Source organism: Nocardia aobensis NBRC 100429, assembly GCF_000308375.1.
In the GTDB taxonomy this organism is placed as follows: domain Bacteria; phylum Actinomycetota; class Actinomycetes; order Mycobacteriales; family Mycobacteriaceae; genus Nocardia; species Nocardia aobensis.
Window position 1 is genome coordinate 57,672 of sequence record NZ_BAFQ01000162.1, and the last position, 40,924, is coordinate 98,595.

Sequence of the window (40,924 nt, forward strand, 5' to 3'; positions counted from 1 at the left end):
TCCACGCGCACCGGATGATCGGCGGTGGGCGGAAAGATGTCGAGAATGCCGCCGCGCACCGCGAATTCGCCGCGCTTGCCGACCATATCGGCGCGCTCGTAGGCGAATTCGACCAGCCGCGTGGTCAATTCGTCGAAATCGAATTCGGCACCGACGCGCAGCACGATGGGTTCGATCTCACCCAGTCCCGGGGCCATCGGCTGCATCAGCGACCGGACCGTGGTCACCACCACCTGCAGCGGTTCCGGATGACCCGGATCCTCCGGATGCGCCAGCCGCCGCAGCACCTGCAACCGGCGGCCCACGGTGTCGGCACTGGGCGACAGCCGCTCGTGCGGCAGCGTCTCCCAGGACGGGAACAGCGCGACCCGATCGCCGATGATCTCGCTCAACTCGACGGTCAGATCGTCGGCCTCGCGCCCGGTGGCGGTCACCACCACCAGCGGCCGCGCCGCCGCGACGGTCGCCGCCACGAACGGCCGGATCGCCGACGGCGCGACCAGGTGCACCGAGGAGCGCCCGATCAGTTCCCGAACCTGGCTCAGCGCGGCATCGGCACCGGCCACCTCGGCCAGTCCCGCAAGAGGTGGGCGATGGCTCGGCATGAAAGAAACTCCCGCTGCACAGATCGGCGATTCAGAGCGACCAATCGAGTCTATGTTTTCGGCCTCCGCTCCGCTCCGGCGGGGTTCTCGGCCCTTAAGCCTCGATTTTTCCTCCTCCGCTCAGTCGCTGCGCTCCCTCGCTCCGTCAGTCCGAAATCGAGGCGGCCGAGAACCCACCGAGGCGTACATCTCGCAGACGCGCGCGGTGGCGTTCACAGGTACCGCTCGTCCGGCCATGCGACCGGTTACGGCACGTACCTGCGCAACCGCCGCGCGGCGAACTCCCGGAAATAGGCCACCTTCTCGTCCGGCACGATCGAGGGCAGCAGGAAATACCACATGCGTTCCATGCGCACCGCCATCTGGTCGATGGATTCGGTGCCGACGGCGGTGATGTGGACTCCGGAGGTCATCTCCTGCAGGAGAAGACCGATGGTTTCGGGGTCGAGGTCGGGTTTGAGGTCGCCCTGCGCGATGGCCCGCTCGGCGAGCAGGATCTGGGTTTCGCCCCAGGTCTTGGTGATGTTCTCGCCCGAGGCGCCGCGGTAGTCGCCGATCTGGTGGGTGAGTTTGAGCATCGCGCCGACCATCGGATCGTTCATGGTCAGGTCGGCGACGACGTAGGTGATGCCGATGGCGGCTTCGAGTGCGGGTACGCGCGGGTCGAAGAAGCCCTGACAGGCGCCGCGCAGTCGTTCGTTGCCCTGGTCGACCACAGCGCGCGCCAGTTCTTCCTTGGATCCGAAGTGGAAGTACAGTGCGCCCTTGGTGACGTTGGATTGCGAGATGATCTCGCTGAGGCTCGCATTCGCGTAACCGAGTCGCAGAAAGACGTCGGCCGCGCCTGCCAGCACCGAATCGCGGGTGATTTCCGCACGCGCTTGCCTAGCCATCAGATCCGCCTGTCCTCAAACCAGCCATCCTGAAGTAGACCGATATCCCGAAGTTGACCGACATCACAGCTCGAACAGCACTTGAAGGATGGGTGAACCGTACCATCCGACCGGCCGTCGCCAGCGGAATCGAGCATTAAGACCAGCCTCCTTCGCAAACAATGGGCTAACCGTCCAGTTCGGCCCCCTATCACCCCCGGGCGGCGCCACCGCCGGTCAGCCGGATGTCGTGCTCGGCCATTCGGAGCCGAGCTGCGGATCGGCCTCGAGGTGGGTGAGTCCGTTCCAGCACAGGTTGACCAGATGCGCGGCGACCACCTCCTTGGACGGCTGCCGTTCGTCGAGCCACCAGGTGGCGGCGGTGGCGACCATGCCGACCAGGGCCTGCGCGTAGAGAGTGGCGAGACTGGTGTCGAAGTCGCGGCGTTCGAAATCGCCGGCGAGGATGTGCGCGACCTGGTTGACCGCCTCGTTCAGCAGGCTCGAATAGGTGCCGGCGGCGGCCGAGGCGGGCTGATCGCGCATCAGGATGCGGAAACCGTCGGTGCGCTCCTCGATATAGGTCAGCAGCGCGAGGGCGACCTGTTCCAGCCGGACGCGGGAGCGGTTCTGGGTCAGCGACGAGGTGATCATGTCCAGCAGCGTCGACATCTCGCGGTCGACGACCACCGCGTAGAGGCCTTCTTTACCGCCGAAGTGTTCGTACACAACGGGTTTGGACACCTGGGCGCGCTGGGCGATCTCCTCGATGGAGGTGGCGTCGTAACCTCGTTCGGCGAACAGCGCCCGGCCGATCTCGATCAACTGCTGCCGGCGCTGCGTTCCGGTCATCCGCGGACGCGGCGCCCGTATCGGGTCGCCCGAAGTCATCGCTCCGCTCCCCCGCCTCTCCGCGTATTTTGCCGGTCGTAGGTGCCTGGAGATTTCTCGGCCGGGCCGGCGGTCGGCGACTACCCGAGGTCAGGGCGTGCCCGCCGAGTTACCCATGCGCTTTCGAAATCAATTGTTGCGTTGCGCAAATTTACCCGATCGCGACCGGGCCATCTCGTCGACCCGCGACCCGCGCAGGGAAATCTGCCCGTAATTCGCGAAGCGGTGGGGAAACGTGCGAGGATATTGCGCGCATGCCGTGGCGCAGCGGTGGATCCATGGGGTTCATCGGTGCGACGATCCGCCGTAGTGTAATGGCAGCACCACTGATTTTGGTTCAGTTAGTTCAGGTTCGAGTCCTGGCGGCGGAGCTGGCGATGGGGCTGTGACCTGCGTGAATATCGGGCAAAGCCCCGAGCCGGTGCTCAGGCCCGGGTGGACTAGGGTGTGGGCGGACGGCCGGCCGCCGAGCCCGCCGCAGACCGAGCCTGCGAAGGCCCGGCGCAGGCAGAGACAGCCGCAGGCAAAAGACAGCGCAGACCAGCACGATGACAGGCAGCCGAGGGAGATCCATGCCACAGCAGACCGCCGTCGTCGTTCTTGCCGCCGGTGCCGGAACTCGAATGCGGTCCAAGACACCGAAAGTGCTGCATTCGCTCGCCGGGCGCAGCATGCTCGAGCACGCCCTGCACGCGGCGAACGAGATCGACCCCACCGACCTGATCACGGTGATCGGCCACGACCGCGAACAGGTCGGCGCCGCGGTGAATTCCGTTGCGGCAGAACTGGGTCGCGAGATCACCTCCGCGGTACAGGAACAGCAGCTGGGTACCGGGCACGCGGTGCAGTGCGCCCTGTCGGCTCTGCCCGCGGACTTCACCGGGGATCTGCTGGTGACCTCCGCCGATGTGCCGCTGCTGGACGGGCACACTCTCTCGGCGCTGCTGGACGAGCATCGCAGTTATCAACCGCGTTCCGCGGTCACGGTTCTGACCTTCGTTCCCGAGGATCCGAACGGTTACGGCCGGATCGTGCGCGATCCCGACGGCGGCGTCCTCGAGATCGTCGAACACGCCGATGCCACCCCGGAGCAGGCGGCGATCAACGAAGTCAATTCCGGCGTCTACGTTTTCGACGTCACCGTGCTGCGGACGATGATCAGCCGGCTGACGACCGCCAACGCCCAGCACGAGCTGTATCTGACCGATGTCCTGAAGCTGGCGCGCGAGGGCGGCCATCCGGTACACGGCGCGCGCCTGGTCGATGCCGCCAAGGTCACCGGCGTCAACGACCGGGTGCAGATGGCGCAGGCGGCCCGCACCCTGAACCGCTACATCCTCGAGCGCCATATGCGCGCCGGAGTCACCGTCATCGATCCGGCCACCACCTGGGTGGACGCGAGTGTGCGCATCGGCCGCGACGCGGTGCTGCGCCCCGGGGTCCAACTGCTCGGCAACACCGTGATCGGCGAGGATGCCGAGGTGGGACCCGATTCGACCCTGACCGATGTGCTCGTCGGCGAGGGCGCGAAGGTGGTCCGGACCCACGGCGAGGGCGCCACCATCGCCGCCGCCGCCACGATCGGGCCGTTCGCCTATCTGCGTCCGGGGACGATCGTCGGCGAATCCGGCAAGATCGGCGCATTCGTGGAGACCAAGAACGCCTCGATCGGCGCGCATTCGAAGGTCCCCCACCTGACCTACGTCGGCGACGCCACCATCGGCGAGTACAGCAACATCGGCGCATCGAGCGTGTTCGTCAACTACGACGGCGTGAAGAAACACCACACCGTCGTCGGTTCGCATGTGCGCACCGGCAGCGACACGATGTTCGTCGCGCCGGTGACCGTGGGCGATGGCGCATATTCGGCAGCGGGTACTGTGCTGCGTAGAAATGTTCCGCCGGGAGCGCTGGCAGTATCCGGCGGGGCGCAGAAGAACATTGAGGGCTGGGTGCAGCGGTATCGTCCCGGGACGGCCGCGGCGCAGGCGGCGGCGGAGGCGATCGCGGCCGATGACAGAGCGAGTCAGGCAACCGAGCAAAAGGATGGCAACACAGAGTGACCGCGTTCTCCACCGATAACCAGAAGAACCTGATGCTGTTCTCGGGGCGCGCTCACCCCGAACTGGCCGAGCAGGTCGCGAAGGAACTCGACGTCGCGATCACGCCGCAAACCGCCCGCGAGTTCGCCAACGGCGAGATCTTCGTTCGCTTCGAAGAGTCGGTGCGCGGCTCGGATGCCTTTGTGTTGCAGAGCTTTCCGGCTCCGCTGAACCAGTGGCTGATGGAACAGCTCATCATGATCGATGCGCTCAAGCGCGGTTCGGCCAAGCGGATCACCGCCGTCCTGCCGTTCTACCCCTACGCCCGCCAGGACAAGAAGCACCGCGGTCGCGAGCCCATCTCCGCCCGCCTGGTCGCCGATCTGCTCAAGACCGCCGGCGCGGACCGCATCATCACCGTCGACCTGCACACCGATCAGATCCAGGGCTTCTTCGACGGCCCGGTCGACCACATGCACGCCCTGGTCCAGCTGTCGGAGTACGTGCGCAACCACTACAGCACCGAGAACGTCACCATCGTCTCCCCCGACGCCGGTCGCGTGAAGGTGGCCGAGAAGTGGGCCGACGCGCTCGGTGGCGCGCCGGTGGCGTTCATCCACAAGACCCGCGACCCGCTGGTGCCGAACCAGGTCAAATCGCATCGTCCCGTCGGTGACGTCGCCGGCCGCACCTGCATCCTGATCGACGACATGATCGACACCGGTGGCACCATCGCCGAGGCCGTACGCGTGCTGCGCGAGGCCGGAGCCGGCGATGTGGTCATCGCCGCCACCCACGGCGTGCTGTCCTCCCCCGCGGCCGAGCGCCTCGCCTCCTGCGGAGCCAAGGAAGTCATCGTCACCAACACCCTGCCGATCACCGAGGACAAGAAGTTCCCCTCGCTGACCGTGCTGTCGATCGCCCCGCTACTGGCGCGGACGATCCGGGAGGTCTTCGAGAACGGCTCGGTGACGGGCCTGTTCAACGGCTCCGCGTAGCTCCCCCGCCTCTCCGCGTATTCAGCGTGTCGTTGGGTGGGCGATGGGTTAGCCGTCGGTCTCTCCTTGGGTGCGTGTCGGTTTTTGGGCGTGCCCGGGGAGTTACCCATGTTCTTGCTAAATCGGTCGTTCCGTCGGGTGACTATCCGACGGGGCGACTGATTTGTTCTGGGGGTTGTTCTCTCCTCTTCTGTCGTGATCAGCGGTAGCGTTGGTTGTAGGGTGCACCGCGAATGTCGAGTGTGCCGGCCTGCGAGAAGGGTGGGCTGATGGCCGACGACGACACTTACCCGTTGATGGACGAGGTGTTCGAGATGGGCGATGACGAGCGCGAAGACCTGGACTACGACCTCGGGGACGATGAACAGGCCGACGAGATCCGCGAATATCAGCGCTACATCGATGATCCGCCGGCCGACCTGGAAATCAGGTATCACGAGAACGACGACGACGGCCGCCTGGGGATCCGCAGCGAACTCGACCAGGAATGGACTCGGCGCCGGCATCGTCAGGAGTTGCGTGACGAGGACGAGCGGCCCGCCGAAGTCGCCGCCATCGAGGTCGTCGACGAGCCGGGCGACTGAGCGGCGCCCGGTCGGGGCGGGCGCCGCGGAACGTGTCCGCGGCGGTCGCTAAGTTGGCGGTATGAGCGGATTCGCGGGGTTCCCGTTCGCCGGGCTCGACTTCTACGAGGATCTGGAAGCCGACAACTCGAAGGCTTTCTGGACCGCCAACAAGCATGTCTACGAGCAGTCCGTGCGGGCGCCTATGGTGGCGCTGACCACGGAACTGGAGAACGACTTCGGACCGGCGAAGATCTTCCGGCCGTATCGCGATGTGCGGTTCTCCAAGAACAAGGCGCCCTACAAGGACCATCAGGGCGCGGTGGTCCGCACCGCCCCGGGAGCGGGCTGGTACGTCCAGATCGGCGCGCCCGGACTGTACGTGGCCGGTGGGGTGTACGCGCCGACGCCCGAGCAGCTCGCGCGGTTGCGCACCACGATCGACGACGAGGTGCGCGGTCACGAATTGCGGGCGCTGCTGGACGGGGTGGCGGCGGTCGGCTATGTGATCGGCGGGGAGCAACTGAAGACCCGGCCCAAGGGATTTCCCGCCGACCATCCACGCATCGACCTGCTGCGCCACAAATCCCTGGTGGTCCACAAGGACTTCGGCGCGCCGCCCTGGCTGGAAACACCCCGCGCCGCCACCGAAGTCCGGGCCGCGTGGGAGGATCTGCGGCCCGTCGTCGAGTGGCTGGCCGCGGTCATCGGCAACTGACCCCGGCGGACAATCCGGGCCGGGCGATCAGCGTCGTTCGGCCAGGACCAGCACGAAACGCTCGTCCGGATCGCTCCACACCTCTTCGGTGGCGAATCCGGCGCTGTCCAGTTCCCGGCCGAGGCCGTCCACGCGGAACTTGGCCGAGATCTCGGTGCGCATCTGCTCACCCTGCGCGAAGTCCACGACCAGGTCGAGATCGGCAACGGTGACCGTCATATCCCGGGTCGCCGCCAACCGCATCTCGATCCACTCGTTCTCCGCGTCCCAGTGCGCGATATGCGCGAAGGCTTCCGGGTCGAAGTCGGCATGCAGCCGAGAGTTCAACACGTGCAGGACATTTCGATTGAATTCGGCCGTCACGCCCGCGGCATCGTCGTAGGCGGGCACCAGCACCGCCGGATCGGTGACCAGGCCGGCCCCGAGCAGCAGCTGCTCACCCGGTTCGAGGACCTGCTGAATGCCGGCCAGGAATTCGGCCCGCTCCTGCGGAACCAGATTGCCGATGGTGCCGCCGAGGAATGCGATCATCCGCCGACCACCGCGCGGGAGATTGTGCAGGGTTTCGGTGAAATCGCTGACCACCCCGTGCACCGCGAGATTCGGGAATTCGGTACCGATCTGCTCGGCGGCACCGCGCAGCGCCGAGACCGACACATCCTGCGGCACATAGGTTTTCAGTGGGCCCTCGGACAGCAGGGCCGACAGCAGCAGACGTGTCTTGGCCGCCGAGCCGGCGCCCAGCTCCACCAGCACCTCGGCCTGGGCGGTGCGTGCGATATCGCCGACCACGCGCTCCAGCAGCGCGCGCTCCGTGCGGGTCGGGTAGTACTCCGGAAGTTCGGTGATCGCTTCGAACAGTTCGCTACCGCGCGCGTCGTAGAACCACTTCGGCGGCAACGTCTTCGGATCGGCGGTGAGTCCGGTCCGAGCGTCCGACCGCAGGGCAGCGTCGAGATCGTCGTCGGTGAGATGGATGTCCAGCGTCGGTTCGCTCATGAACGGGCCCTTTCGGATTCATCAGGTCCTGCGGAGAGAGTGGGTTGTGCTGTGTCCAGCGGCTCGACCACGAGAAGACCGGGCCGCACCGTCACCACCTGCCGGTCGGTGATCGCCTGCCAGCGTGGATCGTCGTCGTACGGTTCGGAGGAAACCACCGCGACCTCGTCGGTGACCAGCACCGACAGCGAGTGGTGAACAGTTGTCGCCCACAGTGTTTCGCCGTCCCCGAGTAGCAGGTTCAGCCGCGCGCTCGGCGCCTGCGCCAGTACGGCGCGCACCGTCGCCGACACGGCCGCCGCGACGGCCCGGAGCCGGGCGTCGGACTCGCTGCGTCCCTCGAACGACGGCGACAGTGCGCCGATTCCGTCCAAGGCGGCGCGCAGCACTACCCAGAGCGCGGCGGAATCGGTCGCGGATTCGGCATCCAGCAGATCCGGCGACCCGAATTGCTTTGCCACCACGGGTAACACCGTGCGCCAGTTCTGAATCACGCCGTTGTGGCTGAACGCCCATCCGCCGTCGGTGAACGGGGCGCAGGCGGTCCGCTCCACCGGCATGCCGACCGTGGCCGAACGCACCGCGGCCAGCACCGCCGGTGACGACAGTTGCGGCAGCACCTCCTCCACCACGGGGTCGGTCCAGATCGGTGCGGCATTGCGGTAGCGGCTCGCGGCTCCTTCACCGGTCCACCACGCGACCCCGAAACCGTCGGCGTTGACGGTTCCCCCGTGACGCATATCGTTCGGCGCCCACGACTGGGTGCGCAGCGAATGCGTTCCGCGAGTGAGCAGTTCACCGACCGGAGCCGGTGGTCCCAGATAGCCGAGATGTCGGCACATCAGCGCTCGTCCGGTCGCAGGTCGCGGGCGAGGCGGAAGCCGGAGAAGATCTGCCGACGGATCGGGTGGTCCCAGTTGCGGAAGGTACTGCGGCAGGCGACCGGGTCGGTGCCGAAGGATCCGCCGCGCAGGACGCGGTAGTCACCGCCGAAGAACACCTCGGAATATTCGCGGTAGGGGAAGGCGGCGAATCCCGGGTACGGCTCGAAACCCGAAGCGGTCCATTCCCATACGTCGCCGATCAGCTGATGCACCCCGGACGGCGACGCACCGGCCGGATAGGCGCCGACATCGGCCGGTTCCAGATGGCGCTGCCCCAGATTGGCGGTGGTGTCGTCGGGTTCGGCGTCGCCCCAGGGATATCGACGGGATCGCCCGGTGGCCGGATCGAACCGCGCGGCCTTCTCCCATTCGGCCTCGGTGGGCAAGCGTTTGCCCGCCCAGTTGGCGTAGGCCTCGGCCTCGAACCAGCACACGTGCACCACCGGCTGCTGCGGGCGCACCGGCGCCGGCGTCCCGAAACTCCGCCGCCACCAGCGATTGTCGCTGTCGCGCTCCCAGAACTGTGGCGCGGTCAGATCGGCCTCCATCCGGTGGGCCCAGCCCCGCTGTGACCACAACTCGGGCCGGTGATAACCGCCGTCCTCGATGAACGCCAGATATTGCGCATTCGTCACCGGCGCCGCATCGATCGCGAAGCCGGGCAGGTGCACACGATGTTCGGGCCGCTCGTTGTCGAGGGCCCACGGATCCGAGGAGGTGCCCATGGTGAATTCGCCCGCGGGCACCACGACTTCGTCGCCGACCGCGACACGCGCTCCCGGTGCGGGCGCGGCGGTCAGCACCGCGGCGCCGGCGCGCAGCTGATGGGTGGCGAGCATGGTCTCATCGTGCTGCTGTTCGTGCTGGGCGATCATGCCGAAGGCGAAACCACTGTCCACCAGGCGGTTTCCGCGCAACGGGCTGGAATTCAACACATCCAGCACCTTGTCCCGCACCGTGCCCACGTACCCGCGTGCCTGCGCGGGATTCAGCAGCGGCAGCGCAGGGCGGTCGGCGCGGGCATGCCGGAAGGCGTCGTAGAGGTGGTCGATATCGGCCCGGACCGGCTCACGCCCGCCGACATCGCGGACCAGCCACAGTTCCTCCTGGTTGCCGATATGCGCCAGATCCCACACCAGCGGGCTCATCAGCGGCGAATGCTGGGCCACCAGTTCGGCCTCGTCGACCGCCTCGGTCAGCACCGTCGTGCGGGCGCGGGCGCGAGTCAGGACCTCCGCGATCTGTGCGCGTAATCGCTCGGTGGCGGCGTGATCGGTTCCCGTGTGAACGGTCATCAGTGCTCTCCCAAGGGTCGTGCCCGGCGGCCTCGTCGCACCGAGGCGCCGGTCGTACTCATTCGGCCGTCTCGGCGGGTGCGCAGCGGGCAATCTCCCCGTCCGGAATGCGCCCGCTGCGACATCGCCGTACCGCGGCCCAGATCTGCTCGGCGGCCTCGTCGCTGCGGGCATGCTCGGCGGCGAGGGTCAGCAGTTCGACCGCGACGGAACGGATCTGGGGGTCGGCCAGGCCACAGCGGGCGGCCGAGGCCCATTCGTCGGCGACCGGTTCGGCCAGCGCGGTCGCCTCCTCGACCACCGCCGGAGTCGACATCAGCGCATCGATGGCGTGGATCGGCACGGTCCACTGCTCACCCGGCTGTGCGTCCAGATAGCGGACCTCCAGATGTCCGGACGCGCGCACGGGAGGAAAGACCGTGGTCAGGTGGTAGTCGAGATCCTCGACCTCCGGGCGGCGGCCGATCTCGTCGTCGAGCGCACCGCACAGCCAATCCGCGAAGGTGGCGCCGGGCGGCGCCGTCCAATCCGCCTCGGCGGGGCCGCGCCGCACGCACAGCAGCGGGGTGTCCAGCGCCCAGCGGCCGTAGTCGGTGACCGGATCGGCCCAGCTCCGCACCGGCGGCCGGGTGCGGGCGTGATCGAGCCGCAACCAGGTGCGCATCCGCTGCGACGCCCAGGCGCCGGTGGGAGCACCGTGCAGATCAGGGGAACAGGCGAAGGCCGCCACGAGAGCCGGACCGACCGCGTAGAGCGCGTTCCAGCGGGCCGCGATCTCGGCGGGGTCGGCCCCCGCGTCCACGCTGACCTGCGTGGCGGCGGTATTGCACATCATCAGCTTGCCGTACGGGCCGAGGCCCGCGAACGCCCGTTCCATCGCGCGATAACGCGGCAGGCGAAGCACCCGGCGGGCCTGCCGACCGGCATCGGCGGCGGCGGAATACGTTCGGATGGATCGGGTTTCGAGCAAGTCGGAGAGAAAGCGAGAATCCTCGAGCAGCCGGGCGCAGAGTTGCGCGGCATCGGCGAAGGGGGCGCTGGACAATTCGATCTGGCCACCGGGTTCGAGGGTGATCCGGCTGCCACCGGGAAGTGCTTTGGCGGGTGAATCGGGCGAAACAGACTGCGGGGCATAAGGCCCCAGCGCATCCGCGAACATCGACAGACGCGGACGCGAATCCGGCGCCGACAGCTCCCCGCGAGCGGTGAGCCACTCCAGTTCGGCACCGATCAGCGTGGGCGGGCCCTGTTTGAAACAGACACCTCCCACATAGGCCTCCGCCGCGGCGCGCGAAGACAAACCGGCACCCAATCCGGCCGGCGCCTTGTCCACCGTTACCGCCATGCCAACCTCCGCTCGAGCCTACGGGGATCACCCACCGCGTTCCGCCCACCCGGAGCCGATATCGGCGACAGTGCCGCATCGACCGAGTGCCGGTATTGCGTGTAGCAGTGCAACGAGAGACCGCGCCCGGTTCTTCCGTCGCTCGAACCAGGGTAGCCGCGCGCACCGACACAGAATCCGTCGAAACGGTGAACATGCTGTTCGCAGCGGCACCACCAGCACCACAGCCCCAGCCGGCCGCCGCTGTTTCGCCTCTCGCCGGCCCCCTCGGCGGCGGCGCCCGCGCAGCTGATCCGGCCGGTTCCCGGGACGGCCTCGGGCGTCGGCGGCCGACGATGGCCTACCGTCGACAGGGTGCTCGATATTGACCGACTGCGCGCCGACATACCCGCCTACGACACCGCCGGACCGCCGCCGGTCTTCCTCGACAGCGCGGGGTCCTCGCTCCCCCCGCGGATCGTCGTGGACACCGCCGTGGCGCATCTGCGGCGCGAGGCCGAGATCGGCGGATATCGCGCCGCCTCGGAGCGGCTCGACGATCTGGCGGCGGTCAAGACCGCGATCGCCACACTGATCAACGCCGACGCCTCCGCGATCGCCCTGAGCGACAGCGCCTCCCGTTCCTGGTCGGATTTCTTCTACGCCGTACCGCTGCGGCCGGGCGATCGCATTCTGGTCTCGGGCTCGGACTACGCCAGCAATGTGATCGCGGCTCTGCAGCGGGCGCGGGCGGCGGGTGCCACCGTGGAGGCCATTCCCAGCGACGAGACCGGGCAGATCGACCTGGTGGCCCTCGACAGCATGCTCGACGACCGCGTGAAGATCGTCTCGCTGCTGCACGCCCCCACCAACGGCGGACTGGTCAACCCGGTCGCCGAGGCCACCCGCATCGCCCATCGCGTCGGTGCGCTGGTCCTGCTGGACGCCTGCCAATCCGCCGGTCAGATCGGCATCGACGTCGCGGAGCTGGGCGTCGATGCCATGTCGGCCACCGGCCGGAAGTGGTTGCGCGGCCCACGCGGCACCGGCTTCCTCTACGTCCACCCGGACGTCTGCCGCGAACTCGAACCCAGCCGCCTCGACCTGCACAGCGCCGCGTGGACCGGGCCGCAGGACTACCGTGTGGCCTCCGATGCGAGCCGCTTCGAATTCTGGGAATGCGACGTGGCGGCGCGATTGGGTCTCGGCGCGGCGGTGAACTACCTGCTGGATCTGGGACCGGAGAACGTCTATGCCGATGTCGCCGCCAAGGCGCGGCATCTGCGCGAGAATCTGCCGTCGATCCGGGGAATCACGGTGCGGGACCTGGGAACCGAACATTCCGGCATCGTCTCGTTCACCGTCGAGGGCGTCGATCCGGGCGAGGTGCGCGAGACGCTGCGTGCCGCCGACATGACGGTGACGGTCAGCTACCGTAGCTCCACGTTGCTCGACATGTCCGCGCGTCGGCTCGAATCGGTGGTGCGAGCCTCGCCGCACTGCTTCGTCACCCTCGAGGAGCTCGATCGCTTCCTCGAGACCGTCGACCGCCTCGCGGGTTGAGGCGGCCGAACCGAGTTCCGATTTTCATCGTGTTATTCGTAGTGCGACGCTGAAACGATCACGCTCCGGCGCCGGCTAACGCCGCGCCCGCGCACCGAGATAGTGCAGATGTGCCGACCGCCGGTCGGGTGGAGACGGGAGTTCGAGGGTGAGCCGGTTCACCGAGGAAATGTTCGCGACCGCACAACGTTCCCGCCGGGGGCTGATCACCGGGGAGCCGGAGACGCCGCTGCGCCGGGGTTGGGACGAGATCCACCGCCTCGCCCGGCGAATGGCCGGCGGGCTCGCGGCGGCCGGGATCGAGCACGGCGACGCCGTCGGTGTGCTGGCGGGTATGCCCGCCGATATCGCACCGGCCTGCCAGGCGATCTGGATGCGCGGGGCGTCGATCACCATGCTGCATCAGCCGACGCCGCGCACGGATCTGCAACTGTGGGCCCGCGACACCGAAACCGTGCTGCGGATGATCGAGGCCCGCGCGGTGGTGCTGGGCGCGCCGTTCGAGGTGGCGGCGCCGCTGCTGGCCGAACGCGGCATCACCGTGGTCCTGACCGACGAGCTGGCCACCGGACCCGACACCGATCCGGTGCCGACCGAGGAATCCGATATCGCGCTCCAGCAGCTGACCTCCGGTTCCACCGGATCGCCGAAGGCGGTGCGAATCACCCACGAGAACTTCTACGTCAACGCGTACGCCATGTTCGATCGGGTGAAGTTCCAGCTCGATCAGGACGTGATGGTCAGCTGGCTGCCGCTGTTCCACGATATGGGCATGGTCGGATTCCTCAGCGTGCCGATGCAATTGGGCGCCGAGGTCGTCTGTGTGACGCCGATGGATTTCCTGAAACGGCCGATCCTGTGGGCCGAACTGATCTCGAAATACCGCGGAACGGTCACGGCCGCACCCAATTTCGCCTATTCGCTGCTGACCCGCCGCTTGGCGCGCGCCGAGGACGGCATCGTGGATCTGAGCAGCGTGCGGTACATGTGGAACGGCGCCGAACCGGTCGATCCCGACACGATGGACGCCCTCGCGGCGGCCGGGAAACGTTTCGGGCTAAGCGCGTCCGCGCTCACGCCGGTGTACGGCATGGCCGAAACGACACTGGCGGTGTCGATTCCGGATCCGGGCGTCGGGCAGGTCGTCGACATCGTCGACGCGGATCTGCTCGAGGCGCTCGGCAAGGCGGTTCCGGCGACGGATCCGGCGGCCCATCACGGCAATCTGCGCCGCCTGCCGCTGCTGGGCCGCCCGGTGGACAATCTCGAGATCCGGGTGGTCGACGACGAACACCGGCCGTTGCCGACCCGAACGGTGGGCGTGCTCGAGGTGCGGGGACCCGCGGTCACCACCGGATATGTGACCGTCGAGGGCTTCCGGCCCGCTCGCGACGCCGAGGGCTGGCTCGACACCGGCGATATCGGCTACGTGACCGAAGACGGATCCGTGGTGGTCTGCGGCCGGATCAAGGACGTGATCATCATGGGCGGGCGCAACATCTTCCCGACCGATATCGAACGCGCCGCGCTGCGCGTCGCCGGGGTGCGGCCGGGCAACGCGGTCGCGGTGCGCCTGGACGCCGGGCAGAAACGCGAGAGTTTCGCGGTCGTGGTGGAGAGCAACGACTTTCAGGATCCCGAGACGGTGCGCCGGATCGAGCACGACGTCGTGCACGAGGTCTTCACCGCGGTCGGCGCCCGCCCGCGCAGCGTCACCGTCCTCGGCCCGGGCGCGCTGCCGAAGACATCCTCCGGCAAGTTGCGCCGCTCCGCCACCGCGGCGCATCTGAGCTGATCGGCACGAGAGTTACCGCGGTACCGGATCTTCCGACGCGTCCACCGGATAGCGGTCGCCGAGGGGCTTCCGGTCTCGGTACACGAAAGCGGCGACCAGATCGTCGGCGACGCGGGCCAGATCGTCGCGGCCCTCGACCGCACCGCACCAATCCAGCGGCAGCGCGTCGAGGCCGTGGCGAGCGCCGAGGATATTGCCGGCCACCGCACCGGTGGAATCGGAATCACCGGAGTGGTTGACCGACAACAGGAATGCGCGGCGCACATCCCCGGTGCGCTCGGCATCCAGCGCGCAGTAGACCCCGACGGCCAGACATTCCTCGGCCACCCAGCCCGCACCCACCTGTTCCACGCCCTCCGAGGTTCCGGCGCCCGCGTCTGCGGTAGCCACGGCCTTGCGCAGGGCGACGGCGGTTTCCGCGCCACCGGCCATCACCTCGACCTGACTCGTGGTGTCCTGCACCGCCGTTCGCAGATCGGCGCCGTTCACCAGCCGGTCGATCAGGGCGGCGAACGCCCCCGCGGCCAGATATCCGGTGGGATGGCCGTGGGTGAGCTGGGCACACCGCGCCGACGCCTGGAAGGCGGCCTCGGGTCCGAGGGCGGCCAATCCGAACGGCGCGGACCGCATGACCGTGCCGCATCCCTTGGAATCCTCGTTCACCGGCCCCGGGACGCCGAAGGGCTGTGGTTCGCGATAACTCTGCGCCTGCCGGTTCAGCCCGCGCATACACGCGTTGCCCGGTGCGCGCACCGCGTACAGATAGGGCAGACTCGCCAGCCAGCCGTCGGGACGCGGGTTGGGCGCGTGTTCGCGTTGAGTCCGCAGCCAGCGCAGATAGGCGCGGCGCAGGGCCGGCGCCGGATCCGCCCCCGGAGCACACCGCAACAGTCCCTCGGCGGTGAACAGCGTCATCTGGGTGTCGTCGGTGATCTGCCTGGGCGCGGATTCGTCTGCCGCCGGGGCGAATCCGGTGAGCCCGTCGGCCCCGAACCGGTCGCGGATCTGTTCGAGTTTCAGGAATTCGATCGGCCAGCCCAGCGCATCACCGACCGCCCCGCCCAGCAGCGTGCCCCGATACCGATCGAAAATCGTCGTGTAGTCCTGCACGGCCACCGATCTTCGCAGAGGATCGCTCAGTGCAGTTGGTTCTGGGCGGTTTCCAGACCCACGCGCAGCAGCAACTCCACCGCGTCGGCGGTCTGTTCGACCAGCACCGGAACCTCTTTGCGTTCGGGCGCGGAGAACGGTTTGAGCACGAAATCGGCCGGATCCTGCCGGCCGGGCGGGCGGCCCACACCGAACCGCACCCGCAGATAGTCCTTGGTGGACAAGGCATTCGAAATCGAACGCAGCCCGTTGTGACCACCTTCACCGCCGCCGCGTTTGAGCCGGATGCTGCCGAACGGCAGATCCAGTTCGTCGTGCACGACGATGACCTCGGTGGGCGGGACCGAGAAGAACCGGGCCAGCGCCGCGACCGGGCGGCCGGACAGATTCATATAGGTGCGCGGCTTGGCCAGCAGCACCTTGCGCCCGTCGAGCCGGGCCTCGACGAGGTCGGCGCCCGACTTCTTGTGGACGGTGAACCGGCCGCCGATGCGCTCGGCGAGCACATCGGCGACCAGGAAACCGGCATTGTGCCTGGTGCGCTCGTATTCGGGCCCGGGATTACCCAGCCCCACCACGAGCGCGGGGGCAGTAGATTCCGTCATCGAAACCCGTTGAACGACCGAATTATTCGGCGCTCTCGGCCTCGCCCTCGGCCTCGCCTTCACCCTCGCCCTCGACGGCCTCGGCGGCCGGAGCGACGATGATGTTGACGATCAGCGCCTCCGGGTCACCGGACAGGGCGGCGCCCTTCGGCAGCTCGACCTGACCGGCGGTGATCTGGGTGCCGGCCTCGGCGCCCTCGATCGAGACCTCGATGGATTCGGGCACGTTCAGCGCGTCGACCTCGATCGACACGGTGGTGGCCTCCTGGGTGACCAGGGTGCCCGGGCCCGCGTCGCCGGCCAGCGCGACCGGCACGTCGACGACGACCTTCTCGCCACGCTTGACGATCAGCAGGTCGGCGTGCTCGATGTAGCGGCGGATCGGGTGCACGACCACGGACTTGGTCATGGCCAGCTGCTTCTTGCCGTCGATCTCCAGGTTCAGGACGGCGTTGGTGCCGTGCTCACGCAGGATCGCGGCAAAGGCCTGGGCGTTGACGGCCAGGTGCTTCGGCGCCTCGCCGTGGCCGTACAGGACGGCAGGAACGTTGCCGTCGCGACGGGTGCGGCGCGCGGCGCCCTTGCCGAATTCGGTGCGGGTCTGAGCTGCGAGAACGCTGACGTCGGACATGACTGAAATACTCTCCTACGGCTTTCCGGGGCGGACGGTGTGCTGGCCAGGTACTGTCCTGAATTCGGACGGCCCTGACGAAAGGGTCTGCTCGTCGGGCGATGACCGCACGACAACGGCCGGAAGCCGAGCCGCGTCGATCACGGTGCGCACTGGGTGCGACACCCTCGCCGAGACAACCTGAGAACAATAGCATGTAGCGGAAATCGCTTCCGCGCAGCACCCCGATGCGGTAATGCACGCCGGACGGGCAAACTTCCGCACCCTCGGCCCCGGCCGGTTCAGGCGGATCCGGCGCGGAAGTGCGCCGCGTAGCAATCCACGTAGCGGCGGCCCGAACGCATCGCCAATTCCACCATGAGGTCGTCGGTCGCGGTGCGGACCGCGTCCCGATCGACCGGCAGGAAGGTGCGAGGCGCACCGAAGACGATGCGAACCTTGCCGAAACGCAGCAGCCGCCGCCCACGCCGATTCACCAGATCGGTGCCGTTCAGCGCCACCGGCACGACCGGCGCGCCGGTCTGCATCGCCACCCGGATCACCCCGGTGCGGCCGCGATAGACCCGGCCGTCCGGCGAGCGGGTCCCTTCCGGGTGAATGCCCCACACCCCGCCCGACTCCAGAATCCCGACCGCCGCGGCGAGCGCATCCGCCGAGGCGGAACCACCGGAGCGATCGACGCGCACCTGCCCGGTCGCCGTCATCACCCAGCGATTGATCCGCCCGCGCCACCCCGGCTCGTCGAAATACTGGCTCTTGGCGAGAAAGGTGATCCGCCTCGGCAGCACGAGCGCCAGATAGAGGGAGTCGATCGCGGCCAGATGATTCGCCGCGATGATCACCGGACCGTCCTTCGGAACATGATGCAGCCCTTCGACTTTCGGCCGCCCCAGGATCCGCAGCACCGGTCCGATCAGAACGAACTTCAAAAGCCGATACCACATACATACCCTCCGCGCCAGGTCGTAGACACTGTCTACCTACAAGTCTAGTAGACAATGTCTACGCGGTCATGTCGCTTCTCGTCACACTCCGTACCGGTGGGAGCCGTCCCCGGTAATCGATGCCGTGCGGTGGCCCCGTCACTCGACCCACGCACCCGCCCGCGAATGCCGAATCGCCATGCGACCGGCACCGCTGCCGAACGGGGGCGGAACCCGCACGCGACAATGTGCGGCATGGGTGTGGACGAACCGGTGCGGGAACGGCTGGTGAGTGCGGGTGTGGGGTTGCTGGAGGAGGTCGGTGCCGCACAGCTCGGATTGCGGGCCATCGCCCGGGAGGCGGGGGTGTCGCACGGCGCGCCGCGGCGGTACTTCCCGACCCACAACGCTCTGCTGGCCGCCGTCGCGGTGCACGGATTCGCAGATCTGAGTGAGCGTTTCGCAGCACACGAGAGCGAGATCCCGCGGGTGCGAATCGACCGGATGGCCGGTGAATACATCGACTTCGCGGCACGGCGGCCCGAGATGTTCACCCTCATGTTCCGACACGATCTGCTGCAAGGCTCGGGAGAGAACCTGCGCCGCAAGACGATTCCGATCTACCGGACGTGGGCGGAGCTGGTCGCGAACTGCGTGCGTGACCGTGCGGAAGAACGCGCCTTCGGGCTGTGGACGAATCTGCACGGCATCGCCACCCTCGTGGCGAACCGGAGTGTGGAACTGATCGCGCCGGGCATCGACCTGGACCGGCTCGTGCTGCGCACGGTCGCCCAGCACCTGTCCGACTGACCAGGACCGCGATGGGGCCTGCGCACCCGTCCTGACCGGCAGTTTCCCTGGACCGCCGCCGTCCCCGGTGCGAGCCGAAGCCGCTCACTCACGTATTCTGATGCTTTGCCCTGTCCCGCGAAGAGGAGCCGATCGGTGAATTCCCCCTCAGCCAGCACGACCACATCCGGGCGGGTGGCGCAGGAGGCGGAACGGCGGCGCACCTTCGCGGTGATCTCGCATCCGGACGCGGGTAAATCGACGCTGACCGAGGCCTTGGCCCTGCACGCGAAGATGATTTCCGAGGCCGGCGCCATTCACGGGAAATCCGGCCGGAAATCCACCGTTTCCGACTGGATGGAAATGGAGAAGGCGCGCGGTATTTCCGTCAGCTCGACGGCGCTGCAGTTCGAATACGGCGAATGCGTGATCAATCTGGTCGACACGCCCGGCCACTCCGATTTCTCCGAGGACACCTACCGGGTGCTGACGGCCGTCGACGCCGCGGTCATGCTCATCGACGCCGCCAAGGGCCTGGAGCCGCAGACGCTCAAACTGTTCCAGGTGTGCCGCCACCGCGGCATCCCGGTGATCACCGTGATCAACAAATGGGACCGTCCCGGACGGGCGCCGCTGGAACTGCTCGACGAGATCAGCGAGCGGATCGGCCTGACCCCCACGCCGCTGTTCCTGCCGGTCGGCATCGCGGGCGATTTCCGTGGGCTGCTGCGCCGCGGTCCCGAGGGCGCCGCCACCGAATACATCCACTTCACCCGGACCGCGGGTGGCGCGACCATCGCGCCGGAGGAGTCGTACACGCCCGACCAGGCCGCCGCCCGCGAAGGCGAACCGTGGGAGACCGCGGCCGAGGAGAGCGAACTGCTCTCGGCCACCGGCCAGGACCACGATCAGGAACTGTTCCTCGCCGGGCAGACCTCGCCGGTCATCTACGCCTCGGCGATGCTGAACTTCGGCGTGCGGCAACTGCTCGACACGCTGGTGGCGCTGGCCCCGCCACCCGGTTCCCGGGCCGACGTCGACGGCTCGCCCCGGGAACCGGCCGACCCGTTCAGCGCGGTCGTGTTCAAGGTGCAGGCCGGAATGGACGCCGCGCATCGCGACCGGCTGGCGTTCATGCGCATCGTCTCCGGGGAATTCGAGCGCGGCATGGTCGTCACGCACGCTCAGACCGGACGCCCGTTCGCGACCAAATACGCGCTCACCGTCTTCGGCCGCGAGCGCGCCACCGTCGACACCGCCTATCCGGGCGATGTGGTCGGTCTGGTCAACGCGACCGCGCTCGCTCCGGGCCACACGCTGTTCGTGGACAAGAAGGTCGAATTCCCGCCGATTCCGTCCTTCGCGCCGGAACATTTCGCCACCCTGCGCGCGCGTAGCGCGGGCAAGTACAAGCAGTTCCGCAAGGCCATCGATCAGCTCGACTCCGAGGGCGTGGTGCAGGTGCTGCGCAACGACCTGCGCGGCGACGCCTCCCCCGTCCTCGCGGCGGTCGGCCCGATGCAGTTCGAGGTGGTCACCGCCCGCATGCAGGCCGAATTCAACGTCGAAACGCAGCTGGACTTCCTGCCCTATCAGCTGGCCCGGCGTACCGACGCCGCCTCGTCGGCGGAGCTGGACCGCCAGCGCGGGGTCGAGGTCTTCACCCGCAGCGACGGCGTCATCCTGGCCCTGTTCAGCGACAAGTGGCGGCTGCAGTACATCGAGAAGGAAATGCCGGAACTGACGCTGGAACCGCTCGTCGCGACCGCGGACTGAACGGCCGGGGGGAGACGATTACCCGATCGCCTCGTCCGGTTCTTCCTCGACCGGCCCGCCCGGAGTGTCCTCGATATTCGACACCACGGCCGGGATATCGGGCGCCGAACCCGTCTCCCCGGTGATCACACCCCACCGGCTGGCGGTCAGGCGCAGACTCGGCAGGTCCGACAGCGACAGCACGACCTCGTAGGTCCGCTCGTAGCCGGTGTGGGCGATGCGCCAATGGCCGTCGTCGCAGCGCACATACCGGTCGTTGTAGAACGCCGCCCCGCGCAGCAGCATGTTGTGACCGGGGATGAGTACGGTGTCGGCCAGGTACCAGGTGCCGGTCGCCGCATCGCCGTCGATATCGATCTCGGGATGGTCGCACCGATGTTCGGTGATGACGTGGGGCCCGAGGGTATTGCGCATGAATGCCAGGAACGCATCACGCGACTCGAACTGCAGGTACTCGCTGTAGGTCGCCGTCGCCTCCGGGATCATCGTGTCGGCGAAGTCTTCCCACGATTTGGTGTCGAGCGCTCTCAGGTACCGGAACTTCAGCCGGCTGATCGCGGAGACGGCATCGGAATCCATACCTCAACAATCCCACCGGATCCGGCGAATCTGCGCAGATCGGAAAATAGGTATCGGATCGCTACACACCGTTGACCGGCAGTCGCAGGTCAGGACCCGTTGATGGTGAAGCAGGTCTTGCAGAAGTCCTCGCCGAATTCGGTGAGGCGCAAGCTCTTTCGCACGATCTTGGGCACCCGGCCGGCTTGCTTGAGCGCCGATTCCACGATCGGCTGCACCTCGAGCACCATATAACGGCTCAGCACCACCGGATCGTCGGAGGTGGTCAGCAGACCGAGGCGGTTCAGATTGATCAAATACAGCCGCGACCGGTCCGGATACCGCACGCCGGCCTGCTCCGGAACCGAGGTCAGATCTCCCGCGACCAGCTCGGAACCGATCCCGAGCGGCCGGTTGGTGCGCACGTCGACCGAGGGCTGTGGCCCGTTGATGGCCATGAACCGCAGAATCCGCGCCTCGTCCGAGGACAGCTGATCGAGGATGCGGTCGTAGGCCGGATGCACTTCCTCGGTGAAGTACACGTCGGCCGAGCGCGCGAGCAGGTTGTCGCCGCGGCGGCGCAGATCGGCCAGGGTCGACGAGCGGACCAGCCCGCCGGCCGACGGGCCGGGCGCCTGGCCGTTGGTGGGGACGTAGCTGACGATCTCGCGCACCGAACCCTCGGTGACGCCGAGGACGCTGCGGGCGACGGACTGCAGTGCGGCTCCGGTACGTTCGGCGATCTCGGTGGAGGATTCACCGTCGAGCGCGGCCTGGGCGATCTGCTTGGTGACCTCGAGGCCGGTGCCGACCGCCCACTGGCCGCCGCGGACCGCGGTCCCGGCAGCCAGGCCGGCAGCCCGGAAGACGCCGCGGATCATGCGGGCTTCGTTGCTGATCTGCCGCTTCTCCACGTCCGAGCTGCGTTCCACAGCGCGGGAACCGGGTCGGACCACATCCTGTCCGGTCCTGTCGTCTGTCACGTCATTCTCCGAATATCGCCAGGTGAACGAGTCCGCTCACATATTCTTACCGCACCCCGAAGGCCACCGGCCATGTTCGGCGGCTCTCGGCCATGAGCGCCGACACCCGCCCAGCGATAGCGGCATGAATGTGGTTCCGGTCATTCTTGCGGCTGCCGCTGTCCGGTGCGACATTCCGATCACGCCATGTGATCGAAGTCTCCGCCATACGCTACCGCGTACAGCTTTCCCACCCGAATTGGATCGCGACTTCCGCGGCGGCCTCCGTGGTTACGCAGGCTGCCGCCTCCGGCCGCGTCGCTACAGTCGCCAATTGGACCCGTTTCCGGAATTCACAGTAAGGTTCGCCTGGCCGACGGGGTACGTTGTAGTGCCGGTGTGACGGCGGTCACCGGTAAGGGGTCGGCAGGAGGGTGTCGTGCTGGATAGTTTGCTGGGTTTTCACCCGACGATTTTGCTGGAACTGATCACGATCCCCCTCTTCACGGGTGTCATCGGCTATATCACCAACTGGACCGGCATCCTGATGCTGTTCAAGCCGCTACGCTTTCACGGGTTTCGGGTACCGGGTCTGAAATGGTTGTTCCCCTATCTTCCCAAGCGCATTCAGGTGCTGCCGTTGCTGCAGTACGACGGCCGCATGGGCTGGCAGGGAATCGTACCCTCGCGCGCGGACAAGATGGCCTCGATCGCGGTCGACAAAGGGCTCTCGAAACTCGGTAGCGTCGCCGACTTCTATCGCGAACTCGAGCCCGATGAACTGGCCGCGCATCTGACCGATATGGCGCAATCGCAGATCCGCGACATCGTGGAGGAGATTGCCCGCCGCGAACATCCGCAGCTCTGGTACAACCTGCCCGCGCAGGTCCGGGAGTTGGTACACGAGCGGGTCCGGGAACAACTCCCCGAGATCCTCAAGGAACTGACCGACGAACTCGGGTCGAACATCGAACAACTGCTCGATGTCAAACAGATGGTGATCCGGTATTTCCAGTCGCGGCCGCAGTTGCTCAACACCGTTTTTCAGGTGCTGGGCGCCAAGGAGTTGCGGTTCATGCAGAACTTCGGCTTCTATTTCGGCGCGCCGATGGGTCTGGTGCTCGTCGCGGTGCTGCATCTGACGCATTGGTCGCCGCTGGTGGTGCTGCCGGTCGGCGGTGTGATCATCGGCTGGGTGGTCAACTGGATCGGGCTCAACATGATCTTCGAGCCCGCCTATCCGAAGTGGTGGTGCCCGTGGCGGCAGGGCTTGCTGATCAAGCGGCAACCCGAAATCACCGAGGGCTACGCCGAATTGGTGGCCACCCAGATCATCACGATCGCCAATGTCGGTGACGAACTGCTGAACGGGCCGCGCTCGGACCGCACCATGCAGGTCCTCGAGGACACCCTGCGCCCGGCCACCGACCGCGCGCTCGGGCCGATGCGCGGGGCGCTGAAGTTCATGATCGGCAGCCGGGACTACGCGACCCTGCAGACCCGCTTCACCGACGAGGCCAAATCGCTGGCGCCGGCCGCCTTCGCCGATCCCGGGTTCAACGCCCAGCAGAGCCGGCAGGTCAGCCAGTACATCGCCAAGCAGATGGCGGCGCTGAAGCCGCCGGACTTCGTCGACATGTTGCGCGCGGCGATCAAACAGGACGAGTGGCTTTTGTTCGTCCATGGCGGTGTGCTGGGGCTCATCGCCGGTTACGCTCATCTTCTGATCTTCGGAACGGAAGTAGCGAACGTATGGCTGTGAGCGGATCCGCACCGGAAAACGGTGACGGCGCCGAGTTTTCGATCGAATACGCCGAGGTGGTCGCCGAGTCCGGCGACGCGGCGGCCGGTACCGGTGCGACCGAAATCGAGACGGTCTTCCCGGAACCGGACCCCCGCACCACCGACCTCGTCGCACGCCGGTCGGCCGAATTGATGCTGCCCGAGGATGCCCGCCCGGGGTGGGCCGGTCCCGTGCGCACCACGACCGGTGTGGTGCGGGTGGCGCTGTCCGCCGTCAGCGAGGCCGCGGCCTGGAGCCTGGGCACCGCGGTCGGCGTGACGGCCACGGTGGTGCGCGGCAGTATGTCCGGGCAGCCGCCGCGCCATGTGCTCTCCGAGGCCGGTGAGCAGGTTCGCGACTCGCTGCGGCGCGCACTCGGCATCGATGCCACCTCCGGCGGCGCCCCCGCCCCGACGGCGCCGAGCCTGCGCGACCGCGGCGCCGAACTGCTGCGCCGCTCGGCCGATGTGCACTGCGAGGACAGCGATCATCCGGCCTTCGCGCGCATCCTGGCCGAACTGGCTCCCGACGAGGCCCGGATCCTGCGCTTCCTGTATCTCGACGGGCCGCAGCCGGCGCTCGACATCCGCACCGGGCGGCCGCTGAGTTCGGGCACCCAGCGCATCGAGGTCGGCATGTCGCTGATCGGTGAGACCGCGGCGCTGCGCTTCGCCGACCGCGCGATCACCTATCTGACGAATCTGCGCCGCCTCGGACTCATCACCGTCGACGGCGATCAGCTGGACAATCCGGTCCGCTATCAGCTGCTGGAATCACAGCCGGAGGTGCGGCGGTTGCTCAAGCGCGGATTCGGCACCAAGGTCGCCTACCGCAGCATCGCGCTCACCTCGTTCGGCACGGATTTCACGTGTGCGTGCCTGCCGGTGCCGCCCCTGGGCCACGCCCTCTGAAAAGTCCGGACACGTTCTGCGAGGGTCGGCCCGCCCGGGCCGACCGCACCACATACGCTCAGCCGACCTCTTCGGCGAGTTCGAGCCAGCGCATCTCGGTCGATTCCTTCTCGGCCTGCACCTGCTTCAGTTCCGCGCCGAGGCTCACCAATTTCTCCGGGTCGGTGGCGGCTTCGGCCAGCGCGGTGTGCAGGCGTTCCTCCCGCTCGGTGAGTTTCTCCAGCGTCCGCTCCAATCGGCCGAACTCCTTGCGCGCGGCGCGATAGGCCGCGGAATCTGTTGCGGGAGAGGATGTTTCGTCCTGAGCCGAGGCTCCGGAGGGACGCCGAGAGGTGTCGGCGAGTGCCGCGCGACGACGCAGGTATTCCTCGATGCCGCCGGGCAGGTTGGTGAGCTTGCCGTCGCCGAACAGGGCCCAGGTGGAATCGCTGATGCGCTCGATCAGATACCGGTCGTGGGAGATCACGACCAGAGTGCCGGGCCAGCCGTCGAGCAGATCCTCGAGTTGCTGCAGGGTGTCGATATCGAGGTCGTTGGTGGGCTCGTCGAGCAGCAGCACATTCGGCTCCCCCATCAGGATGCGGGTCAGCTGCAGACGGCGGCGCTCACCGCCGGACAGATCACCTACCGGAGTGCGCTGTTTGGCCGGTGTGAACCCGAGCCGCTCGGCGAGCTGACCGGCGCTGATCTCCTTGTCTCCCAGCATCGTTCGCTCGGCGACCTCGGCCACCGCTTCCAATACCCGCATATCGGTGGGCAAATCGTCGAGTTCCTGCCGCAACCAGCCGATCCGGACGGTCTGGCCCTGAATTCGCTTACCCGCGGCCGGTTCCGCGTCACCGGCGAGAGCGCGCAACAGGGTGGTCTTGCCCGACCCGTTCACACCCACCAGGCCGACTCGCTCCCCCGGCGCCAACCGCCAGGTCAGATCGCGCACCAGCTCGCGGCCGTCGGGAGTGGTGAGCGTGGCGTCCTCGAGTTCGATCACGACGCGGCCCAGGCGTTTCCGCGCGAAGGAGGCCAGCTGCACGGTGTCGCGCGGCGGCGGCACATCGGCGATCAGCGCCTCGGCGGCCTCGACCCGGTAGCGCGGTTTCGAGGTGCGGGCCTGCGGGCCGCGTCGCAGCCACGCCAATTCCTTGCGGGCCAGATTGCGCCGGCGCGCCTCGGTGGCATCGGCTTGGCGGGCCCGTTCGGCGCGGGCGAAGATCCAGTCGTTGTAGCCGCCCTCGTAGCTTTCGACCTTGCCGCCCACCACTTCCCACGTGCGAGTGGCGACGGTGTCGAGGAACCAGCGGTCGTGGGTGACCACCACGAGTGCGCTGCGGCGCGCGAGCAGATGTTCGGCCAGCCACTGCACGCCCTCGACGTCGAGGTGGTTGGTGGGCTCGTCGAGCACCAGCAGATCCAGTTCGCGCACCAGCGCGGCGGCCAGCGCGACGCGGCGGCGCTCGCCACCGGACAGATTCGCGACCGAGGCGTCCATCCCCAGATCCGCGATGCCGATACCGTCGAGCACGCTGCGGATACGTGGGTTGGCGGCCCACTCGTGCTCGGCGACACCGTCGGTGCGCGCGTCTTCGGCGAGCCCGGCCAGTACCACCTCCCCGACCGTGGCCCCTTCCGGCAGCACACCGCGCTGGGTCACGACCGCCATGCGGAGGCCGTTGATGCGGCTCACCCGTCCGCTGTCGGGCTGTTCGAGCCCGGTCAGCACCTCGAGCAGTGTGGTCTTGCCCCCACCGTTGAGACCGACGACCCCGATCCGCTCACCCTCCTGCACGCCGAGGGACACCGTGTCCAGCAGCGGGGTGATTCCGAAGCTCTTGTCGACCTGCTCCAGATTGATCAGATTCGCCAAGGGGTCAGTCCTCTCCGAGTACGGCGGGGCCTTCGGGTGTGCCACGAGCTCGGCGCAGGTCCGGCCGCGTCGCGCGCGCCGGCTGCGCTTCCGCAGCGGCGGGACCACGCCCGTCGGCTTCACCCGTGAACATTACGGCACGAGGGCGCACCCTTCCGGCGCGGGTGAACCGGCCCTCGGTCTTGCGCTTGCTCGGGATCGCGTCCTTCCGAGCGACCGAACACCGGTGGCGCGTGAGTTTCGTGGACTCCCGGCTGAGCCGGGCCGCACTCGCACGCCGGCCTCCGAGGTCGCGCAGGCGGTGGCCGTGCGAATGGGCGGTCACCTTCATCGGTGACCGGAGGAGCGTCCGGTGCGCGACGACCGCGCGGTGTCGGAAGCCGCCGAGTAGATGTCGGCCGTGGCGAGCAGTGGCTCACCGCCGCGCACTGCGGTTGCGAAACGCGTTGAGGCATAGGTAGTCTGCTTGCAATCCACATGGGTTCTCCAGAAGTATGGCCGTAGTGCGGGAGCCCCGCCTCATGAGGCGCGGAGTGGGCGGCGCTGATTTGTCGACCCCACATTCGGAGGATTCTCATGACCGACTCGTCATCTGCCATCGCCTCGTCGTCGTCCGTTTCGACGTCGCACGACCGTTCCCCCGGGAGTTCCGGGCTACCGGACGCGATGCGCGCGGCCCACGGCGTCAAGGTCGGCATCGGGTTGCCGATCGCCGATCCGCAATCACTCGTCGAATGGGCCGAGCGGGCCGAATCGGGCCCGTTCTCCACCCTCGGACTGCTCGACCGACTGGTCTACGACAATCCGGAACCCCTTGTGACACTTGCCCTTCTGGCCGGCGCGACGCAGCGGATCCGATTGCAGACCGAAGTGCTCATCGCGCCGCTGCGCGAGACCGCGCTGCTCGCGAAACAAACCGCCACCCTCGACCGGCTCTCGGGCGGCCGGTTCACCCTGGGTCTCGGTGTCGGCGGCCGCGCCGACGACCATGAAGCGTCCGGCACCGAATTGCGCACGCGCGGAAAGCGTTTAGACGAGCAGGTCGCGACGATGCGCAGGCTCTGGTCCGGTGAACCCTACAGCGAGAGCTGCGCCGCGATCGGCCCGCAGCCGCAGACCCCCGGCGGCCCGGAGTTGCTGTTCGGCGGGTTCCAGACCGCCGCCTTGGAACGCGTCGCGCGCTGGGGCGGTGGCTTCCTCGCGGCCGCCGCACCCGCGTGGGCGCCGGGCCTGTTCGACACCGTGCACCGCTTCTGGCGCGAATACGATCGCCCGGGCGAACCTCGCATCGTCGCGCAGGTCAATGCCGCACTCGGCTCGGACGCGGTGATCGACGAGGCACGCTCGGCCATGGCCGCCTACTACGAATTCAGCGGTCGCGCCGAGTTCATGGTCGAGGGCATGCTCACCACCCCGGACCAGATCCGCACGGTCACAAAACAATTCGCCGATCTCGGCGCCGACGAAGTGATCTTCTACTGCTACGGGCGAGACCCGGAACAGGTCGACCGCCTCACCGACGCTCTCGCCTGAGGGACGTCATCGGTAGGGCCGGGGGCGAACGACGCCACTCGCGCGCCGATCGGCACCGGCCCGTCAGGCTGTCAGTGCCGCCCGTCGGCTAGTACCCGCGCACCCGGCACCGGCCCGGTCGCGATACGAACGCTGCGGCACACACCCGCGCCGGAGAGTTCGGCCGATACGGCCACCGCATCGGCTTCGCTACCGCACAGGAAGGCGCAGGTGGGCCCCGAACCGGAGACGATTCCGGCGAGGGCGCCCGCCTCGACGCCGGCCCGCAGGGTGCGGCGCAGTGCCGGATTCAGCGATAGGGCGGCGGCCTGCAGATCGTTGCCGAGCAAGGGTGCGAGCTGGGTGGCGTCGCCGGAGGCCAAGGCCTGCAACAGTTCCTGCGGATCGCCGAGGCGCGGCGGTTCGCCGTTCTCCCGCAGCCGGTCCAGTTCGCCGAACACCTTCGGCGTCGACAACCCCTCCTTGGCCAGCGCCAGCACCCAGTGAAAGGTGTTGCGCGACAACACCGGCAGCAGTTTCTCGCCACGGCCGCGCCCCAGTGCGGTGCCGCCGTGCAGGGCGAAGGGCACATCGCTGCCGAGTTCGGCCGCGACATCGGCCAATTCGTCGCGCGACATCTCCAGACTCCACAGCTCGTTGAGTCCGACCAGCGTCGCGGCGGCATCCGCGCTGCCGCCGGCCATCCCCCCGGCCACCGGAATACCCTTCTCGATCTCGATCTCCACCAGCGGAGCGCGGCCGGCCAGATGTCCGAGCCGGACCGCCGCCTGCCACACCAGGTTCGTGCGATCGGTCGGCACCTGTGCGGCACCCTCCCCGTGCACGCTCACGGCCAGCGATCCGGCCGGGGCGATCCGCACGTCGTCGGCGAGCGACAGTGCCTGGAAGACCGTGGTCAGTTCGTGGTATCCGTCGCTACGCAGGTCATCGACCCCTAGATGAAGGTTCACCTTCGAAGGGGCGCGCACAACCACGGAACTGGGTACTACAGACAGCACGGGGCTAGGTTATCCGGCCGCGCGGCAAACGGTCGGTTTGCCGCGCGACGCGGGGCTCCCGCGGCTGGGAACTCGCCGATGCCGGGCGGCTGCCGCGGACCGGCGGCGCCGGACCAGTGGCCGATGACAGGCCGCCACCAGGGCAGACAGACTCCGGCGGAGATACGCATCACCGCGGCCGGAATTCCTCGCCTCTCACCCTTGCGCCGGGTACCCATGGGGGGTATGTTCAGACATGTCAGGGGATACCCCCGCACCGTATAAGAGCGAGCGAAGGAAGCGATCATGGCTACCAGCACCTACACCGTCACCGGGATGACCTGCGGCCACTGCGTGGCGTCGGTGCAGAAGGAGATCGGCAAGATCGACGGTGTCACCAGTGTCGACGTAGACCTCACCTCCGGTCGCGTCCAGGTCGAATCCGCCGCACCGCTGACGGACGCCGCGGTCCTCGCCGCCGTCGACGAGGCGGGATATCAGGTGGCGAGCTGAATGAACGACAGACTGAAGTTCGCGGCCTTCGGCGGCGGACTGGTCGTGTTGTTCGGGGCCGCGCTCGGCATCGGCGCCCTGGTGGGCGATCCGGCCGAGCCGGCCCCCGGGCACGGCACCGGACTCCAGGCCACTCAGGAGGGTTACACCCTCTCCGAGGTGGCCGCACCTACCGAACCTCGAACCCCCGGCACCCTCCGATTCCGGATCACCGGCCCCGACGGCGCACCGGTCACTCGATACACCGATCTGCACGAGCGGGACCTGCATCTGATCGCGGTCCGCTCCGATGCCACCGAATACCGGCACGTGCACCCGGTCCGCGACGACACCGGCACCTGGTCGATCGATTGGCAGTGGGCCCGGCCGGGCACCTACCGCATCTTCGCCGATTCCCGGCCCGCCACCGCACCGGACGAACTGGTGCTCAGCCGCACGGTCACCGTGGCCGGCGCGACCGCCGATCGGCCCCTGCCGCCCGTATCCCGCACCACCACCGTCGACGGCTACCAGGTCCGCATGGACGGCGATCTGTCGACCGGCGGCGGCGAGGTGGGATTCACCGTCACCCGCGACGGACGGCCGGTCACCGATCTGCAACCCTATCTGGGTGCCTACGGGCATCTGGTCGCACTGCGCGGGAACGATCTGTCCTACCTTCATGTTCATCCCGAAGGAGAGGTCGACTCGACTCCCGCCGGGCCGCGGGTCGCCTTCCATGCCCAAGCGCCCAGCGCCGGCGCCTTCCGGCTCTACCTGGACTTCGCCCACGGCGGCGCGGTGCACACGGCGGAATTCACCGCCGAGGCGGTAGCCGGGCAGCAGAGCGGGCAACACGACAACGAGCACACCGGACAGCACGGAGGAGGTCACCAATGAGCGCGCCCACGACAGAGCGCTCCGTCGAGCTGGATATCGGTGGGATGACCTGCGCCTCGTGCGCCGCACGCATCGAGAAGAAGCTGAACCGGATCGAAGGTGTCACGGCCACGGTCAACTACGCCACCGAGAAGGCGAAGGTCAGCTTCCCGGAAACGGTGACGGCGGATCAGCTCATCGAACGTGTCGTCGACACCGGCTACACCGCCACCGTCCACGACAACCGGCCCGCGGAAACGGTTTCGGCCGAGGAGGTTTCGACCGATTCACCGTTGCGGCAGCTGCGGCATCGACTTCTGGTCAGCCTCGCACTGGCGCTTCCGGTCATCGCGCTGGCGATGATTCCGGCACTGCAATTCCGGAACTGGCAATGGCTTTCGCTGACGCTGGCCACGCCGGTCGTGTTCTGGGGTGGCGCCGCGTTCCATCGCGCCGCCTGGATCAACGCGCGGCATGCCACCGCCACCATGGACACCCTCATCTCGCTGGGCACGCTGGCGGCCTACTCGTGGTCGGTGTACGCGCTGTTCTTCGGCGATGCCGGAATGCCGGGAATGAAGCACGGCTTCAGTTTCGCGGTCGAACGCTCCGCCTCGGCGTCGAATATCTACTTCGAGGTCGCGGCCGGTGTGATCGTGTTCATCCTGGCCGGGCGGTATTTCGAGACCCGGGCCAAGGAACGAGCCGGTTCGGCGCTGCGAGCGCTGCTGGAACTCGGCGCCAAGGATGTGGCGGTGCTGCGCGACGGCGCCGAACATCGAATCCCGGTGTCGGAGTTGCGGGTCGGCGATCTGTTCCTGGTGCGTCCGGGTGAGAAGGTCGCCACCGACGGCGTGGTCACCGACGGCAATTCGGCCGTCGACATGAGCATGCTGACCGGCGAATCGGTGCCGGTCGAGGTCGGTCCGGGCGATTCCGTGATCGGCGCGACCGTCAACGCCGGCGGTGTGCTGACCGTGCGGGCCACCCGCATCGGCGCCGACACCCAGCTGGCCCAGATGGCCGCACTGGTGGAGGACGCGCAGAACGGCAAGGCGCCCGTGCAGCGCCTCGCCGACCGGGTCGCCGGGGTGTTCGTGCCGATCGTGATCGCGATTTCGGTGGTGACGCTGGGCTTCTGGCTCGGCAGCGGCGCCGCGGTGGCGGTGGCCTTCGGTGCGGCGGTCGCGGTGCTGATCATCGCCTGCCCGTGCGCGCTCGGCCTGGCCACGCCCACCGCACTGCTGGTCGGCACCGGCCGGGGCGCGCAACTCGGCATCCTGATCAAGGGTCCGCAGGTGCTGGAATCGACGCGGCGCATCGACACCGTCGTGCTGGACAAGACCGGCACCGTCACCACCGGCACCATGTCGCTGGCCGAGGTGATCCCCGCCGAAGGCCAGGATCGCGACGAACTGCTGGCCGTGGCCGCGGCGGTGGAACACGGATCCGAACATCCGGTGGCCCGGGCCGTGGTGCGCGGCGCCGCCGAACAGAGTCTGGCCGGGGAGCCGGTGCAGCAGTTCGTGAGCCACGGCGGTAAGGGCGTGCAGGGCCTGGTCGGTGAGCGCGCGGTCGTGATCGGCCGCACCGAACTGCTCGCGGACTGGTCGATCACGCTGCCGGAGTCGTTGGCGCAGGCCAAGTCCGAGGCCGAGTCCGCCGGTCGCACCGCGATCGTGGTGGCGTGGGACGGGCAGGCGTGCGGCGTGCTGGTCATCGCCGATGCGATCAAGGCCTCGAGCGCCGAAGCCATCGCGGATATGCGGTCGCTGGGACTGACGCCGGTGCTGTTGACCGGTGACAATGCCGCCACGGCTCGCACGGTCGCCGATCAGGTCGGCATCGACGAGGTGATCGCCGAGGTGCTGCCCGCCGACAAGCTCGACGTGGTGAAGCGCCTGCAGGATCAGGGCAAGGTCATCGCGATGGTCGGCGACGGCGTCAACGACGCGGCCGCTCTCGCCCAGGCCGACCTGGGTCTGGCGATGGGCACCGGCACCGACGTGGCGATCGAGGCCGGCGACATCACCCTGGTCCGCGGCGATCTGCGGACCGTGGGCACGGCCATCCGGCTCTCCCGGGCCACCCTGCGCACCATCAAGGGCAACCTGTTCTGGGCCTTCGGCTACAACGTGGCGGCGATCCCGCTGGCCGCGGCCGGACTGCTCAACCCGATGCTCGCGGGTGCGGCCATGGCACTGTCGAGTGTGTTCGTGGTGAGCAACAGCCTGCGCCTGCGGCGCTTCCGCTGAACGAATCCGCCGAATGTCCCGTCCGATCGGACGGGACATTCGGCGTTCCCGCGCCGGTCCGCCATACTTTCCGTCCGAAGAGATGAATGCGCCGCCGCGTCGACCGGACACCCGACGCCGCGCACGAGGACAAGGCAGGGACCACATGAGCATCCTGTTCGCGATCGGTTTGGTGATCTGGTTCGTCAGCATCGCCGCGATGTTTCTCGCACGCGCCCTCGACGACCTCAGACAGCAGGCCTTCCGAGCGAGCCTGGGAATGTGCGCGGTGGGGTCGCTCCTCCTCGCCATCGGCACGCCGTTCGTCAGCGGTAATTCGACAGGGAAGAACATCCTCGTCAGCGGTGGATTCGTCGTGATGGCGACGCTGTGCGCCTACTCGGTGGTGATCATGCGCGACCGCCCCGCCACTCCCCCGGTTCCGCTGCCGATCCCGTTCACCCCGCCGAGCGACAACCCCACCGATGCGCCGCAACCCCCGTCACAGGACTCGCAGACCCGCGTACCCGTCGCGGACTCCCGCCCCCACGATCCGAGTCGCATGTGACCAGCGTCGTACCGCATCGGCGGAGTGGGGTGCGCTCACCTCACGGAGGGCGGCGAGTCACCATCGCGCCGGCCCGTGGAATGGCGGCACCACCGGGCACGCACAACGACGAGTTCGCCGTGCGCGTGCGCAAGTCGGGCACTCTTCGCGGCTGACCGTGTACTGAGCGTGCAAACCGCCCCCAATTTTGCGGATTTCGCGCATTTTCACGCAGGTTTGCACGAATAGTTCAGCCGAGCACGGCAAGGCGCCCAGTACGTTTCGCCGCACACCCGCCGCGATCCAGTAGCTCGTGGCCGGCTTCGCACCCCGACGACCACTTGATCTGAACCGCAGTTGAGGTTCTAGCGTCGGAAACGACAGTCGTCCACCGAAGGGAACCGCGATGAAGATCCTCGAAGTCGAGCTCACCACAACGAATCTCGCCGCCTCGACCGAGTTCTACCGCGATCTTCTCGGCCTTACGGTCACCACGCAACCCGAGGGCATCGTCGTCGACATCGGCTCCAGCAGACTGAGGGTGCGGGCGGGCGCCGCTTTCGACGGAGTGCATCACCTCGCCTTCGGCATCTCCCCGCTCGACTTCGACTCGGCCCGCCGATGGTTACGGCAGCGGACCGAGTTGATCACCGTCGCCGGGTCGGACATCATCGACGGCCCGGAAGGTTGGGACTCCCGATCACTGTATTTCCGAGGCCCCGAGGGGATCCTGCTGGAATTGATCGCCCGCCAGGCCGACCGAGCCGTCCCGGGCAGCGCCGACGAAACCCCGCGCCTGTTGTCGATCAGCGAGGTCGGCATCGGCGTGCCCGATGTCCGCCAGACCGTCCGTCACCTCGCCGAAGCGTTCGAAATCCCGCCCTTCCCACCGCAACTACCCGGATTCGCCCCGGTCGGCAGCCACGACGGATTACTCATCCTGGCGAATTCCGGCCGAATCTGGTTCCCCACCGAGCAGGACATCCCCGCCACCGGACCGCTCTCGATCCACATCGAATCCGCAACCCACAGCGGAAAGCTCACCCTGACAGACGAAGCCGTCGTTCAGTGCGCTCAGACGCAGCCCGCATCGAGTACGTACGGATAGACCTTGCCGTCGAAACCATGTACGTACAACACCCACGGTTCGGAAGTCCGCTGCTGGCTGGTCATCCCTGCTCGGCGAGGCGGACGAACGCTGCGGTGTGGAGTGTTTCGCCGCGGGCGGTAGGGGCGATTCCCGCGGCGAGCAAGCGGCGTTCCGCCTCGGCGGGAGATCCGGCCCAGCCCGCGAGGGCGGCGCGTAATGTCTTGCGGCGCTGGGCGAATGCGGCGTCCACCACGGCGAAGACCCGCTCGCGGTGGGCGGTGTCCAGTGACCAGGGTGGTTGGTCGAATCGTTCGATGCGGACCAGTCCCGACTCCACCTGGGGGACGGGCCAGAACACCTGGCGGCCGACGGCTCCCGCGCGGCGGACGGTGCCGAAGAAGCCGGCCTTCACGCTGGGGACGCCGTAGATGCGGGAGCCGGGTTCGGCGGAGAGGCGGTCGGCCACCTCGGCCTGCACCATCACCAAAGCCGTTCGGATGCTGGGCAATTCGGCGAGCAGGTGCAGCAGCACGGGTACCGCTACGTTGTAGGGCAGGTTCGCCACCAGTGCCGTCGGCTCGCCCGGGATATCGGTGGCCGACACGCGCAGCGCATCACCGTGGACCACGGTCAGCCGGTCGCCGAGCTCGGGGGCGCGGTCGGACACCGTTTCCGGAAGATGCTGCGCGAGAACGGGATCGAGCTCCACCGCGATCACCCGATCCACGACGTCGAGCAGTGCCAGTGTCAGCGAACCGAGGCCGGGGCCGACCTCGAGCACCACGTCGTCGCGTCCGACGCCGGCCGCCGCGACGATTCGCCGCACGGTGTTCGCGTCGTGCACGAAGTTCTGTCCGAGCTGTTTGGTGGGGCGCACACCGAACCGCTCCGCCAGCACCCGCACTTCGGCGGGGCCGAGCAGTTCGGCCAGGCCACGGGCTTCGCTCACAGGTTCGGACACGCCCGCCAAGGTATCAGTGCGATCAGGGCACGTACGGCGTGGACTGCACCCGCGCGACGAACGCGTCCATCGCCGCCCACATCTGCGGATTCAGGTCGCAGTGCTGCCCGGTGCCGACCACCGACCGCGCATCCACGCCGTTCGCGGCCAGCTGGGCGGCCAGCGCGGCGTGCAGCGGCGATGGCACGGTGCGGTCGGTGGCGTTGAGCAGCAACAGAATCGGCGCGTCGTAGCCGCTCGTGGGCACGGCCAGATAGTCGGTGAGAGCGGCCGTGAACCGCGGATCGCCCAGCGGTCGCGACAGCAGATCGCCGAGCGAGGCGCCGTTGACCTGCTCGATCATCCCGTCCAGGCACAGGGTGCCGATACTGTCGAGCAGTTGGCGCCCACGGGGGCTCAGATAGCTGTCGACATCGATATCCGGCCGGGTCTCCCGCATTCCGACGAGCACCCCCGCGATGAAGGCGGTACTGCCGTCGCCGAGCTGCGGGATATTCGGCACCCACGGCCCGGCGATGGGCAGCACATGTTCCAGATCGGATTCCGGGTCGACCGCGATGGTCCCGCGGAAGTCCAGCTCGGGCGCGTAGCTCTGCTGGAGATGGCCCGTTCCCAGCGCGGCCTGACCCCCCTGCGACGCGCCGACGGCGATCCACGTGCGCGACAACTGCGGATAGGTCGCCCGCGCCGCCCGCAGCAGGTCGATGGTGGCGGTCGCCTCGGATTGCCGCTCCAGATACGGATGCGGCCCGGTGTCGAACGCGCCCAGCCCGAGATAGTCGGGCGCGACCACCGCGAATCCCTTGGACTGGAAGTACTGCAGGATGCGGTCTTCCTTGGCGCGACCGGACGGATAGGGCGCGGTGCCCGGATTCGAGATGCCGCTGCAGCCCATGCCGAGTCCGCTCGTGCCGTGGTCGTAGGCGACCACCGGCCAGCCACCCGCCGGCGGCTCACCCGGCGGCAGGAACACCGCACCGCTGGCCGGAACGGACGCCCCCTGCGAAGTCGTCGTCCGATAGTCGAGCAGCGCCCCTCCGGTCATACCGTGCCAGCCGTCCGGCTGCGCGGTGACCGACATCGTCGTTGCGGCCGGCTCGGCTGCGGCTTGCGGCACCGCGACGACCGAGGCGGCCGCCAGTGCGGTGAACATGGCCGCGGCCGTCAGCGGCCGACGGATCCGAGCCGAACATTTCGACAACCGCATGGGGCACCTCACATCGTCGGGATCTGCTGATTTTACGGTGCGCACACCGCACGGTCCGGAAATCCCCAGGCCGGGGCGTCGCGGAGCGTTGACGTCAATTGATACACGTTCTAGTTTCGGTGTACTCGCGGAACAGGCGGTGGCACATCCGGTCTCACCGCGCGCGACGCAGCAGGAGAGGACGGCCGCAATGATGCGCAGGCACGAGGGACGACGGGTGGTGGTGACCGGGGCGGGCTCGGGCATCGGGCGGGGCATCGTGGTGCGCATGCTCGCCGAGGGAGCACACGTGGTCGGCGCCGACATCTCCGAGCCCGGGCTGAAAGAGACTGTGGCGGAGGTGGGTTCGGACCGCGATCGGCTGCATACCGTCACCGTCGACGTGGCCGATCCGGAATCGGTGCGCCCCGCCGTCGCCGCGGCCGTCGATCATCTCGGCGGATTGGACGTGCTGGTCAACGCGGCCGGGATCATGCGCACCGCGCATACCCACGAGATGGCGTTCGAGAGCTGGAATCAGGTGATCGGCATCAATCTCACCGGCACCTTCCTGATGATGCAGGCGGCCATCCCGACCCTGCTGCAGTCCGACCATCCGGTGATCGTGAACTTCTCCTCCACCGCCGCACTCGGCGCGAACCCGTACATGGCCGCCTACGCCGCATCCAAGGGCGGCGTGAACGCGATGACCCATGCGGTCGCGCTGGAGTATTCGCAGAAGGGCCTGCGCGCGGTGAACATCGTCCCGGGCGGCATCACCAGCGGTATCACCAACAACCTGCAAACCCCCGAGGACGCCGACTGGAACCTCTTCTCCCGGCTGACCGGCTGGCTCAACGGCGGCGCCCTGGGCGAACCAGCCGACGTCGCGGGCGTGGTCGCCATGGTCGCCTCCGAGGACGGCCGCTACATCACCGGCTCGGAGATCCGCGTCGACGGTGGCGCGCTCATGTGACTAGCTGATTCCCAGGCGACTCGTGCACGCGGGCCAGGCACCCCAGCCCTGCCGGGCCCGCGTCACCTCGGCGATCGCGATCTGCTCTTCCCGGGTGGCGAGATCCGGCCGCTCGGCGTACTTCAGACCACCCTGCCGGGACCAGGTGCTCTGGTCGAACTGAATGCCGCCGAAGTACCCGTTGCCGGTGTTGATGGCCCAGTTGCCGCCCGATTCACATTTGGCCAGCGCGTCCCAGACCGCACCGTCGCGCACGGGCGGCACCTCGGTGCCAGGCTTGGCGCCCTTGCGGACCGTCTTGGGCTGAGCGGGCACGACGACGGTATGCCCCACGGCCTCACGCGACTCTTCCCTGCCGTTGACGATCGAGACCGCGTAGGTGACGTCCTGCACCCCGGCCTTGCCGGGATTCTCGACGACGGTCCGGCTCATGTTGAGGTCGGTGTCCTCGATGACATTCTCGGTCGGGTCGAGCGGTTCGCGTTCGGTGACCTTCTCGGTGTGCTTGCGGGTGACGGTGATCTTCATACCGTCGTGCAGCGGGGTGACGGCCGCGGGCTGCACGGTGTCCTCGCCGGTCAGCGGCACGCCCTGCACCTGCAGAAGCTCCCCGACCGTCGGTGCGGCCAGCCGCACGTAGCTCATCGGTTCACCGTTGTCGGACAGCTGCACGGTGCGCGGGCTGGTGACGGCCAGCGCGGCGCCCTGCAGCGGCAGCGGGGTGGGGCGCGAGGGCGAGACGAAGACGTCGCCGGGCAGCTGCAGTTGAGTCAGCGCGTCGGCGACGGTGTAGGCGGTGGTCCACACCTGTTTGGTCTTGCCGTCGAAGGTCAGCGCGATCTGCCGGGCACGGTTGAGCGTGATGGTGGCGCCGTCGGTGACGCCGGCATCCCCGGACGGGGACACCGAATCCTTACCGGCCAGCTTGTAGCCACCGGCCTTGAGCACGCCTTTCACACTGGCGGCCATGGTGGTGACGGTCGTGCGCTGACCGTCGACGACCAGGGTGACGGTCTTGCGGCTGACGATCGCCAGACTCGCCCCGATGATCAGGGTGATCAGCATCGCGGCGATCGCCGCATACAGCAGCGGCGAGCGCGACGCGTTGATCCGCTGGAGAGCGGATATCCGAAACTCCGGCATGGTCACAATACGATAACGAGGGGGTCAGTCCCTGGCAACTACATGCCGTGGAACAGGGGATTTCCACATCACGATTCGATATCGACGATCCGGAAATATCACGACCGCGCAATCGTAAGTGAACTGGAGCACACCTCGCATTCCGGTCGCGTTTTATGTGACGCACCGCACGCGCCGGGCTCAGCGCCTCGGCAACCGGTAGACCCGCTCCGCATTGGCGGTGGTGATCTCGGCCAGCGCCGCCGGATCCTGTTCGCGCAGCTCGGCCAGGGCCCGCACGGTGTAGGGCAGGCAGTACGGCTCGTTCGGCGCGCCCCGGAACGGGTGCGGGGTCAGGAACGGCGCATCGGTCTCCACCAGGATCAGCTCGTCCGGCACCAGCTTCGCGGCCTCGCGCAGTTCGTGCGCGTTCCGGAAACTCACCGTCCCGGAGAAGCTGAGCAGATACCCCTCGGCCACGCAGGCCAGCGCCATATTGGCGTCGGAGGAGAAGCAGTGGAAGATCACCGTCTCCGGCGCGCCCTCGTCCAGCAGGACCGCCAGCACGTCGTGATCGGCCTCGCGGTTGTGGATCATCAACGGCTTACCGAGTCGTTTCGCGAGGTCGATATGCCAGCGGAAGCCCTCGACCTGATCCTCGATATCGGCGCAGCCGTCGAGTTTGCCGGGCCAGTAGTAGTCGAGCCCGGTCTCGCCGACGGCGACCACCCGGGGGTCGGCGGCCAGCTTCTCCAGTTCGGCGCGGGCGGCATCGTCCAGGGCGTTCGCCCGGGTCGGATGGAGTGCGACCGCCGCGTACACGCGCGGATCCCAGTGCGCGGCGTCGACGGCGAAGCGGGCGGCATCGAGGTCGTCGGCGATGGTCACCACCCGGCCGACACCTACGGCGGCGGCCCGATCCACCATGGCGGCAACCGATTCCGCGTCCTCGGCGCCGCAGGCATCGAGGTGGGTGTGCGCGTCGATCAACGGCGACAGCGGTTCGGGCGGCTCGGGTGCGGGTCGTTTACCGGGCATCGGACCAGATTAGACACACCGCACCGACGGCAGGTGAACCCGGCGGGAGCGCCGAGCGGACGACGGGATATCGACGCGAGGGATTATCGGCGGCGGATTAGAGTGGACACACCATGAGCGCACCCGAACGCACCTCACCGGCCTTCTACATCACCACGGCGATCGCCTATCCCAACGGCGCGCCGCATATCGGCCATGCCTACGAGTACATCTCCACCGATACGCTGGCACGGTTCAAGCGGCTCGACGGCTACGACGTGTTCTTCATGACCGGCACCGACGAGCACGGCCAGAAGGTGCAGCAGGCCGCGCGCGCCGCCGGCGTCTCCGTGGAGGAATACGCCGCGCGCAATTCGGATGTGTTCGAACGCATGGACAAGGCGCTCGACATTTCCTACGACCGGTTCATCCGCACCACCGACGAGGATCACCTCGCCGCCAGCATCGCGATCTGGGAGCGCATGCAGGCCAACGGCGATATCTACCTCGACACCTATTCGGGCTGGTACTCGGTGCGCGACGAGGCCTTCTACACCGAGGAGGAGACCACCGTCGCCGAGGACGGGACGCGCCTGGCGACCGAAACCCGGACCCCGGTGGAATGGACCGAGGAGTCGAACTACTTCTTCCGGTTGTCGAAATATCAGGACCGGCTGCTCGAACTGTACGAGACCACACCGGATTTCATCCTGCCCGCGACCCGGCGCAACGAAATCGTCAGCTATGTGAAGGCCGGTCTGAAGGATCTGTCGATTTCGCGCACCACCTTCGACTGGGGTGTGCCGGTGCCCGGTGATCCGGCGCATGTGATGTACGTGTGGGTGGACGCGCTCACCAACTATCTGACCGGTGTCGGATTCCCGAATACCGATTCGGCGGCGTTCCAGCGGTTCTGGCCGGCGAATGTGCACATCATCGGCAAGGACATCACCCGCTTCCACACCGTCTACTGGCCGGCATTCCTGATGTCGGCGGGTATCGAATTGCCGAAACGCGTTTTCGTGCACGGCTTCTTGTTCAACAAGGGCGAGAAGATGTCGAAGTCGGTCGGGAATGTGGTGGATCCGCTGGCGCTGGTCGACCAGTACGGTCTCGACGCGGTGCGGTTCTTCCTGCTGCGCGAGATCTCCTACGGCCAGGACGGTTCCTACAGTCACGACGCCATCGTCGGGCGGATCAACACCGATCTGGCCAACGAGTACGGCAATCTGGTGCAGCGCAGCCTGAAGATGGTGGCGCGCGATTTCGATTCCGCCGTACCGACTCCCGGCGAATTCACCGACGCCGATCGGGAACTGCTCGATCGCGCGAACGGCCTGCTGGAGCGCTGCCGCACCGAATTCGACGGGCAGCAGCTGCATCTGGCGCTCGAGGCGATCTGGCTGACCCTCGGCGAGACGAACAAGTACTTCTCCGCGCAGCAGCCGTGGG

The 40,924-nt window shown here is 67.8% G+C and carries 37 protein-coding genes and 1 tRNA gene (1 of these 38 running past the window's edge); 19 read left to right on the top strand and 19 right to left on the bottom strand.

Annotation, left to right across the window (positions count from 1 at the left end):
* The 3 genes from mfd to RJ03_RS21330 all read right to left on the bottom strand — a co-directional run.
* Positions 1-605 carry the 5' end (the start) of a transcription-repair coupling factor gene (gene mfd / locus RJ03_RS21320; RefSeq protein WP_051025003.1) on the bottom strand. 3,010 nt of this gene lie to the left of the window's left edge, so 605 of the gene's 3,615 nt are visible here — the first part of the coding sequence; the start codon lies at positions 603-605; its stop codon lies off the left edge, out of view.
* A gap of 245 nt (positions 606-850) precedes the next feature.
* Positions 851-1,498: a TetR family transcriptional regulator gene (locus tag RJ03_RS21325; RefSeq protein ID WP_036505157.1), complete on the bottom strand. Its 648-nt coding sequence runs from the start codon at positions 1,496-1,498 to the stop codon at positions 851-853.
* Positions 1,499-1,714: 216 nt separating this feature from the next.
* Positions 1,715-2,329 carry a TetR/AcrR family transcriptional regulator gene (locus RJ03_RS21330; protein WP_051025005.1) on the bottom strand — a complete coding sequence of 205 codons (615 nt, stop codon included), beginning with the start codon at positions 2,327-2,329 and terminating at the stop codon, positions 1,715-1,717.
* A gap of 339 nt (positions 2,330-2,668) precedes the next feature.
* On the opposite strand from RJ03_RS21330, the gene RJ03_RS21335 reads away from it, so the two are divergent.
* The 5 genes from RJ03_RS21335 (at position 2,669) to RJ03_RS21355 (ending at position 6,689) form a co-directional block, all read left to right on the top strand.
* Positions 2,669-2,739, top strand: a tRNA-Gln gene (locus RJ03_RS21335).
* A 201-nt stretch (positions 2,740-2,940) separates the two neighbouring features.
* The gene (gene glmU, locus RJ03_RS21340; RefSeq protein ID WP_036505162.1) at positions 2,941-4,431 is read left to right on the top strand and encodes a bifunctional UDP-N-acetylglucosamine diphosphorylase/glucosamine-1-phosphate N-acetyltransferase GlmU; all 1,491 of its coding nucleotides are present in this window, start codon (positions 2,941-2,943) and stop codon (positions 4,429-4,431) included.
* The gene (locus RJ03_RS21345) at positions 4,428-5,408 is read left to right on the top strand and encodes a ribose-phosphate diphosphokinase (RefSeq protein ID WP_030515237.1); all 981 of its coding nucleotides are present in this window, start codon (positions 4,428-4,430) and stop codon (positions 5,406-5,408) included. Before glmU ends, RJ03_RS21345 begins: the two co-directional genes overlap by 4 nt.
* A 233-nt stretch (positions 5,409-5,641) precedes the next feature.
* Positions 5,642-5,992, top strand: a complete 351-nt coding sequence (locus RJ03_RS21350) for a hypothetical protein (RefSeq protein ID WP_245552348.1) — start codon at positions 5,642-5,644, stop codon at positions 5,990-5,992.
* Positions 5,993-6,053: 61 nt separating this feature from the next.
* Positions 6,054-6,689, top strand: coding sequence for a DUF2461 domain-containing protein (locus RJ03_RS21355; RefSeq protein WP_036505166.1), 636 nt, complete (start codon positions 6,054-6,056; stop codon positions 6,687-6,689).
* 27 nt (positions 6,690-6,716) lie between these two features.
* Here the strand turns inward: RJ03_RS21355 and egtD are convergent, their stop codons facing one another.
* The 4 genes from egtD to egtA are packed head-to-tail and all read right to left on the bottom strand — an operon-like array spanning position 6,717 to position 11,212.
* Positions 6,717-7,688, bottom strand: a complete 972-nt coding sequence (egtD, locus tag RJ03_RS21360; protein WP_036505168.1) for an L-histidine N(alpha)-methyltransferase — start codon at positions 7,686-7,688, stop codon at positions 6,717-6,719.
* Positions 7,685-8,530 carry an ergothioneine biosynthesis protein EgtC gene (egtC, locus tag RJ03_RS21365; protein ID WP_051025010.1) on the bottom strand — a complete coding sequence of 282 codons (846 nt, stop codon included), beginning with the start codon at positions 8,528-8,530 and terminating at the stop codon, positions 7,685-7,687. The genes egtD and egtC overlap by 4 nt, the downstream gene beginning before the upstream one ends.
* A complete protein-coding gene (egtB, locus tag RJ03_RS21370) occupies positions 8,530-9,867 on the bottom strand; it encodes an ergothioneine biosynthesis protein EgtB (RefSeq protein ID WP_036505171.1) in 1,338 nt (445 codons plus the stop codon). Before egtB ends, egtC begins: the two co-directional genes overlap by 1 nt.
* 58 nt (positions 9,868-9,925) lie before the next feature.
* Entirely contained in the window at positions 9,926-11,212 is a 1,287-nt protein-coding gene (gene egtA / locus RJ03_RS21375; protein ID WP_036505172.1) for an ergothioneine biosynthesis glutamate--cysteine ligase EgtA, read from the bottom strand.
* Between the two features lie 354 nt (positions 11,213-11,566).
* Between egtA and RJ03_RS21380 the strand changes: the two genes are divergently transcribed.
* Positions 11,567-12,754 (top strand): aminotransferase class V-fold PLP-dependent enzyme, encoded by a 1,188-nt coding sequence (locus RJ03_RS21380; protein WP_036505173.1) that lies wholly within the window; start codon positions 11,567-11,569, stop codon positions 12,752-12,754.
* A gap of 148 nt (positions 12,755-12,902) precedes the next feature.
* Positions 12,903-14,549, top strand: coding sequence for a fatty acyl-AMP ligase (locus RJ03_RS21385; RefSeq protein WP_036505174.1), 1,647 nt, complete (start codon positions 12,903-12,905; stop codon positions 14,547-14,549).
* Between the two features lie 12 nt (positions 14,550-14,561).
* Here RJ03_RS21385 and RJ03_RS21390 read toward each other — a convergent pair whose 3' ends face one another.
* From RJ03_RS21390 to RJ03_RS21405, 4 genes are all read right to left on the bottom strand, one after another.
* Positions 14,562-15,659: an ADP-ribosylglycohydrolase family protein gene (locus RJ03_RS21390; protein WP_036505175.1), complete on the bottom strand. Its 1,098-nt coding sequence runs from the start codon at positions 15,657-15,659 to the stop codon at positions 14,562-14,564.
* Between the two features lie 26 nt (positions 15,660-15,685).
* On the bottom strand, positions 15,686-16,264 hold the full coding sequence (pth, locus tag RJ03_RS21395) for an aminoacyl-tRNA hydrolase (RefSeq protein ID WP_036505176.1): 579 nt from the start codon (positions 16,262-16,264) through the stop codon (positions 15,686-15,688).
* A 22-nt stretch (positions 16,265-16,286) separates the two neighbouring features.
* Positions 16,287-16,895, bottom strand: coding sequence for a 50S ribosomal protein L25/general stress protein Ctc (locus RJ03_RS21400; RefSeq protein ID WP_036505178.1), 609 nt, complete (start codon positions 16,893-16,895; stop codon positions 16,287-16,289).
* A 281-nt stretch (positions 16,896-17,176) separates the two neighbouring features.
* The gene (locus RJ03_RS21405) at positions 17,177-17,839 is read right to left on the bottom strand and encodes a lysophospholipid acyltransferase family protein (protein ID WP_036505180.1); all 663 of its coding nucleotides are present in this window, start codon (positions 17,837-17,839) and stop codon (positions 17,177-17,179) included.
* Positions 17,840-18,073: 234 nt separating this feature from the next.
* On the opposite strand from RJ03_RS21405, the gene RJ03_RS21410 reads away from it, so the two are divergent.
* Together RJ03_RS21410 and RJ03_RS21415 are read left to right on the top strand one after the other, a co-directional pair.
* The gene (locus RJ03_RS21410) at positions 18,074-18,628 is read left to right on the top strand and encodes a TetR/AcrR family transcriptional regulator (protein WP_036505244.1); all 555 of its coding nucleotides are present in this window, start codon (positions 18,074-18,076) and stop codon (positions 18,626-18,628) included.
* A gap of 135 nt (positions 18,629-18,763) precedes the next feature.
* Positions 18,764-20,383: a peptide chain release factor 3 gene (locus RJ03_RS21415; protein ID WP_036505182.1), complete on the top strand. Its 1,620-nt coding sequence runs from the start codon at positions 18,764-18,766 to the stop codon at positions 20,381-20,383.
* 18 nt (positions 20,384-20,401) lie between these two features.
* Here RJ03_RS21415 and RJ03_RS21420 read toward each other — a convergent pair whose 3' ends face one another.
* Together RJ03_RS21420 and RJ03_RS38485 are read right to left on the bottom strand one after the other, a co-directional pair.
* Positions 20,402-20,962, bottom strand: a complete 561-nt coding sequence (locus RJ03_RS21420) for a nuclear transport factor 2 family protein (protein ID WP_036505183.1) — start codon at positions 20,960-20,962, stop codon at positions 20,402-20,404.
* Positions 20,963-21,051: 89 nt separating this feature from the next.
* On the bottom strand, positions 21,052-21,924 hold the full coding sequence (locus tag RJ03_RS38485) for a DUF4393 domain-containing protein (RefSeq protein WP_036505185.1): 873 nt from the start codon (positions 21,922-21,924) through the stop codon (positions 21,052-21,054).
* A 418-nt stretch (positions 21,925-22,342) separates the two neighbouring features.
* On the opposite strand from RJ03_RS38485, the gene RJ03_RS21430 reads away from it, so the two are divergent.
* On the top strand, positions 22,343-23,665 hold the full coding sequence (locus RJ03_RS21430; protein WP_083871237.1) for a DUF445 domain-containing protein: 1,323 nt from the start codon (positions 22,343-22,345) through the stop codon (positions 23,663-23,665).
* A complete protein-coding gene (locus RJ03_RS21435; protein WP_245552349.1) occupies positions 23,662-24,597 on the top strand; it encodes an Abi-alpha family protein in 936 nt (311 codons plus the stop codon). The genes RJ03_RS21430 and RJ03_RS21435 overlap by 4 nt, the downstream gene beginning before the upstream one ends.
* 58 nt (positions 24,598-24,655) lie before the next feature.
* Here RJ03_RS21435 and RJ03_RS21440 read toward each other — a convergent pair whose 3' ends face one another.
* Complete coding sequence (locus RJ03_RS21440) at positions 24,656-26,458, bottom strand: ABC-F family ATP-binding cassette domain-containing protein (protein ID WP_036505187.1); 1,803 nt, start codon at positions 26,456-26,458, stop codon at positions 24,656-24,658.
* Positions 26,459-27,034: 576 nt separating this feature from the next.
* Between RJ03_RS21440 and RJ03_RS21445 the strand changes: the two genes are divergently transcribed.
* The gene (locus tag RJ03_RS21445; protein ID WP_245552350.1) at positions 27,035-27,991 is read left to right on the top strand and encodes an LLM class flavin-dependent oxidoreductase; all 957 of its coding nucleotides are present in this window, start codon (positions 27,035-27,037) and stop codon (positions 27,989-27,991) included.
* Positions 27,992-28,062: 71 nt separating this feature from the next.
* On the opposite strand, the gene RJ03_RS21450 is transcribed toward RJ03_RS21445, so the two are convergent.
* Entirely contained in the window at positions 28,063-28,989 is a 927-nt protein-coding gene (locus RJ03_RS21450; protein ID WP_036505192.1) for a 4-(cytidine 5'-diphospho)-2-C-methyl-D-erythritol kinase, read from the bottom strand.
* A gap of 285 nt (positions 28,990-29,274) precedes the next feature.
* On the opposite strand from RJ03_RS21450, the gene RJ03_RS21455 reads away from it, so the two are divergent.
* From RJ03_RS21455 to RJ03_RS21475, 5 genes are all read left to right on the top strand, one after another.
* Positions 29,275-29,481, top strand: a complete 207-nt coding sequence (locus tag RJ03_RS21455) for a heavy-metal-associated domain-containing protein (RefSeq protein WP_036505193.1) — start codon at positions 29,275-29,277, stop codon at positions 29,479-29,481.
* Positions 29,482-30,360: a DUF8832 domain-containing protein gene (locus tag RJ03_RS21460; RefSeq protein WP_036505195.1), complete on the top strand. Its 879-nt coding sequence runs from the start codon at positions 29,482-29,484 to the stop codon at positions 30,358-30,360. It begins immediately after the preceding gene.
* A complete protein-coding gene (locus RJ03_RS21465) occupies positions 30,357-32,594 on the top strand; it encodes a heavy metal translocating P-type ATPase (protein WP_036505196.1) in 2,238 nt (745 codons plus the stop codon). The genes RJ03_RS21460 and RJ03_RS21465 overlap by 4 nt, the downstream gene beginning before the upstream one ends.
* Positions 32,595-32,739: 145 nt before the next feature.
* Positions 32,740-33,141, top strand: coding sequence for a hypothetical protein (locus tag RJ03_RS21470; protein WP_036505198.1), 402 nt, complete (start codon positions 32,740-32,742; stop codon positions 33,139-33,141).
* A gap of 385 nt (positions 33,142-33,526) precedes the next feature.
* Positions 33,527-34,228: a VOC family protein gene (locus RJ03_RS21475; protein ID WP_051025012.1), complete on the top strand. Its 702-nt coding sequence runs from the start codon at positions 33,527-33,529 to the stop codon at positions 34,226-34,228.
* A 61-nt stretch (positions 34,229-34,289) separates the two neighbouring features.
* Here the strand turns inward: RJ03_RS21475 and rsmA are convergent, their stop codons facing one another.
* Positions 34,290-35,171 (bottom strand): 16S rRNA (adenine(1518)-N(6)/adenine(1519)-N(6))-dimethyltransferase RsmA, encoded by an 882-nt coding sequence (gene rsmA / locus RJ03_RS21480; protein ID WP_036505199.1) that lies wholly within the window; start codon positions 35,169-35,171, stop codon positions 34,290-34,292.
* Positions 35,172-35,193: 22 nt separating this feature from the next.
* A complete protein-coding gene (locus tag RJ03_RS21485) occupies positions 35,194-36,378 on the bottom strand; it encodes an alpha/beta fold hydrolase (protein ID WP_083871238.1) in 1,185 nt (394 codons plus the stop codon).
* 193 nt (positions 36,379-36,571) lie between these two features.
* Here RJ03_RS21485 and RJ03_RS21490 point away from each other — a divergent pair, with 193 nt between their 5' ends.
* Positions 36,572-37,333 (top strand): SDR family NAD(P)-dependent oxidoreductase, encoded by a 762-nt coding sequence (locus RJ03_RS21490; RefSeq protein WP_036505254.1) that lies wholly within the window; start codon positions 36,572-36,574, stop codon positions 37,331-37,333.
* On the opposite strand, the gene RJ03_RS21495 is transcribed toward RJ03_RS21490, so the two are convergent.
* Positions 37,334-38,461, bottom strand: a complete 1,128-nt coding sequence (locus tag RJ03_RS21495; protein WP_036505257.1) for a resuscitation-promoting factor — start codon at positions 38,459-38,461, stop codon at positions 37,334-37,336.
* 195 nt (positions 38,462-38,656) lie between these two features.
* Positions 38,657-39,493 carry a TatD family hydrolase gene (locus RJ03_RS21500; protein ID WP_036505201.1) on the bottom strand — a complete coding sequence of 279 codons (837 nt, stop codon included), beginning with the start codon at positions 39,491-39,493 and terminating at the stop codon, positions 38,657-38,659.
* A 113-nt stretch (positions 39,494-39,606) separates the two neighbouring features.
* Between RJ03_RS21500 and metG the strand changes: the two genes are divergently transcribed.
* The coding region (gene metG, locus RJ03_RS21505) for a methionine--tRNA ligase (protein WP_036505204.1) at positions 39,607-40,924 on the top strand (1,318 nt) is incomplete at its 3' end.

Bases quoted from the DNA above. Each gene is read 5' to 3' on its own strand.
- RJ03_RS21465 (WP_036505196.1), top strand. From the start codon at position 30,357: ATGAGCGCGCCCACGACAGAGCGCTCCGTCGAGCTGGATATCGGTGGG.
- RJ03_RS21490 (WP_036505254.1), top strand. From the start codon at position 36,572: ATGCGCAGGCACGAGGGACGACGGGTGGTGGTGACCGGGGCGGGCTCG.
- RJ03_RS21325 (WP_036505157.1), bottom strand. From the start codon at position 1,498: ATGGCTAGGCAAGCGCGTGCGGAAATCACCCGCGATTCGGTGCTGGCA.
- RJ03_RS21410 (WP_036505244.1), top strand. From the start codon at position 18,074: ATGGGTGTGGACGAACCGGTGCGGGAACGGCTGGTGAGTGCGGGTGTG.
- egtA (WP_036505172.1), bottom strand. From the start codon at position 11,212: ATGGCGGTAACGGTGGACAAGGCGCCGGCCGGATTGGGTGCCGGTTTG.
- RJ03_RS21405 (WP_036505180.1), bottom strand. From the start codon at position 17,839: ATGTGGTATCGGCTTTTGAAGTTCGTTCTGATCGGACCGGTGCTGCGG.
- RJ03_RS21420 (WP_036505183.1), bottom strand. From the start codon at position 20,962: ATGGATTCCGATGCCGTCTCCGCGATCAGCCGGCTGAAGTTCCGGTAC.
- RJ03_RS21350 (WP_245552348.1), top strand. From the start codon at position 5,642: ATGTCGAGTGTGCCGGCCTGCGAGAAGGGTGGGCTGATGGCCGACGAC.
- egtB (WP_036505171.1), bottom strand. From the start codon at position 9,867: ATGACCGTTCACACGGGAACCGATCACGCCGCCACCGAGCGATTACGC.
- RJ03_RS21400 (WP_036505178.1), bottom strand. From the start codon at position 16,895: ATGTCCGACGTCAGCGTTCTCGCAGCTCAGACCCGCACCGAATTCGGC.
- egtC (WP_051025010.1), bottom strand. From the start codon at position 8,530: ATGTGCCGACATCTCGGCTATCTGGGACCACCGGCTCCGGTCGGTGAA.
- pth (WP_036505176.1), bottom strand. From the start codon at position 16,264: ATGACGGAATCTACTGCCCCCGCGCTCGTGGTGGGGCTGGGTAATCCC.
- glmU (WP_036505162.1), top strand. From the start codon at position 2,941: ATGCCACAGCAGACCGCCGTCGTCGTTCTTGCCGCCGGTGCCGGAACT.
- RJ03_RS21330 (WP_051025005.1), bottom strand. From the start codon at position 2,329: ATGACCGGAACGCAGCGCCGGCAGCAGTTGATCGAGATCGGCCGGGCG.
- RJ03_RS21485 (WP_083871238.1), bottom strand. From the start codon at position 36,378: ATGCGGTTGTCGAAATGTTCGGCTCGGATCCGTCGGCCGCTGACGGCC.
- egtD (WP_036505168.1), bottom strand. From the start codon at position 7,688: ATGAGCGAACCGACGCTGGACATCCATCTCACCGACGACGATCTCGAC.
- RJ03_RS21500 (WP_036505201.1), bottom strand. From the start codon at position 39,493: ATGCCCGGTAAACGACCCGCACCCGAGCCGCCCGAACCGCTGTCGCCG.
- RJ03_RS21460 (WP_036505195.1), top strand. From the start codon at position 29,482: ATGAACGACAGACTGAAGTTCGCGGCCTTCGGCGGCGGACTGGTCGTG.
- RJ03_RS21455 (WP_036505193.1), top strand. From the start codon at position 29,275: ATGGCTACCAGCACCTACACCGTCACCGGGATGACCTGCGGCCACTGC.
- RJ03_RS21475 (WP_051025012.1), top strand. From the start codon at position 33,527: ATGAAGATCCTCGAAGTCGAGCTCACCACAACGAATCTCGCCGCCTCG.
- RJ03_RS21355 (WP_036505166.1), top strand. From the start codon at position 6,054: ATGAGCGGATTCGCGGGGTTCCCGTTCGCCGGGCTCGACTTCTACGAG.
- RJ03_RS21470 (WP_036505198.1), top strand. From the start codon at position 32,740: ATGAGCATCCTGTTCGCGATCGGTTTGGTGATCTGGTTCGTCAGCATC.
- RJ03_RS21445 (WP_245552350.1), top strand. From the start codon at position 27,035: ATGACCGACTCGTCATCTGCCATCGCCTCGTCGTCGTCCGTTTCGACG.